Below are 57,671 nucleotides of genomic sequence, written 5' to 3' on the forward strand. Positions count from 1 at the left end.
CCTGTTTGCGATCCCGGTCGTATTTCAGCCTGAACTTCGTCGCGCGCTCGAACAGCTCGGGCGCGGCGGCCTGTGGAATATCAACCTGTTACAGCAGGAAAACGACCACATGGCGCATACGGTCAACGAGATTGTCAAAGCGGCGCAGGTTCTGGCCAAGACGAGGACGGGAGCGCTCATCGTGATCGAGCGGCAGACGGGTTTGAACGAATATATCGAGACGGGCACGACGTTGGAAGCGCGTGTGAGTTCTGAACTTTTTATCAACCTGTTTATTCCGAACACACCGCTGCACGATGGCGCAGTCATCGTGCGCGGCATGCAGATTGTCGCGGCGGGATGCTTTCTGCCATTGACGGAGAATCGCTCTTTGGACAAGCAGCTCGGTACGCGCCACCGAGCGGGTATTGGAATTACCGAGCAATCGGATGGCGTTGCCGTGATTGTTTCGGAGGAGACGGGAGGCGTTTCGGTAGGCGTCGACGGTGTCCTGCATAGTCATCTTGACGAAGGTGCACTGAAGGAGTTGTTAACAGAACTTCTCGTACCTCGCCGCAACGGTGCGCTTTCGTTTTGGAGCAGAAAGGCGGAGTCGCGATGATGGATCGGTTTTTGCGCAATACCACCGCGCTTCGCATTCTCGCGCTCGTGCTTGCATGTATATTATGGCTGGCGGTGCACGCGCCGCAAGGCGGATCGAATCAGGACAAGGGCGGGGTTACGCAAACATATCCGCTCTCGGTGCATATCGAAACCAGCAACGATATGGTTGTTACCTCACCAGAACCCTCGGCGACAGTGCGGGTGACAACGAGCTTGTTGCGCGTGCCCTCACTGCCAGCGGATATGCTTAAAGCGCAATTGGTGGCAAACGCACAAGGCCTTGGTCCTGGCACGGAAACGCTGCATGTTGCCGCGATTAACATGCCAAGTGGCATCCGCTCATACAGCATTTCACCGGCTACTATCACGGTCGTCCTCGAGCAGAAGGAAACCGTGCAACGCTCTGTTTCGCTTCAGGTGATTGGCACGCCGCAGGCTGGATATACACTGGGCCAGTTCAACCCGGGATCCATTGCGGCGAACATCAGCGGAGCGGCTTCGGCCGTACGCTCGGTCAAACATATTGTTGGTACCGTCGATATCACGGGTCTCAGTCAAACCACGACGAAAGTCGTGCAGTTAGAACCTGTCGATGCGTCTGGGAGGGTGGTTCAGTCTGTGAGCGTGAGTCCGGCATCGATTTCGGTGACTGTGCCTATTGCGGCATCCACGGAAGCCGTCAACCTCACGCCCGTGATTACGGGCACACCCGCGCCTGGATATGCAGTTGCAGGGGTAACGCTTGCAACGACCCAGGTGACGGAAGTTGGGCTTTCGGCCGCTCAACTTCCCAAGGCGGGGCTCGACGTACCGGTCGACGTGAACAATCTCTCACATGATGTTTCCATGTCTGTGCCCATCCCGCTCATACAGGGCATGACGAGCGTTTCACCGTCGACGGTGACGGCGGTTGTGCAAATTGAGCCGTCCGCCACACTTGCCTTACAGAAGCTTCCGATTCAAGTGCAAGGAGGAAACCAGGCGTCGCTGACGGAGGTAAATTCAGTCGATGTGGTACTCAGCGGCCCGGAGAGCGTGTTGCACGCCATTTCGCAAAATCCGTCGCAAGTATATGCCTATGTCGACGCAAGTAAGGTGAAAAGCGGAACAGCTTCGTTACCCATTCAAGTCCATGTACCAGCCTATGTCGACGTTGTGAACTTGTCGGTGCACTCTGCACAGGTTGCCATACAGTGAGTCTTTGCACGTCAAACGTTCTGTGGCACAATGTTGAGGTCATAAGAGAGGAGCGTATGGTCGTTGGGACGTTTGTTTGGTACGGACGGTGTCCGCGGTGTAGCAAACAGCGAGTTGACACCAGAGTTGGCGTTTCGCCTCGGCCGCGCGGGCGCGTATGTATTAACCAGTCGCCGGCCTGGGGCGCGCATCGTCGTCGGCAAGGATACGCGCATTTCGGGCGATATGCTCGAAACAGCCCTGGTCAGCGGCATTCTGTCCATGGGCGTCGATGCGTTGCGTCTAGGGGTCATCAGTACGCCCGGCGTAGCTTACTTAACCAAGCACCTGCGCGCGGATGCGGGTGTGATGATTTCAGCTTCGCACAACCCAGTTGCGGATAACGGCATTAAATTTTTCGGCGGCGATGGATTTAAGCTGCTCGACGAGACGGAAGACCGGATCGAACAATTGCTCGAGGATGGCGCGCGGGATCTGCCCCGACCGACAGGCGACAAGATTGGCCGTATGTATGATGAACCTGCTGTGGAGACATATATTCGCTTTCTGCTCAGCACAGTTCAGGTGCGCTTCGACGGTTTGCACATTGTCCTCGACTGCGCCAACGGAGCAGCATCGGCCATCGCTCCGGAAGTCTTTCGCAGGCTGGGGGCGACCGTCACGGTCATCCATGCTATGCCTGACGGGGTCAATATCAACGTCGGCTGCGGCTCGACGCATCCGCATATCGTCCAACGCGCTGTCTTAGCACATGGCGCGGATGTCGGCCTATCGTTTGATGGAGATGCCGACAGACTCATTGCAGTAGATGCAAGTGGCGAAGTTATTGACGGTGACTTTATTATGGCTATCTGTGCCCGTGCGATGAAGGCAAAGGGCCTGCTCCAAGGGAACAAGCTCGTCGCAACCGTCATGAGTAATCTGGGCTTTGTCAAGGCGATGGAGGCCGAGGGCATCGACGTATTGCGAACCGCCGTGGGAGATCGCTACGTCATGGAACGCATGCGCGAAGACAATGCCGTGCTTGGCGGCGAGCAAAGCGGGCATATCATCTTCCTTAATCACACGACGACGGGCGACGGCATTTTGACGGCAGTGCAATTGGTGCAAGTGATGGTCGAGGCCCAGCAGCCGCTGTCGCAATTGCGGCAGGTCATGAAGCGCTATCCACAGTTGTTGGAGAACGTTCAGGTTCGAGACAAGCGGGCTTGGCGCGAGAATGAGAGAATCCAAAATGCTTTGCGGGCAGCCGAAGAGGCACTCGGCGAGAGCGGGCGCGTGTTGGTGCGCGAATCCGGAACGGAACAACTTGTACGTGTCATGGTCGAAGGCCCAGACGATAAGCTGTTACGTAAAGTCTGTGGCGAGATCGTCAAAGTAGTCGAGGCAGAGTTGGGGGTTTAAACCATGGGCGGGGGCTTGTCATGGGCCCCGCCGCTTATCCCTTCATATCCGTGAAAGGGGGAATGTGGAGCGAACGAAGTAGCACATCCGAGATAGGCGAGTAAAATGTCGCATGCACCTGTGAATCTTTGCACGCAGGGGCATTGTCCAACAGCGCCTGGACTGCAGCTGCAAATGCGGTGCAGTTGACGCGGAGGAGGTTGGCGAAGCATTCGGCGGGTGCCTCCCGGCGTTTTCCGATCACGCCGCAAGCAAAGCCTGAAAACCATCGGGCGACCGATGCGACAAGGGTGAGCAGATCGGCTAAGGAGGATATGACTATTCATGTGTGGGATTGTCGGCTATATCGGCCCGAGGAATGTTAAGGATGTCGTCGTCGGCGGATTGGCGAAGCTCGAGTATCGCGGATATGATTCTGCGGGGATTGCGGCCATCGACCACGGCAACATCAAGGTCGTGAAGTCTGTTGGGCGGCTCGCGAATCTTGAAGCGAAGCTCGCAGACAGCCCTGTCGATGGCCAGGCGGCCATTGGCCATACGCGCTGGGCGACGCATGGCAAACCTTCGGACGAAAACGCACATCCGCACCAGGACTGTAGCGGCAGGTTCGCGATTGTGCACAATGGTATCGTTGAAAACTACCTGTCCTTACGGGATGAATTAGTAGCGGCTGGTCACGAATTTCGCTCTGAAACGGACACGGAAGTCGTGGCACACCTGATTGAAGAAATGTACAATGGCGATTTGTTTCAGACGATGATCGCTGTCGGCAAACGTATTCGCGGCGCCTACGCGCTCGTCGTGATCGCAAAAGATCACCCTGACGAGATGATTGCGATCCGCAAGGCCAGCCCGATGATTATTGGGCTTGGCGACAAGGAAAACTTTGTTGCCTCCGACATTCCAGCGATTCTCGAATACACGCGTGACATTTACGTGATGGAAGATGGCGAAATGGCCATCCTGCGGCGCGACGGTGTCGAGTGCTTTACACTGAATGGTGAACCTGTCAGCAAAGAGGTCTATCGCGTCACTTGGGACGCAGTGAGCGCAGAGCGCGGGGGTTATCCGCACTTCATGCTCAAGGAAATCCACGAACAACCAAAGGCTGTCCGCGACACGTTGCGCGGCCGCGTCTCCGATGATCTAAACCGGGTGACGCTATCTGAAATTGGGCTCGACGAGGAGCAAATCCGCAATATTGACCGGATTCACATCGTTGCCTGCGGTACGTCGTGGCATGCTGGCCTCGTCGGCAAGGTAGCCATCGAGCAGTTTGCGCGGATTCCGGTCGATGTCGAGATCGCATCTGAATATCGCTATGCGGATCCAATTGCAACGGAGAACACGCTGATTATTGCGATCACGCAGTCGGGTGAGACGGCTGACACGCTTGCGGCGATGCGCGAGATGAAGAAGCGCGGATTGCGCGTATTGGCCATCACGAACGTCGTGGGTAGCTCGGCGGCGCGCGAAGCGGACAGCGTGATCGTCACGTGGGCCGGGCCGGAAATCGCGGTTGCGTCAACCAAGGCATACACGACACAGCTTGCGGCGCTATACTTGCTTGCTGTGCACTTTGGACAGGTGCGCGGACAAATTGACGAAACAGTGGCGCACGAAATGATTGAAGCACTTGACAACCTTCCGCAGGTCGTGGAAGCGGTGCTTGATACGGCGCCGCAAATTGAGTCGTTTGCGCAGCGCTATGCACATGCGCACGACACGTTCTTCATTGGCCGTGGCATTGACTATGCGGTATCGCTTGAAGGTGCTTTGAAGCTGAAAGAGATCTCGTACATCCACGCCGAGGCCTATGCCGCGGGTGAATTAAAACACGGCACGCTCGCCCTCATCACCGATGGCGTGCCAGTCGTCGCGATCGCGATGCAGCCGGATCTGTACGAGAAGACAGTGAGCAACATTGTCGAGGTCAAGGCCCGCGGTGCGTTCGTTTTGGCCTTGACTTGGGTGGGCAACGAGGACTTGGAGAAGGCGGTGGATGAAGTCATTTACCTCCCGAAGACATTGCCTGCGTTGGCACCGATGGCAGCAGTCATTCCGCTTCAGTTGTTGGCCTATTACGCAGCGGTGGCTCGCGGTAATGACGTCGATAAACCGCGGAACCTCGCCAAAAGCGTCACGGTAGAATAAGGCCTTTGATTCGGGTGGGGTCATTTGTGTTTGCAAATTGAAGTTCTTCCCCGCGCAAAATGAGTTGTACTCTGCGTGAAATACGTCGTTCCCTACAGCACGGGTGGATTCGGGTGAGGAGCCTGGATTCGCCCGTGTTTTTTGATGCCTGAGAGTGATGGGCGGGGGGTGAACGGGGGTTGAGGCGGGAGATGGCGAGGGAAGAAATTGATTTGACGGGTACAAAACGCCACGAAAATACCTGATCGCGCAGAGGGGAATCAATAAATTGGTTTGCGCGTGATATACTTTAATGAGTCGCCGCTGGAAATGCCAGGGGGCATATCCCCAAGCGACATATTTGGAGGCGTCATCGTTGGGGCTTCGAGGTCATTGTCGCGTTTGCATGCTATCGATTTTTGAAGGAGAGGTTTGACACGTTTCGGTTTCTGAAACGCAATCCAGTGATTTACATCACAGGGCTGGTCAGCTTGTTTACGGATTTGTCGAGTCAAATGATCGTCCCGCTCTTACCGTTGTTTCTGGTATCCGTACTTCATTCTCATGTAGGCAATGTCGGTCTCATAGAAGGATTCGCCGCAAGTATTGCGAGTGTACTAAAATTGTTTTCAGGTTGGATATCGGATCGAATTGGAAGCCGAAAATGGCTGATGGTTGCGGGATATGGCATCTCAAATATCGTAAAGCCATTTTTTGCAGTCAGCAGTTCATGGGGACAAGTGTTTGTTCTTCGGTTTGTTGAGCGTGTTGGAAAAGGGGTGCGAGGCGCACCAAGGGATGCGCTGATCGCGGACGCAACCACTTCAGCCGAGCGTGGCAAGGCGTTCGGTTTTCACCGTGCCATGGATACGTTTGGAGGAGCTTTGGGACCGCTTCTGACTTTCATCATTCTGCTGATTCACCGAGGTGGGTATCGGACTGTATTTTGGCTCTCCGCTATTCCTGGAATTATCGCCATTGTCGTGATTTTGGCGTTCCTCAAAGAACCACATAAAGCCAAGTTGGAGAAGTCTAGCACATCACTGCCCAAGATTTCGTTTCGTGGGCTAGATGCTCGGTTAGTGCGTTTTACACTCATTGCTACCTTATTTGCCATCGGGAACTCGTCCGACGCATTTTTGATACTGAAAGCCCAAACTGTTGGCATTGCCGTTACGCTCATTCCCCTGATGTACTTCGTGTTTAACATGACATACAGTCTTGCATCAGTGCCCATCGGATCACTGTCTGATCGGATTGGACGGCGCAGTGTGCTTATTGGAGGGTACATCATTTTTGGCTTGATTTATCTTGGATTTGGCTTTGCCCATCAAGAGATATGGATTTGGGTGCTATTTATCATTTACGGACTTTATTATGCGGCAACCGAGGGAGTTCAAAAGGCGCATATCGGTGACTTAGCGAGACAAGGAGAACGCGGTACATCAATAGGAACATTCAATGCGCTGACTGGCTTGGCGGCATTGCCGGCAAGCGTCATACCAGGCTACCTATGGCAAGCGTTTGGAGCCGCCGTTGCATTTGGGTACAGCGCGGTGATTGCACTGAGCGCGGCAATTCTCCTGATCGTCTTACGAGCATAGCATTCATGGAGGAAGAGGAAGAGAGGGGTAAAGGAACTCGTGACGCATTGTTTGGAACATGGAGGTGTATGTGTTTATGCGGATCTACCGAACTTTTTTATCATTATTGCAAAATGCAGAGACCAAAGCTTTGGCGGAGTGTTGGAGTTTGAATGACCTTGTACGTTAACCGAACCACCTACATTCTCGAAGGAATACCGTTTGAAGCATTCACGGGAGCGACTCAGTTCAAATCGCTTCGTGAATCCCCGATATCGACGGACTTGTCCTAATCCCTGCTTTTTACATCGACCTGGTGTTTGAGCGCGTGTGCTTTCCGACCTTTGCGGAAGGACCGTACTTGAACAGTTTTGCGGCAAAGGTGGATATCGGAAGAACGAACTTGGAGAATTCCCACGTTACCTTTGCTGAAATGATACCGACAACCATACCACCGATGACATCCGTGGGATAGTGTACACCTACGTATACTCGTGCAAACATCACGATAATCGCGAGAGTCGTAAACGTTCGACTGATCCACTTCGTATTGTGTCCCCAAGATCCTGCGGCAAAGCCAAAGCTCCCTGATGTGTGGTCACTTGGAAATGATGCGTCATGGCTGTGTGGTATGAGTTGCGTGAAACTTCCCTTTGAGAAAACAGTAAATGGGCGAGGACGGAACCATACATTTGAAATGATGACGTTAATGATAAGTGCCACAATGCCTGATAAACCAGCCATGATAAGAGCGTGGCGATGTTCAATGTCTCGCTTTGGAAGAGCGAACCAGGCGATAATAAACAATATGGCGTAAATTTCAAGAGCATCTTTAGCAAAGAAGATCATGAGATGATCGAATATGGAATTGTGCCCCGCAAGTCCGTTAATCAAGTGATATACCGTGGTGTCGAAAGGATTGACTAATGCCGCGTGAATCAATGCATTCACTCCTACCATTTAGGTTATAACAACCTAATGGACACCCGAATCTACAAGGAAGTCATCATGAAATGAACTTTTTTATTGGAAAGAAGTCCATACGTGTAAAAGCTTAGTTAAGGAGTGGCAATATGCACATCCATACCCATCAAATGCTACAACACTACGGATATTTCGGTGTATTTTTCATTTTGCTTCTTGAAATGGTGGGTATTCCGTTTCCCGCCGAGACGACATTAACGATCTCAGGTTTTGAATGGTCTAATGGTGCCTTTAAATTGATCCCTTTGTTGCTTGCGGCTGGTTTGGGGAACATTGTGGGATCTACGATAGCTTTTTGGATTGGACGATTGCTGGGAAGACCCGTCATTGTCCGATTCGGAAAGTATGTAGGGATTACCAATGAGCGGTTGGACAAAGCGAACCACATGTTCCATCGACATCAAAGTTGGATTGTTATTATCGGGAAATTTATCGCAGGTATCCGCGTTTTGATACCGTATCTGGCAGGTGTTAATAAGATGAACTTTGCAGTGTTCTCCCTCTATAATGCTGTAAGCGCATTTGTCTGGGCGGCTGTGTTTATTATCCTTGGGAGATATATGGGTATCGAGTGGAGTAAGTATCACCAAGTCCTCCATCAGTATCTCGTTCCAGGCATTATCGTTGTCGCCATCGTTATTGGTGTGGTCGTTGCCCTTAAAATGCGCCATCGGAAGAATGTAGCGAGATAAGACAGACTACGGATAATTAGGGGGAACGGATGATAGAAATTTGTTCTCCCCACATGAACTTTTTTGAGCCGATTACCGACTTTATCAGTAGATCAGGACGCTCATATACCTGTTCATGCTCAAAACTGACTATATAAAAAGGATAAGGAAGAATTCACATGTTCAGTGGAGCCAATGTTTTTACAGGAATTCGTTTTATGGTCGGTAATCATATAAAAGAAGTTGTATCTCAGATGAAGCACTCGGTATTTCGTCCTGCAGATAAAGCATTTTTGCTCCTAAATGGGTTGGCGGGAGTCCTATGTCTCGCAGAAATTCCGCTTGGAACTTGGGCTTTTCACCACATACAGGTTTCTCTTTGGCTTCACATTGTCCAAGTCCTTGCGTGGTTTTTAGACGGAGCTCTCTGTATCAATGCCGCGTTTTTGTGGGGAAAACGAACCTTCAAAAGAGTTCTGTCGCTTGTAATGCCATTTCGGCGCAATCAGGAGACTGCTTTGCCGTGGTCAAGACTTGTAGTTTACGCTGTATTGCAGGCATTGATTTATTCCGTATATATCCCAATACAATTTCACTGAAGATTTTTGGAGGAAAACAAAAAACCATTTGAGTTGTTGAGTATTTATGAACGAGAAGGGTTGTCTGTTTGACTGGTCACGAGATGCTGATCGTTGTCATAATCGGAAATTTGATTTCTTTTGCGTGGATTGAGTTTTGCAAGCGACAGAGAACTTCCAAATATGAATAGCTTCTGATTAAGGGCATAGCATTCATGGGCAAAGGGTGAAGTATGAAGGGTATTAAAGGGGAAGGTAAACGTTTGCATTTCTTATCTTTGACCATCACATTATTAGCCAGTCCGATGTGCTTGTTGGGCTTTTGTTACACGCAGATAAAATCACAAGCGGGATAACACTGATTTTAGAATCGATGCTTATTATCGTTGCATCTTTGGTGTTGATTGCGTGTGTCAGGCTTCTCTTGAAATAGGACGCTCATCCGTTCTGCACCGCGCCGCAAGTCCACCACGTAGTCAAACCGCCTGGACACATACGGCCATTGGAACCAAAGCGCAGCTCCGGGGAACCACGCCATGAGACAATATTGGACATGTTCTGCGATTCTTTGCGCGTTGTGAGCGTGCAGTAAACCGATGATGCCGACTGCAAAGAAGGCGAGTCCAAGTAGGAAAACCAAGAGGATTGCAACCATGACCTCGGGGGCCCCAGCAGACCTCGGTGAACGGATAACGGTCCAGGTTCCCTGGTGCGGCCCCTGAAGTACGTGAAGCTTGCGTTGATTCTGCAGAATGGCTTGGAAACGCTCGTTTGCCCGCCGCTGCATCGTCCAGAAGAAGATAGAGAGCACCACGCAAGTGCAAAGCGGAGGCACGTCCAGCCAAAACCATTTCGCGGAGGTGGGTGTGATGTTGTCGAGAGCGTTCGAGGTCACATACAATGCGATAACCAACAGCACGAACACGGTGCACATGCCGACGAGTTCCCGCGTGGTAACGTAGGAGCGTACTTGCATCTCCTGCGCGTTTGTTGGGAGGTTATCCATCGGATTCACCTTTCTGGCTCCAACTAATTTGTTTTGAGAGCATTATATGTTGTCTTATATTCCGTGGCAAGATATGGGTTTGTCCGATATGCGGAACATGAATGGCGTAGACCGCCGTATCATCAAGCCAAATAGCCCGGCATGCTGCATCCGCCGCTGCCAGGGGGCTGCACAAAGGCAGGCAGAAACCCCATTTTATTGAGGCGACCAGGGCTATGCTATATCGTTTTCGACGGATCGATCCGGCCGGGGGAAGCAATCATGCAGACCCTTTCACAACGAGAACACTCATCCATGGACATCTGCATGAGGCAGAATGGGCGCCTCATATAGCGTCTGCAGTAGCGTTCCCACGTGCTGTACCATCACCTTTGGTGGATACGGCATGTTGTGTGCCAACCACCACTCGACCACGCCAACATATGCATGCACGACAAACGGAATCAGGACGTCCTGAAGAGCATCGCGGCGCTCACCCGCCGTGCGGCGCAGTTCCTCCTGAAAGGCTTCAAATTCAAAGGCGAAAAAGCGAGCCCGAAAGTATGGGGCTCCCTTGCTTGTAAGCATCATCGCGAAAAACGAGTAGTGATTCTCTAAATACTGAAAGCACATTTCCGTTGCAGGCAGCCAATCCAGTTCACATACGCTCTCGCTAAATGTCCGAAGTTCCTCGATAGATTCCTCAATGACGTGATCCAGCAGGTCAAACTTATCGACGTAATGCAGATAAAACGTCTTGCGGCTAATATTGGCTCGGTCCGCAATGTCCTGCACCGTAATTTGATCAAAATGCTTTTCTTCCATCAATTCGAGTAACGCCTGTTTCATGGCCTTCCTCGATCTGGCGATCCGCCTGTCCAATGTTGCGAAAGACCTCCTTCTTTATCCTCGAGGTTTAGGTAACAGTTTGCTTACCTTCGCGTAATAATGCGCAGTTTGACTTACATTGCCTATTAATGTATTTCCTCTGATTCTACACCGGCGATCGTTTGCGGGTTCTGCCATTGGAGGGATTCGTGAGACGCAGGAGATGTTGGATTTCTGCGCGGAGCACGGGGTGGTTCCCGAGATTGAGGTGATCTCAGCTGATCAAATCGACGAAGCTTGGGAACGGGTGTTGGCATCAGACGTGCGATACCGATTCGTGATCGACATTAGTACCATGAAGTCAAATTCTTGATCTGTATAGAGATCGACTTCATGACATTTTATATGAAAAGTTTGGTTACAGGCACATGCCCCCGGAACTGCGGGGGCATGTGTTTATGGCTTCAATGAAAGTCTACATCAATCTGCCGACCAGTTTGCCGTTGGCTCTTCGGAATTCTGACTTCTAGCACTCCATTTCGGTACGACGCTTTCGCACCTGTGTCATCGACGGCTGTGGGTAGTGGCACAGTTCGCGAGAATTGGCCGAAGTAGCGCTCCATTCGATGCACATTTTCGTCCTTTTGTTCATCCATCCGTTCAATTTTGCCGCTAAGGTGAAGGTGGTTGTCATGAACGGTAATTGTTACATCTTCTTTCTTTTCCAGACCAGGAATGTCAGCCGTGACAATGACCTCGTCATGCGTTTCGCGTACATCACAACGTATCCGCGGCATATTTGAAAAGTGATTGTCAAACCAATCGTCGTCGAACAGACGAGGGAATGAACCAAGGTCACGCCTCATGATGGCAAACGGGTCATACGGGATTAAGGGCATGTTGGTTGCACCTCCAAGTCATTCATGTTGGTGTATATAGGGTTTCCGGCTTCACAAAAAAGTTGCATTGCACCGGTTTGCAGTCAGACATGAGCATCGAGGCATATCAACCTGGTTTGTTTCCAGGTTGAAACTTCTGTGAAACGTAGTCCCAAATGGGGAGATAGAGTGTCCGCTTGTTTGTTGGGAATGTCATCGTGATCGTCTGGTTTGTATGTAAACTTACATACGTTTTACTATACTGGATTCCACTGGTTCCGACCTTGGTGATCAAGTTTACGACAATCCATCGATTCGGGACAACAGAATAGCTCTCGGAAATGAATCCGGGTTGGTTGTGTTCATCTTGTAGGTTCTTCTTGAATAGGTCGACCATTTGTGCGAAGTTATAGCCGTTTCCGCTTCCCGATACGGTGTTGATAGTCCCCACCGCTTGTAAAATGACATCGGTTTTAGGCACCGTTGAGCCGTACCCATTGTCAAACGACTCGACGCCAGAGGGAGTTGTGAACCATCGTCCATCGCCGTCTGTAGGGCGTGGACCAACACGCCAACCTGCAGGATATTCAACGGAAAAGCCAAAACGCGGATTGGTGTACGTTTTATACGTCATGGCCTTTGTAGACGACATCACCTTGCTGACATTTGCGGCAGGACGGTTTGTTGTGTTAAGTGCATCGGTTCCACATCCAGCCAAGGCCAAGATGGAGAGGGCAACGAGTGCACTACATAATGCCTTCATAATTTGTCTACCTCCTATGCATTGCTGCATTAAATAGGGTGATTGTGTAGACAGCACGATGGAATTACAGATAACCCCATCAAGCGCCCTTGTCAACTCTGACCGAAAGAATGTCTGTGGGCCTTGAAGAAGCTCACTTTCCCTAGTTGTGTGGAAGCGGCCATGATCATGCGAATGAACCCCTACGCATAAATTGTTCACTTATTAAGGTTCTGAACAGTCGTATTAGAACACTAGCCTACACCTAATTGACAAAGGTATGTTGAAACCACGCGGATAAACAGTATGCCGCAATGGTGAAAAACCGCTATAATCATATATAAAGGCTAAATACAATGGGTTCAGAAGGGGCAGTGGTTGCACTGCTTCTCTTTTTTCTGGGGGAGTGGAGCGTTGAATAGGCAAGACAGTCGTTACCGCTGGGCGGTCTTTTTCGCTGTTCTCTTGGCTTACTATCTGATTGTCAGCCAACGTACGGCGCCTGGCCTCATTACCAACCAACTAATGCACACATTTCATATTTCTGCGGCTGCGATTGGTCTTATGGGCAGTTTGCAGTTTCTTTCGTACGCTCTGTTGCAAATTCCTGTGGGGCTACTGTCGGATCGATTCGGCCCCAATCGCTTTCTCGTTGTGGGTGCCTTGCTCGATGGTCTCGGCACGTTGCTGTATAGTGTTTCGGGAAACGAATATATGTTGATGGGCTCACGTTTTCTGGTTGGTATGGGTGACGCCACGATTTTCGTCAACTTCGTGGCGGTCGTCAATCAATGGTTTCAGGCAAAGGAGTTTATTGGCCTGCTCGGGGTCATCGGTGTTGCGGCAGGGCTCGGATCGCTTACGGCAACGGTTCCTTATGCGCTATGGATAGCAGCTATGGGTTGGCGAATACCATTCCTCGTTGTAGGGCTGGTTATCATGGTTTGCGCGGTCCTTCTGTATGTGGTGCTGATCGCGAAGCCAAAGCGGATGTTTGGCGCTAGCCCTGCTATGGCAGAATCCCGACTGCGACCACAGCAAAATGTCATGGCAACCTTGCGGCGTATGTTTTCGACACGACAGGCATGGGCTACGGCCATGTGCCATTTTGGCCTCGTCGGAACGTATGTCGGCTTCATCGGATCGTGGGGCGTACCTTATTTCATGCAGGTGTTTGGCATGTCCCGAGCCGCTGCGAGTAGCCTTCTGATGTGCGGGCTATTCGGCGCCATGGCAGGGGGGCCGGTGACCAGTGCGCTTGCCACGCGACTCGGTATGACAAAGCGCATTTACACGTTTGTACATGCGATCACGTTTTTGAGTTGGCTCCTCTGGTTCCTGATTGGCGACAAACCGCCGCTTTGGGCCATCATCGTGCTGCTTGTGCTTATCGGCTTTGGCAACGGGGGTAGTTCGCTCACTTTCGCTGTCGTGCGCGACTCGTTCCCAATTGAAATGGTCGGTGTCGTATCGGGATTTTCCAATATGGGTGGATTTGTGAGTGCTATCCTGTTACCAAGCTTATTCGGGTATGTACTCGGCTTGTTTCCCGAACATCTGCTGGTGTTAGGATATCACGATGGCCTTGTCATCCCGGCGTTGTTTTCGCTCGTTGGACTTGTCGGTGTCCGGCTAATCCGGCAACCAGGCTACACAGAGGCAGGTGTGCACATGAGTGTATGAGGAGTGGCGGTACGCATCACGAGACACAGGGCCAACGCACTTCACATAGCGTTGGCCCTGAAGCATGTCATTTAACCGCCTGTGATGTCAGCTTTACAACAAAGGTACCGATGCGTCGCATGGCTTCTTCAATTAACTCTACCGATGTCGCATAGGAGCATCGGATAAAGCCCTCACCCGTTTCGCCAAAGACACTTCCCGGTACTACTGCAACGCCTTGCTCCAGGAGTAAGCGCTCGGCAAAGTCTTCAGAAGAAAGCCCCGTTGGTCGAATGTCTGGAAACGCGTAGAACGCACCTCGGGGCTCGTGACACGGCAAGCCGATGTCGTTCAGGTTCGCGACGATGAGTTTTCGCCTTCTATCATAGCTTTCCACCATCTTATTTCGCTCGTCATCGCCGTTGCGCAGTGCTTCCAGCGCTGCGCGCTGCGCCATGTGTGGCGCACACATAATCGTATACTGGTGAATCTTCAACATTGCCGATAGCAACGGCTCGCACGCCGCGATGTAGCCAATCCGCCAGCCGGTCATCGCGTATGCCTTCGACATGCCGCTGATCACAATGGTGCGCTCCTGCATGCCCGGTAATGCCGCGATGCTGGTATGCACGCCGTCGTATGTCAGTTCGGCGTAAATTTCATCCGAGATGACAAACAGGTCGTGCCGTACGGCAACGTCGGCAATGTCCTGCAAATCTTTGCGCGACATGACGGCGCCAGTCGGGTTGTTCGGGAAACATAGAACAAGAGCTTTGCTCTGGGGCGTGATGGCTCGTTCCAAGGCGTCGGCCGTCAGTCGAAATCCATCCTCCGCGTAGGTCGGTACGTCCACGACACGCGCTCCTGCAAGCAACGCGCAAGGTTTGTAGGAGACATACGTGGGCGATGGAATAAGGACGTCGTCGCCGGGGCAAACGAGCGTCCGCATGGCCAAATCGATAGCTTCGCTACCACCAACGGTGACCATGATTTCGTGCGACGGATCGTAGGTCAGCTCATATTTCGTCAGGTACTTTGCAATCTCGATGCACAACTCCGGCAATCCACGGTTTGATGTATATGTGGTGTAGCCCTGTTCCAGCGAATACATGCAAGCTTCGCGGATGTGCCATGGTGTGACAAAGTCCGGTTCGCCTACGCCGAGCGAGATAACGTCCTGCATCTGGTTGGCAAGATCAAAAAAACGGCGGATGCCGGAAGGGGGCAGATTGGTGACGATAGGCGACAGGCGGTCATATAGGTTGCTCATGGTGTGATCATCAGTCGCCTTTCTCCATCGGTGTCGTCGAAAATGACGCCGTCCGACTTATAAGTTTTCAGCAGAAAATGTGTCGTCGTCGCGGTGACGTTTTCAATGGTTGCTAGCTTTTCGGAGACGAAGCGGGATACTTCGCGAATGTCGCGGCCGACAACCGTGACTTGCAGATCATAACCACCCGACATGAGTGAAACCGATTTGACTTCTTCAAATCGATAGATTTTCTTGGCGATGGAGTCAAAGCCAACTTCGCGTTGCGGCAGTACGCGCACGTCGATGACGGCGGTCACTTGATTGGTTTCAAGCTTATCCCAGTTGACGACAGCGGAATAGCGAAGGATAACTTTATCCTTTTCCAGGCGGTCGATGGTCTCTGCAATCACCTCAGGTGCTTCCCCCAGCATTTTGGCGATGGTATCGATACTGAGTTTGGCGTTGTCGTGCAATAAGTCCGCCACTTTGAGCCGCAGCGCGTCGTTCATACAGATTCCCTCATTCCGATTCCTTGTCTCGCGCGCAAAACGGTTGTGACGCGAGCCTGCGAAGATCATGGTATATCGAATTGTAGCACAGTTCAGTTGTTTCGTGTCTCGGAATCCGGGTGTCAAGGCGGGATACGCCTCGTTTATACTGATGTGAAGTGAGGGGCATTTGGCACTGGCCTTGCGTGTAACCTTTGCGAAGGAGATGATCCCCTTGAACGACGGAACCCGGTGTCCGCTTTGCGGGATGGATAATCGATGTGGGCACGTGGCAGGCGATCCGCCCGGGACGTGCTGGTGCGATAAGGCTCATTTCCCAAAGGAGATTCTCGAGCACTTGCCTGCGTGTGGGGTGTGTATTTGTGAAACTTGTCTGGAGCGGCTCAAGTCTCGCTTCGGGCAGTCGTGAAACGCCCTTTCCCTGCGTGCCACAGTCTTAGCTTCTTGATCCATCCATTCTCTGCCGTCCAGCTGTTTCGCTTGCTTTGCTGGCATCCGTTCCAAGCTACGGGTGAACCCGGCGCCTGCATATCTTGGTGCAGGGAGGCGAATATCAATGCCCAAATATCGTATTATTGTTGATTTGTCCGACCGGCGGTTGTACCTTCTCGATGGCGATCGAGTGACGCGGTCGTTTCCTGTCGGGATCGGCAAAATTGCAACGCAGACCCCGGTTGGGGAGTATATCATCGTCAACAAGGAGCCCAATCCGGGAGGGCCATTTGGTGCGTACTGGCTCGGGTTGTCGAAACCGCACTATGGCATCCACGGTACCAACGATCCAGCAAGCATTGGCAAACTCGTGTCGCACGGCTGTATCCGCATGTACAACGAAGATGTAACCTGGCTTGCCCACACTGTGCCACTACAGACGCCTGTGACGATCCGCCCGTAATTTCATATTTGTGCATTTGTATTGTATGGACGAGGGGGATCGGCCGATTTAGAATAAGATAGCACGCCGTCTAACCCTTTTTGCAACAGGTGGTTGGCGGTGATCCCGGCCCGCAAAGGGGAGGTGGTCGCGATGAAACCTTTCTTAAAGTGGGCTGGCGGCAAGTATCGCCTGCTGTCGCACATCAGGCGGCGGCTGCCTGCGGGTCGTCGCTTGATTGAACCTTTCGTCGGCTCCGGAGCCGTTTTCCTCAACACAGATTATCCCGAATACATATTGGCTGACATCAACGCCGACGTGATTGCCCTCTATCGAATTTTGCAGGACCATGGCGACGAATTCATTGCATATTGCAAATCGATGTTTATCCCGGAGAACAACACGCCCGAACGTTATTATGAACTACGTGCCGAGTTCAACGCTGCTCACGATATGTTTCGCCGGGCAGCCTTGTTCGTCTATTTAAATCGTCATGGTTATAACGGATTGTGCCGTTATAATCGCAAGGGCCGCTTCAACGTGCCGTTTGGCCGGTATCCTAAGCCATACTTCCCTGAGCGGGAGATGCAATACTTCGCGCAGAAAGCGGCCCAAGCGACGTTTGTTTGCGAGGACTTCCGGAGCGTGATGGCACACGCCGAACGAGGTGACGTCATCTATTGCGATCCGCCTTACGTTCCACTCTCACGCACAGCTAATTTTCGTGGCTACGCCGCCGGAGGCTTTTCCTGGGAGGCGCAGGTAGACCTTGCTCGCCTGGCGACAGAACTGTCGCAGCGCGGTATTCCTGTCCTGATTTCGAACCATGCCACCGAATTCACCTCATCTGCCTACGCGGCTGCGGCGCAAGAACGGATCGAAGTCCGTCGCGTGATCAGTTGTGACGGAGCCAATCGAGCAACAGCAACCGAGGTATTGGCGCTATTCGGCGATTTACCAGATGATATTGCGCCTAACGGCTGATGTTTCGCGAAGGCGAACTTTTTTCGGATGGCGCTCGTCTTTTCCGCATGGAAAGAGCATCTTGGTCACAATCTAGCGCTGTCCAGAGATGTGGAAAAAGCGCATTGCGAGAGGAAGTCGAGAATGAGCGCAGTTCGATACGCCTCCACCCGCCGGATTCGTGCGCAGTGGACGAAGGTCCCGGAAATTACAGTCTATTTTTGGGTCGTCAAGTTATTGACGACGGCAATGGGCGAAGCGACATCGGATTATCTGGTGTACCATATGAACCAGTATCTTGCTGTCTTCCTGGGGGCATTTGGATTCTTGGTCGCACTTGTCTTGCAGTTTAAGGTGCGTAAGTATGTACCTTGGGTCTATTGGTTGTTCGTCACGATGGTCGCCATTTTTGGCACGATGGTCGCAGATGCCATCCATATCGTCCTGGGGGTGCCGTATTATGCGTCCACCATCGCGTTCGCAATCATTCTGACGGCGGTTTTTATATCGTGGAGTAAAGTCGAAGGGACACTGTCGATCCACAGCATTTATACGCGTCGCCGCGAGATGTTCTATTGGGCCGCTGTTCTGGCGACCTTTGCTATGGGCACCGCCTGCGGCGACATGACCGCAACGACACTACACTTAGGCTATTTTGCGTCGGGCGTCATGTTTATTGTGCTGTTTCTCGCACCATTCGTGTGTCGCCGTCTCTTTGGCTTGAACGAAGTGTTTGCTTTCTGGTTTTCCTACGTCATGACAAGGCCGCTCGGAGCGTCGTTTGCGGACTGGTTCGGCGTCGACAAGGCGTACGGCGGGCTGGGCTACGGTAGGGGGGCCGTGAGTATTGTGACGACGATTCTCATTGTCCTACTTGTTGGGTATTTGAGTGTGGCACACAAAAATATGCAGAATAGAATTGCGTCGGATTTGTAACAATCGTGTTGAATTGGCTCGTTAAAGCGCTATTTTTGCTGATCATTCCATTGATTCTGGTCTAACGAGATCGGTAAACTGTACATGCGTAGATGAGACCTCGTATAATGCCGGGAATATGGCTCGGCAGTTTCTACCAAGCGACCGTGAATCGCTTGCCTACGAGGTCGTTGTCATGTGAAGAGCCATGGCAGGTGGAATGACGGAGCATTAGCGATTTGTTCTTTCATCCACTTGTTGCACCAACCAACTCTTCCATATCAACGGCCTCTTGGCGAAGCATCCAAGCGTTTCGCAAAAAGAGGTCTTTTTTTATGTTGATAAAGGGGGAGTATGGGGGATGGCCACACAGGTACGGCCAGATGTAGAGCAGGCACAAATCGATGCTGCATTTCATCTTGAAACGGAAGGCAATGGCATCATCGCTGAAAATAAGCGGCACGGTATGCCGAAAGAACTGTTTTTCGTGTGGTTTGCCGCCGTGCTGACGTACACCGGCGTCGTGACCGGACAATTGTTTACCTCGTTAGGGCTGAACGTTTGGGAAAGCATGATTGTTGTACTTTTATGTTCGTTCTCATTCGCAGTTTTAGGTATCGTGTGTGGGACAGGACCGAAAGCCGGGACTGTGACGTTGACCATCTCTCGCGCCGCCTTTGGCGTGCATGGCAATAAGGTGCCAGCCTTCTTTAGTTGGTTGACGGCCGTTGGCTGGGAGAGCGTGACGATGGTTCTGACGGTCTGGGCTATTTTGAGCCTTGCACAGTACGTGGGTCTGCCTTCGACAGGTGTCGGACCGACTGTGATTGCGCTCATGATCACGCTAATTTTGACGTACACGGTGCCGATTTTAGGCCACGCAACGCTGATCACGATGCAACGTATTCTGGCGTTCGTACTTGGCATCTGCGCCGTTATCGTCGTTTTTGCCGTCTTGCCGTCCGTGCATTGGGGATTTGCTCCGCCTATTCAAAACATGGCGGCTCATGGTCCGTTTCCAACATTCTTGCTGGCACTCTCGATTGGACTTGCGAGTACCTTTTATGGGTGGGTGAACTTTGCCGCCGACTACTCTCGTTACTTGCCTGTCCAAACGCCGACACGGCGGATCGTCGGTGCGACGTTCTGGGGCGGTGGCGTAGCCAGCTTTGTGATGATGGGGCTTGGCGTCGTGCTTGGGACATTCGTCAATCCGAACGCGTTTTCTAGCAATCCGGTCATGGCGATTGCAAAAGCCATTCCGGCATGGGCGGCTATTCCGTTTCTGCTTGCGGTCGTCATTGGTGATATTTGCGCCAACTATTTGAATGCCTATAGTTCAGGTATGAGCTTCTTGTCCATGGGCATACGCCTCAAGCGTTACTGGGCGGTGACGATTGACGGCATCATTTGTACCGCCATTGGTGTGTATGCTCTGTTTTTCTCGACGAACTTTGTATCCTTCTTCCAAAACTTCTTGGATCTTATGATTACGGTCATGGGCCCTTGGGCGGCGATTTATCTCGTGCATCACTTCTTGGTGAAAGGCCGTTACGACGCACAAGCACTGGTTGAATCGGGGCCAGGGTCCGCCTACTGGTATACTGGCGGCATCAATTGGCGAGCTATGGTATCCTTCGTCATCGGTGTAGCGGCAACATTTTTCACGGCGAACAGCGCTCTTTGGGTCAGCCCATTGTCCACAGCGTGGTTTGGCGGTGCCGATTTGACGGCATTTGCGGCGCCCATTGTGACGGGGATCGTGTATTTCGTGTTGGCGCCAAAATCAAACGTAGGTGCCAATCATCAAGTGAAGGCGAAAGCGTCCTAAAGACAACACTTCGTTCCATCACGCAAAACCTCCACGTGTGCATGCGCGTGGAGGTTTTTCTATGTCATGGACTTAAAGAATACCTTCATAGGTATACTTGACGTTTTGTTTGGATGTTTGTATACTATACCCCGTACCGTAATTAATGCGGTCATCGCCTAGAACCACAAATCGCGGGGGGTGAGTCATCGTGTTTGGGCGGAATAAAGTGCGTAATATCATCCCGACTGACCTTGAAGAACGGTTGAAACGGGGTGAAAAATTACAAATTATCGATGTGCGCGAACCGAGTGAAGTGGCCTCCGGTAAAATTCCCGGAGCCGTCAACATTCCGTTAGGACAGTTGCCACAGAGATTCAGCGAGATCGATCGAACTCGCGAAACGGTCGTCGTCTGTCGTAGCGGTATGCGCAGCACGAAGGCTTGCAAGTTTCTCGCGAGTCAAGGCTATGACAACGTCTGGAACTTGATGGGTGGTATGAGCGGTTGGAAAGGCCGTGTGCAGTAACCGGGGTTCAGCAAGATTTCCGAAATACAGGAGGGCATGAAAATGGGGAAACGAGTTGCCATTATCGCGTCGAACGGCGGCATTGAGAGCGCCTATAAAGTGTTGAATATTGCCATGGCTGGCGTTGCTACAGAAGCCGAAGTCGCGATTTTCTTCACGTTTGACGGTTTGGCCATCATTCATAAGCAATCAGAGCAAATGCTCAAGTTTACGCCGGAGCATGAGCATCTGGCGGAAGGCTTCAAAAAGGCCAACGTTCCATCCATTCGAGAAATGCTTGAAATGGCAAAAGAAAGTGGCGTAAAACTCATTGGCTGCCAAATGACGATGGACGTGATGGGCCTGACGAAAGACGATTTTGTCGATGGCGTGGAAGTCGGTGGTGCGGTGACGTTCCTTGACTTCGCCTATGACGCCGATGTGACGGTGACGTTCTAATTACACATATCTAAGCAAGAGACTAGGAGGGCGTATCCATGAGCGCGTACACGGTAGATAAAAGCATCGATTGCAAAGGGTTGTCTTGCCCAATGCCGATTGTTCGTACCAAAAAGGCGATCGATGAGATAGCGCCCGGCCAAGTGCTCGAAGTCGTCGCGACCGATCCTGGATCGGTCGCCGACGTAAAGAGTTGGGCGACGCGGACCGGGCATCAGTTTCTAGGGACCACTGAAGAGGGTGGCGTCTTTTATCACTACATTCGCAAGGCGATCCCGGAAGAACAAAAGCCGGAGACAACCTTTGCGAATGTCGTAAGCAACGATGTATTGGCGAGTAAACTGGGTAGCGATGCGGTCATTCTCGATGTCCGCGAACCGATGGAATATGCGTTTGGCCACGTGCCAGGAGCCAAGTTGGCACCGCTTGGTCAACTTGAGGGCATGCTTGGGGAATTAAAGGCTTATGCGGATAAGGACATCTACGTCGTCTGCCGGACAGGTAACCGCAGTGATGCGGCATGTCAGATACTTGCCGAGCACGGATTTACCCACGTGCACAATGTCGTTCCTGGCATGTCGGAGTGGCAAGATCCTATCGAACAATCGGAGGTGAAGCAATCATGACACAACAACTCCGCGCGGCCAGCGCGGCCGAAGTCTACGAACGGATTTTGCGCAAAGAGCCTCTTTTCATTCTCGATGTACGCAATGAGGATGCCTATGCCGACTGGCGGATTGAAGGGGAAAGTGTAACGTCGTTCAACGTGCCCTACTTTGACCTGCTCGATGGCGTGGACAGCGTACTTGGCAAGCTCCCGAAGGACGCACCGATTCTTGTCGTCTGCGCAAAAGAGGGATCGTCCAAATTCGTTGCCGAGCAGCTCGTGGAAGCAGGCCTTCACGACATAGCATATCTCGCCGGTGGCATGCAAGCGTGGAGCGAGTATCTACACCCAGTTAAAATTGGCGATCTCGCTTCTGGTGGGGCCATTTATCAGTTTGTGCGCGTCGGTAAAGGCTGCTTATCCTACGCGATTGTCTCCAATGGCGAGGCGGCGATTGTCGATCCGGCACGCATGACTGACGTCTATGTACAGTTTGCCAAGGAACAGGGCGTTGCCATCCGCTACGCAATCGACACACACTTGCACGCGGACCACATTTCGGGCGGTCGTCGTTTGGCAGACGCAGTCGGTGCAACCTATTTCCTGCCGCCAAAGGATGCCCCGGAAGCGACCTTTGTGTTCACACCTTTGGAAGAAGGAAATACGATTGCCGTTGGCCACAGCGTGATCGAAATCAAGCCCGTGTATTCGCCTGGGCATACCATTGGCAGCACGTCCTTGATTGTCGATCAACAATATCTCCTGACGGGCGACATCTTGTTTGTTGCATCGATTGGTCGGCCCGATCTCGCTGGTAAAGCTGGTGATTGGGCACCAGATTTGCGCAAGACGCTCTATCAGACGTATCGGCAACTTTCGCCTGAATTGCGGGTGCTACCTGCGCACTATGCTACTGAGGCAGAGTTGGACAGTGAAGGTCGCGTCTCTGCCCGATTAGGTGATTTGTACCAGGTGAATCCCGGGTTGCGTTTGGAGGACGACGCAGAGTTTCGCAAGGCCGTAACAGAGAACTTACCGCCGCAGCCGAACGCGTATCAGGAAATTCGCTTGACTAACATGGGCAAGTTAAACCCAAGCGATGCCGAGGCTAGTGAGATGGAAATCGGCCCGAATCGCTGTGCAATCCACGGCTGATATGGATGTTTGATGACGCAACATGCGCGGGAACGCCATTTTATTTTGCACATACACATACCCATGCATGTATATGTATATAAGCTGGCGTTCTCGGCGCATGTACGATAGGGAGGGTTACCATGATTCATCTGGCGTTATGGCAAACCATCTTGGCCGTGGTGAGTGGCGGGGTGGTTGGATTTACCCTCGGACTCATCGGTGGTGGTGGATCTATCTTAGCTGTACCGCTCCTTCTCTACGTTGTGAGGGTGCACGATGCGCACGTGGTAATTGGCACGACGGCTCTGGCTGTGGCGGTCAACGCCTGGATCAATCTGATTCCACACTGGCGCAGTGGGCATGTGCGCTGGCGACCTGCTATCGCGTTTGCCATACCAGGAGCCGTCGGGGCTATCATCGGTTCAGTCATTGGCAAGGCGGTGGACGGTAAGGCTCTTCTGTTTTTATTTGCCACACTGATACTTATCATTGCTGTTCGCACCTTGCTGCAAACGAGGCGCGACGATCGCGATACGTTTGCTGCGACTTCAGGCCGCCTGAACATGGGGCGCGTGATTGGAATGGGGGGCGCCACCGGTTTACTCTCAGGCTTTTTCGGAATTGGCGGGGGGTTTCTCATTGTTCCCGGGCTGGTCTTTGCAACGGGTATGGCGCTGATTGACGCCATCGGTAGTTCGCTCGTGTCCGTCGGCTCATTTGGGCTTACAACCGCGGTATCGTACGCAATTTCAGGGTTGGTGGCTTGGAAGGTGTTCCTTCTGTATGTGGTCGGCGGCGTGATCGGCGGGGTAGGCGGATCATGGGTCTCGACGAAGCTGGGCCATCAGAAGCGCATTTTACAAACCGTATTTGGCGTTGTGCTGATTCTCGTAGCGTTATACATGTTGTACGATAACTTGAGTAGCATGCATTGGTTGTAAACACACAAGCCGAAGGTCGAGCATGGCGAACGCACAACAGAGGTAGAATAGAGCGGTAAGGTGGGGTTAGGATGCAATACAACGATCAAATGAAAAATCGCTTAAAGCGGATTGAGGGCCAAGTTCGCGGCGTGATTGGCATGATGGAGCAGGAGAAAGGTTGTAAAGAAGTCGTCAACCAATTGACCGCCATTCGAACGGCGGTGGACCGGGTCATCATGTACGTCGTAGGTGAGAACATGGAGCAATGTATTCGCGAGGAACTCAACGGCGGTGGCTCGGCTGAACAAGTGATTAAAGAGGCCATCGATTTGCTCATGAAGAGCAGGTGATGGCAGGCGTCAGTTATCAAAAAGGAGTGTTATCTATGGAGGATTTTCATTTCCATGTCGCAACGCACAAAAGCGTAGACGACGCAGTTGAGGCGCTCGAAGGAGCCTTAAAAGGGCGTGGCTTCGGCGTTTTGTGGCAGATGGATATTCCATCGAAGCTTCAGGAAAAAGGCGTCGAGTTCACGAAGCCGTTCCGAATTCTTGAAGTTTGTAACCCTCATGAGGCTAAAGAAGTGCTGCTTCGCAACGAGCTAGTTGGTTACTTCCTTCCATGCAAACTCGTTGTGTACGATCACAACGGTGAAACGCTCATCGGGCTGCCCAAGCCAACCGCGCTTATGGGTGTTCTCGGGGACAACGAACTAATGGAGACGGCGCGGCGAATTGAAGCAACCTTGCAAGACGCTATTCGCGATGCGGCTCAATGACGCGGCTTAATGATGGGTTTACCTGATAGTGCCCACGAGGTGAGTGACCTTGTGGATGTGTCGTTGACACAAGTGTGGAGGTGCGCGATGGGACACCGATTTCATCCGAAACATGCGAACAAGCTTTTGGAAGCAGAGAGGCAGAAGCTTTTGCCACAGGCCGCGATTCTGGAACGGTTGGACTTGGAAGCCACGCATGTCGTGGCGGATGTCGGGTGTGGCCCGGGATATTTCACCATCCCAATTGCTCAAATCTGTAACACTGTGTATGGGGTGGATGTTTCGCCAGAGATGCTCGATATGTTAAGCAAACGGGCTGCCGAAGCTGGCCTTACGAATATAGCGCCGATGACCGCGCAGGCGGAGCGCATACCGTTGCCCGACGGCACGGCGGATCGCATCCTCTGCGCGTTTGTCCTACATGAGGTCGATGATTTGGATGGGACCTTGGCGGAATTTCATCGATTGCTGAACACCTCGGGGAAGCTGATGGTCATCGAGTGGGAAAAGCAGTCTATGGAAATGGGCCCCCCTACAGCAGAGCGGCTCGCAAAGGAAAGATTAACAACCAAGATAGAGGAGGCAGGCTTCCGCACAGAGCTGTGGAATCCCAACTCATATCACTATGTCATACTTGCACAGCGGTGAAAATACGCCCATTTCGGTAATTTGGGTTTCTCGGCGTAAGAAGTAAATTGACGGATGCTGAATACGGAAGAAGTTGTTCCTGAGTTCCCTTTTCTCCCCTAACATATCACCTCCCGGAATCGGGAACATCAGTGTTGGGAGGTGATTTCATGAAACGACAACATTGCCGATCCGCCCTCTTTGCCACACTGCTTACATCGGCTTTGCTCCCGTGTTCCGTGGCCATGGCTTCGTCAAGCCAGGCCCTCCATACGACGCAAACGAACGATTGGTACAACGCGGGGCAAGGTCCGAAAGTGTACGGCATGCGCAAATTTCCATACCCATATCAAGCCATGCTTGCCCTCTCATCAGATGCGGATAGCGAGACTTTACGCAAATTCAATCTCGTGCATCGATTTATCAATACGACTGAACAGACGCCTATCGGCCGTGGATTGGGTCTTGACTATGCGGACTCCATCTTCATGTTTAATGGCAATGATCATCAAGCGTTTATCGATCTCAACCACGTTCCGATGGCGAATGAGCTCACGTATTTCCGCGGCATCACGGCTCAACCCTATGCGGCATCTGTGCTGGATCGTTACGTCCAATGTGGCTGGGTCGATACGCTCCATACATACGGAGACTTCAGCCGCGTCGATGAGCACACGACCGTATTTCGCCGTTCGCTGGCCGCCACGGCAGCCAATGCTTTGGCCAAGCGCGGCGACCACATTGAAGTCTGGACCGATCACGGCAACAAGTCGAACGTCGACAACTTCGGATCGTATCGGCGTGCAGGTTTTTATCAGTATCAGCAGGGCGAGGTGCCGGGATCGCCCTATTACCACACGGATATCACAATTCCGCATGGCATTCATTTCGTCTGGCCCGACACGTCGAGCAATCAGTTCGTGCGCGATTCGGTCATCTTCCCTCTACGACTGGCGGATGGCCGAGGCGTGTGGGGATTTTGGCGCTATACGAACGAACACTACAGTCCGCAAGGCGCGGTGCGCTGGAACTGGACGCCGTATGGTTTGCATGAACAATTGACAGAACAGCATTTACGGGCATTGGAGGCCAAGCACGGCTACGCCGTGGTGGCGCAACACCTATGTGGCACGCCCTACCCAGGCGTTCTGCCAAAGGACGCGGTGGCGGCCTTGCGTCTTCTCGCAGCACATCAGCACGAGGGAAAGGTGCTTGTGGCGCGCACGAGTCGACTGCTTCACTACAACGTCGCCCAACAGTATGTCTCATACGACGTCACACATCAGTTTGGCAGGACATACATTCACATTCGTAAAATATCGGATCCGGTATTTGGTGCGCATCAGCCATCCATTGACGAAATACGGGGCTTGACGTTTTACACTTCAGATCCGGGGAGAACGGTGATTGAGTTGGGCGACAATCCGTTGCCAGCGGCTTTGATTCAGCACAATGCGAGCGACGGTGAGCATCCCAGCGTCGGCATTCGTTGGTTTCCTCCTGACACGGCCGATCACGCGTTGACTGTGCCCAATGTTCCATAAATTCCTGTCATTGACGAATTCGTTACATGGGCAGGGCAAACGCCGCCACGCATGTGTTGGATGCCTAGTATCCTGTAGCATCACCAGCCAAGAAAGGGGATAAAGGCATATGATGAAACCATGTCCGCCCATTGTTTGCCCGCCCGTGTACGAGTATCACGACTGCTACGTATGCCGGGAGGTACCTATTGTACAGCCGGTCATCAGGGTAAATCGGCGCATCGTCGTAAACGTGCCAAAATACTACGTGAAACCTGAAGTAAAAGACGTCGTTGTCGATCCCGGATGTCCTGGAGGTTGCTGATGGGTACGGGGCCGTCTGCCAGTCGGCGCTGCCGACAAGGCGGCCTCGCTGGTCGTTTCGCCAAACAAACACAGATTCTGCTACAATGGCGTTCGTCCAGTAAAACTCGATTGGGGTAAGGGGATTGGCTTCCGTTGGGTGTGCAATCTACCATCGCGCTCACGCACCAGTTGCATGTAGAGAATGGTGCGCATGTTTTGTACTTCTATATGAATAAGGACGTGTATATCGCGAATGCCATCGCGTTTATTGAAACGGCAATGGCGCAAAAGCAACACGTCGTTTTCATTGAATCTACGTCTTTGTGGTCGGATATGTCGCAAGTATTGTTGCAAAGGTATGGTCGGATACCAGACTGCGTTTCTTATGTCGACAATTGCGGATTTTATGGGATGACCGATGATTTTCATCCTGATCATGTTCATCGGCGCTTAAACCAAGCGGTTGATCCGTATATCACACAGGGCAGACCCGTTCGCCTATGGGGGCACGTGGATTGGACGGACGAAGTGGACATTGAGGAGAAATTATATCGCTACGAGTCAAGCTGTGATTTCACGGTCAGTGAGCTGGGCTTTCTCACCGTATGTGCCTATGACGCCAAGCAGGTACCGGCTTCGGTCCAAATCGAAATGATGCGGACACATCCGTATCTAATGACGGATCGTGAGCTGATCCGCAGCAATCTCTATGAGCACGCAGGGGAGAAACAATATGCATACCCTTCGCTGAGCGCGCAGGCGAAGTTGGAGTCAGAGATGGATTTATACAAGCAGAAGCTCGATTTTGTGCATGTCGTATCGCACGAGGTGCGCAATCCTTTAACGGTTATCCAGGCCTATGCCACGTTGCTCAGCGCCGACGAGCCCGATCCGGAACGGGCGAAGAAGTTGCGAACTATCGTCGACTACACAGTCGTGATTGATCACGAAATCTCACACATCATGACGACCGAGCAGATGCTCGCCGCAGAGTCGATTTGGCATAAACGCATTTTACATCCGCGCGCTGTGCTTGATGAAGTTCTACATATTATGGGGACCAAGGCTCGTACGCAAAATATCGAGTTGGTCGCCGAGATCGATGTCGCGCAGACGGTAACCTGCCTTGGCAATCGCTTGGGGTACAAGCTCATTTTTTCGAACGTCATCAGCAATGCTATCAAGTACAGCGACGAAGGGGGAACCGTCCGAGTCATCTGTCGTGTTGCGGAGCAGATGTTGCATTTCGACGTGATCGATTGCGGTGTCGGTATGACAGAGCAGCAGATGGAGAGGCTCTTCCGCAAGTATGAAAAGCAAAATGAAGACGAGAGTGGGCAGGGAATTGGCCTTTTTATGGTGAAAAAGCTGGTCGACGAATTTGCGGGTGACATTTCTGTTCAAAGTCGGTTAGGGGTTGGTACGCACGTCGGCATTCGACTGCCGGTCCTTTAGGGAGGGATGTGTATGCGGATTGCGGTCGTGGGAAGCATCAACATGGATGTCATGGCGTCGGTAGATCAGCTGCCCTCGCCTGGGGAAACAGTGGTTGCGCGCGGCGTACAGTATTCACCGGGCGGCAAAGGTGCCAATCAGGCGGTCGCAGCAGCACGGGCCGGTGCGGATGTCTGGATGATTGGCGCTACAGGAGGCGACCCGTTTGCTCAAGCTGCCCGCGACTCTTTGGCGAGTGCCGGTGTGGATATCGGGCATGTTGTGGACAAGCCTGGGGCAACCGGGTTGGCCATTATTGAGGTCGGAGCGGACGGAGAAAATCACATCGTGCTGGCTGCGGGGGCAAATGGGCTGCTGGAGCCCGCGGATGTCGCACGTGCCGACTCCATTTTGACGTCCTGCGATATGCTGTTGCTACAGAATGAAGTGCCTTGGTCCGCGAACCAGGAGGCGCTCCGTATCGCGAAGGCGGCAGGGGTGCGCGTTTTGTACAATCCTGCGCCGATGCGCAAGCTAACGGGGGAGGCCTTACGCGGCGTCGACGTGCTCGTGATGAATGAAACGGAAGCTGCCGCACTCATCGGAACGGTGCCACAGGGACTGGACGGGGACTGGTCAGTGCTTGGCTCACTAGCGGGTATCGGGATCGCAATCGTGGTTGTCACGCTTGGCGCGCAAGGGCTGGTCTGTTGGCAGCGCGACGGCCTGATTCGCTTGCCGGCGTTTCCTGTACGTGCCGTTGATACAACAGCGGCTGGTGACACGTTTATCGGGGCCTTTGCGGCAGCGTTTGACGAGCAAAACCTCGTTCGTGCTCTGCGCTTTGGCGCAGCGGCTGCCGCTCTCGCGGTGACAAGGCCTGGTGCCCAGGCGGCTGTACCGATGTACAGCGAGATCGAACGCATGCTGGAGGTGGATGGGGGTGAGTCCCAATAAGCCTGCCGGTGAACCAAACATGCACAAACGTAGTCTATGAAGACGAACGGCCGTACCGATGAAATGCTCATCTGTGTTTCATGCGGCTTGCTGTTGTTGGGTATTGGCCTGTCGCCGCCGGAGGTGATCTTGGTTGGAGCAAGCGGACCTCGACCTGATTCGTCAGGCGCGGCGCGGCAAACCCGAGGCGTTGGCGGACATCGTTCGCAATTATCAACAGTTTGTCTACCGGACTGCATACGGCGTCTTGCAAAACGCAACAGACGCAGAGGACGCAACGCAGGAGGCGTTCATTAAGGCGTTCCGATCTTTGAAGCAGTTGCGGGAAGAACGCACGTTTCCCACATGGCTTGCTCGCATTGCCGTTCGCGTTTCCCTCGACATGTTGGCCTCCCGCCAACGGCGCGCGCAGTCGCCGAGCGACGAGGTGAGTGCCGCGGTGTCGGGGGCAGAAGATGCGGCGGCGGCGAGGATCGACGTTGATCGTGCCTTGGCTCGCTTAAATGAAGAGCATCGTACGGTCATCGTGCTACGCGCGTTCCATGGGCTCGAGTACGACGAGATAGCACAGGTGCTCGACATTCCTGTAGGAACGGTGCGATCGCGCTTGCATCACGCACGCATGCAGTTGCGGCGGTTTTTGGGCGGCGAGAGGGGTGATGGATGATGGATCGTTGTCGCGATTGGGAGTCGTTACTGACTGCGTACGTAGACGGCGAGTTAAGCGCGGTGGAAGAGCAGCGTGTGCGCGCACACCTAGCCGTTTGCCCTGCCTGCGCGAGCTTGTTTGCCGACCTTCTGGCGGATGAAGAGCAGGTGGCGGCTTACGCCCAAACGATTGAGCCGCCCCTGGGACTTGAGGCACGGGTGGTGGCGGCACTTGCAGAAGAGCATCAGGTTGTACAGTCAAGGCGCCTTGTCTATGTCTACCTGTGTTGTTCAATAATTGGCCTGTGTGCGCTTGTCGGTCTCGTCGTGTCGCCGATTGGTTCGTTGGTGACACTTGCATTTCACTTCGCGTCAGCCGTGTTGCGCGGCTTAGTGTCGATACCGACCGCGGTGCATCAGCAGTGGCTGGTTGTGGCAGCGGCGTTCAGCCTGCTCCTTCTTGGCATCTCGCTATTTGGGACTGCGCGCCTGCTCAGGTCGTCGCGAAGAAGCGAGGTCCTATTATGAGGTGGCGGTGGCTGTACAGTTTGTGGGGCATGCTTTTATGTATTGCCATCGGCTCCGCCATCGTGCCGTCCGCGTTGGCGGCGCAGCGCACAACAAATGCAGGGCTCATCCGGACGAGCGCAACCCAAGTTCCCCCAGGGCAGGCCGTCGGCGACATTGTGGTCGTCGGCCACAATCTCACGATTGCAGGCATTGCGGATCACGTTCTTGTAATTAACGGCGACGTGACTCTGCTACCCACATCGCGCGTCGACATGGTGGTCGATCTCGGTGGGGCCGTGCACACGTCTCCTGGTGCGAAGGTTTACACAGTCTTCCATGCATCGCTTACCGATCCGTTTTGGAGTGGTGCGCTGGTTACCGGTCTTGGCGCCTTGGCCGTCTGGGGTGGTTTGTTAGCTGTCAGCATCGTCTTGACCCTGCTACTCACTGTGATTGCCGCGGCTTTGCGCGAAACCATTCGCGTGCCGTTAGCGGAAATGCAACGCTCTGTCCGGCGCGTCGGGCTTACGGGGCTGTTTGTCAGTGTCGGTGCCGTCGCATTTTGTGCGCTCTTGGCTGCGACACTGGTAGGCATACCGTTTGCCGTGCTTTGTTTCTTCTTGTATGCCGTTGCCGCTATCATCGGCTTGGCGGTCGTAGCGGTGTGGATTGGATATATGGTGATGACTGATCCGGCAAAGCGACCGGTGTGGGTGGTTGCGCTGGTCGGCGTCAGCCTGTTGGTGGCGTTTTGCAATATCCCATTTGTTGGACTGTTGTTGTTCTGCATTGCGTGGGTTGTCGGTGTCGGAGTGACTACCCACTGGCTGTGGATGCTGTGGAGCATGCGCAAAGGCAGACGGCGGCCGAGCAACATGGACAGCCAATGACGATAAAAAAGGCGGGCCAAACCGGCCCGCCTTTTTAATGATTCTTTATGCGGAGTGCTGTGTGTCGTGCTGTGCAGCTCCTGCCTTGACACCATAGCCGAACAGGCGTGCAACCAGGCGTGTAAGCGGCATGACTTGGCGCCCGAACAGCCACATGACCCGGCTCGCGATGATACCGATGACAGCACCACCAAGAACATCTGTCGGATAGTGTACGCCGACGAACACGCGCGCAATCATGACGATAATGGCCAGAACGGTGAATGGAACTGAAATCCACTTCGGCGTACGTCCCATGACGCCCGTCGCAAAGCCCCACGATCCGGAGGTGTGATCGCTTGGGAACGATGCATCAGCCGGGTGCGTGATGAGCTGTGTGAAGGAGCCCTTCGGAAATACCGTGAAAGGCCGCGGCCGGAACCAAATAAAGTGGGATATGATCACGTTGATAACAAGTGCCAGAATTCCAGAAAAGCCTGCCACGGCAAGCGCATTCCGTTGCTCAATGTCGCGCTTTGGCAAGGCGAACCATGCAGCGATAAACATGCAGGCGTAAAGTTCTAACGCGTCCTTTGCGAAGAAAATCATGATGTCGTCAAGCAAATGGCTGTGTCCAGCCAATCCATTGATCATATGGTATACATGGGTGTCAAATGGATTGACAGCAGCGGCGTGTATCATGGTCTCACTCCTATCGGCGGATATCATAACACGAACAAAGACGCAGTCGCGACACATTTGGTTCAATCTAACCTTGCATGTTTTTGGCGGTACTTGCGACTGTACTTGGTGAACTGCATTTGAGCGCAAGCCGTCTCTATGTCGTAGTAATCCGAAAGGGTTGCAATTCTCTTTGGAGGTGGCCATCATCCATCTCGTTTCGCTAATTGAGCATTATGGATATCTGGGCTTGTTTGTGATGTTGATGTTGGAGTATTTCATTTTGGTCGTTCCCGGCGAGACGGCTTTGACGACGACAGGTGTTTTGTCCCGAAGTGGCGTCTTGCATCTGAATATTGGGTGGCTCATTGTCGTGACAGCTTTGGGGACGTTTGCGGGATCGACCATTGCCTATGGGATTGGGCGCGTATGTGGGAGACCGCTGCTCGTCCGCTATGGCAAATATGTAGGGCTTACAGAGAAACGGTTGGCTAGCAGTGAACGCATGTTTCAAAAACAACCTTGGTTGATCCTTATCATTGCCAAGTATATCGCCGTCGTCCGCGATATTGTACCGTACCTTGCGGGTATCAATCGGACCCCGTTGCGCGTATTCATTCCGTTAAACCTATTAGCGTCAGGTTTGTGGACTGCGACGTTTCTTGCGCTTGGTGGCGTCATTGGAGGGTTGTGGAAGTTTGTTGACCACCACTGGCAAATCACCGTGATTCCAGCCGCAATTGTCGTGGTGGGCTGTGGTTACGGATACTGGTTATTGAAGAAACGCCTGCATGCGGCGCTGGATCATGAGCGGTCGGTGGAGGGGTAAATGTCTTAAAAGGTTACGGTTTGAGTAGGTACGAGAGAGAAATGAATCTCTTCTCGTGCCTTTTTTTTTTTCGACAGATTACCCAACAAAATAACGACTGGATACGTCAATGGAACGCACGATGGTACAACACGAATTTGGAGGAATTTCAGCGTTACGCATGAATATGATTACGTATATTTGTTTGACATCCGAATCAAGAGGGGTGTTCAGATTGAAACGAAAGACGGCTGTGAAATTTGGAATTGGCGTAGGTACCGTGTCTATCCTAAGCGGTTTGGTTAGTGCGTGTGGCGTGAGCAATGCTTCCGGACAAAGTGCAAAGGCTACCACTAATGTGACGCAGGCTGCGGCTAGTGCGGGCAAGCAAACGGTGACGATTTGGGACATTCAAACAGGTGCAGCACAGCAAGTGGTCATCAACATGTCCAACAGCTTTAACAAAACACATCCGAACATTCAGTCACAAGTTCAGTTCTTTGAAAACGATCCCTACAAGCAAAAAATCCAAATTGCGATGGGAGCCCACAATCCTCCGGATATTTTTGTCGGATGGGGCGGCGGCACGTTGGCGGCTTATGTCAAAGCGGGCGATGTGTACAATCTAACTTCGGCACTCAATGCAGATCCTTCATGGAAAAACCGCTTCCTCCCGTCTGTGATGAAACCGGTTACAATAGATGGGAAGATCTACGGTGTGCCGAATGACAATGTTCAACCGGTTATGATGTTCTATAACAAGCAAGTATTTAAACAGTATCATTTGACTCCGCCAAGCACTTGGACGCAACTGCTTTCTGACGTCAAAGTGCTAAAGAGTCACGGGATAGCTCCTATTTCGCTCGGCGGAAAAGATGAATGGCCCGAACTTATGTACGAGGAGTACCTGGTTGATCGTATTGGTGGGCCGCAGGTATTTGATGCTGTGTTGTCGGGCAAAAAGAACGCCTGGTCGAACCCAGCCTTTATCAAGGCTAATACCATGATTCAACAGTTGGTCAACGCTGGTGCGTTTGAACCGGGATTCAGTTCCGTTAGTTCAAATCAAAGTGAGGATGCCGCTCTTCTGTATACGAACCGTGCTGGGCTTTGGCTCATGGGTAGTTGGGGCTTTGCTACCATCTTGTCGAACGACAAGGCGTTTATACAACAAGGCAACCTTGGCTTTATACCATTCCCAAAGATCCCGGGTGGTAAAGGCAATGTCAATGACATTGCAGGTAATCCATCCAACTATTATTCCATCTCTATGGCGTCTAAGAACAAGGCTGCAGATGTCACGTTCCTGAAAGACGCGGTATTGAACAATCAGAACGTGAAGGATTGGATTAGCATCGGAGACGTCCCACCCGTTAAGGGAATCGAGGGTCAGCTGAAGCATGCAACCTACGGAGGATATCTGTCGTTCACATACGATCTCGTCAAGAACGCGCCCAACTTCCAGGCGTCTTGGGATCAGGCGCTGCCACCAGCAGAGGCCCAAGAACTATTAACGGATTTGAGTAAGCTCTTCCTGAATCAGATGACACCGCAGCAATTTTCGGCAGATATGAACAAGCATATGTAAAACCTTGCGGCCCCGCCAAGCGGGGCCACCGAAATTCAAGCGGTTAGGATGTGGCTTTGATGAGTGAAGGGATGAACTGGCGGCGGTGGCTCATGTTACTTCCTGCTGTGTTGTTTTTCGCTGTGTTCGCACTCTTTCCTATGATTATTGCCGTGTATTATAGCGGGCTCAGCTGGAATGGTATTGGTGCGGCGAAGTGGGTTGGTACTGCCAATTGGGCTCAAGCGATGTCTGATGGCGAGGCTTGGATGGCACTTCGCCTTACCATTGAATTAATGGTACTGTCATGGATTTTTCAAACGCCTATCAGCCTTCTTATTGGCGTGTTTCTGGCGGGCAAGCAACGGCACCGCGCGGTTCTCGGCGTATTTTACTTCGTTCCCCTATTGTTTTCATCTGTCGCGATAGGGGTGACATGGTCCTACATTCTAAATCCGAACTTCGGGCTAGTGGATTCTTTACTCAAGGCAGTCGGAATTGGGAATGGGACGGAGAATTGGCTGGGAAACGTTCATCTTGCTATGTTGGTCGTCAGTATGATCATCGCGTGGCAATTTATCCCGTTCCACTCGTTGCTGTATCAAAGCGGCGCGAAACAAATCCCTGATTCCTTATATGAAGCCGCACGGATCGACGGAGCTGGACCATGGAACTCATTTATCCATATCACAATTCCACAATTGAAATATACAGTAGTCACGTCTTCCGTCCTTATTCTGACTGGGTCACTTACGTACTTTGACCTAATTTATGTTTTGACAAACGGTGGACCGGGTGAGGCTACGACCGTTTTGGCCATGGATATGTACAAACAGGCATTCGCCAATCAAAATATTGGGCTCGGAAGTGTACTTGCAGTCATCCTGGCTGTGGCCGGTATAGTCCTTTCCATTTTGACATTGCGTTTTACCGGCTTCCACAGGATGGAGAGCCAACTGGAGGGGATGTAATGTCGACGGCGGCTCCAACCAAGTACGGTACCGAACTTGCTGGAACATCAACGATACGCTTGCCCAAGTGGTATAACATGTTCTTCACTTTTCTTGGTCTTGTATGGCTTGTGATAGCTTTCTATCCCGTGTTGTACATGGTGATGACCAGTTTTAGGTCGGAACAAGGCTATTTAATGGGAATCCCTTGGCTTCCCACACTGCACCCGACGATTCAAAACTATACGACGGTACTACAGGCAGGGTTTCTCCATTATTTCTTGAATAGTGTAATCGTTTCCCTGTGTACTGTGGTTCTCATCGTAGGCTGCTCAATTCTGTGTGCTTACGTCATTGTTCGAAGCAAAACAAAGACCGTGCAGACTGTATTTAACGTATTCTTGGTAGGGTTGGCATTACCGATACAAGCAGCCATCATCCCGATTTATATTTTGATTACCGATCTAGGGCTCTACGATAAGCTGATCGGGATCATCCTACCATCTGTCGCATTTGGATTGCCTTTAACCATTTTGATTCTTGTCAACTTTGTGCGCGACATTCCGAACGAGTTGTATGAGTCCATGGGCCTAGATGGGGCTCATGATTTCCAAATTCTTTGGCGACTCGTTCTACCTTTGGCCACTCCAGCCTTGGTCTCCGTCGCCATATATGACTTTGTGCAAGCTTGGAATAACTTTTTATTTCCGTTGGTGCTTACTGAAAGTACGAGTTCGCGCGTAATGCCATTGGCTATCGTAAGCTTTCAGGGCCAATATACGATGAATGTTCCAGTTACCATGGCAGCCGTGATACTTTCCGCTTTACCACTAATTCTTGCCTATATCTTTGGACGTCGATGGCTCCTTCGCGGCATGTTTGCTGGCTTTGGTAAATAAATGTCGCCCATGGGCTATGCATCAGGAGGGAGAGTAAAAATGGAACACAATTACCAAAACCCCAATCTACCGATAGAAGAACGAGTGGAACTCTTGCTTTCCGAGATGACCATCGAAGAAAAGGCAGCACAGCTCACGTCTGTATGGGCCTACGAAGTCCTTGACGATCTCGCTTTTTCCGACGCCAAGGCGGCTAGCTTATTCCAACACGGTATTGGTCAAATCACGCGTATCGGCGGTGCCACGAATCTCGATCCAGCAGACACAGCGCGCCTTGCCAATCGCATTCAGCAGCATCTCCTATCGCAGACACGCCTGTCGATTCCGGCGCTCGTACACGAGGAGTCGTGCAGTGGCTACATGGCAAAAGGCGCCACGTGCTTTCCGCAGACCATCGGCATTGCGAGCACCTGGGATCGGGACATTGCTCGGAGGATTGGCGAAGTGATCCGTACACAGATGCGCGCCGTCGGAGCGCAGCAAGCGCTTGCGCCCCTGCTCGATGTCACGCGCGATCCACGTTGGGGGCGCGTCGAAGAAACGTTTGGTGAGGATCCTTACCTCGTTGCACAAATGGGCATTGGCTATGTCGGTGGGCTGCAAGGTGATGATCTACGCGACGGCGTGATCGCCACTGGTAAGCACTTTGTGGGCTATGGTGCCTCCGAGGGCGGCATGAACTGGGCGCCCGCACATATTCCGGAGCGTGAACTGCGCGAAGTCTACCTCTATCCATTTGAGGCCGTGGTGCGCGAGGCCAAGCTGCAATCCATCATGCCGGGCTACCACGAACTCGACGGTGTACCCTGTCACCACAACCGGGATCTCCTGGTTGAGACCTTGCGCAATCGCTGGGGCTTCGAGGGTATCGTCGTGTCCGACTACTTCGCGGTCAACCAATTGTTTGAATATCATCAGGTTGCTCGCGACAAAGTCGAAGCGGCCGTATTTGCAGTCGAGGCTGGCGTCGATGTGGAACTGCCGAGCCGAGATGTCTATGGACAGCCACTCGTCGAGGCGGTGAACCAGGGGCGCTTGCGGATGGAGCAAGTCGATGCTTTGGTTCGGCGTGTGTTGACGGCCAAATTCCGACTCGGTTTGTTCGAGCGGCCGTTTGTCGATGAAGGCCGTGCACCAAATCTGTTCGACAATCATGAACAGCGGCAGTTGGCGCGCGAGGCAGCCGCCAAATCGATCGTCCTTTTGAAGAACGAAGGCAACTTACTTCCGCTGAGGAGCGGTGGCAAAATTGCCGTGATCGGACCCAATGCGGACAGCATCCGCAACATGGTCGGCGATTACGCGTACCCATGCCATATCGAGTCGCTGCTCGAGCAGTCCGAAGATAATGTGTTCCACTCGCCGATGCCAAAGGGAATGAAGAGTGTCGACGACTTCATTGAAATGAAGACCATCGTGCAAGCCATCCGCGAAAAGGTGGGGGATGCGGCGCAAGTCCTGTACGCAAAGGGCTGCGATGTGCTGGGCGACGATACATCCGGCATCGCCGAAGCAGAGCAAGTTGCGCGCCAGGCCGATGTGGCGATTGTCGTTGTCGGCGATCGCGCTGGACTCACCGATGGCTGTACGACTGGCGAGTCGCGGGATCGCGCGACATTGACGTTGTTGGGTGCGCAGCAGGAGTTGGTTGAGCGCGTTGTCGCCACAGGTACGCCAACCATCGTCGTGCTCGTCGGCGGACGCCCGCTGTCCATCACATGGATTGCCGAACACGTTCCTGCCATTCTCGAGGCCTGGTTACCGGGTGAGGAGGGTGCGCCTGCCATTGCTGACGTGCTGTTCGGCGACATTAACCCTTCCGGCAAGCTGCCGATCACGATTCCGCGTTCCGTGGGCCAAGTTCCGATTTACTACGGCCATAAGCCAAGCGGCGGACGCTCGCACTGGAAAGGTGTGTATGTCGACGAGAGCAACAAACCTCTGTACGCGTTTGGCCACGGCCTCAGCTACACGACGTTTGCATATCGGGAGCTTGCTGTGTCGCAAAGCGAGATCGGCATCCATGACACGGTCGACGTGTCTTGTGTGGTCGAGAACACGGGAGATCGGGCCGGGGAAGAAGTGGTGCAATTGTACGTGTACGATCGCGCTGCCGATGTGACGCGGCCGGTGCAGGAACTGCGTGGTTTCGCACGCGTGCACCTAGAGGCAAAAGAAGCGGCGCTGGTCACGTTCAAATTGTCTGCGCACCAGCTGGGCTTTTACAACCGCAATCTGCAGTACGTCGTCGAACCTGGCGCGATCGAAGTTCAAATTGGCGCCGCGGCGGACGACATCCGGTTGCGCGGGGAATTCCAGATTGTCGGCGAGACCACCGATATCGAACAGCAAAAGGTATTTACAACCCCGGTTTCCGTACATTCACGTGGCGTTGTCGATGTGCATTAAAACGTGAAAACTTGGATTTTGCGCGCCTTGTCGGACATTTGATCGGCAGGGCGCGCAATTCATCTCTGGATGTTGTCGGCAGATTGGCCTACAATGAAAACCAACGGCCCTGTTAGCCGCCGATACAGTGGGCAGAGGAGATAGACCCTTGGATCGCACCGCAGATCAAGCATTGATGAAAGAGATTAATAAATACATCGTGTTGAATAGAATCCGCTTTCAAAGCCCCATCTCGCGCAGCCAAATCTCAGCCGAGACGGGCTTAAACAAGGCGACCGTCTCGGCCTTGACCGACGAGTTAATCCGGGAAGGGCTCGTCCTCGAGGTCGGGCAAGGGCGGTCGCGTGTAGGCCGCAGGCCGATCATGTTATTGTTCAACGCCAATGCTGGCAGCGTGATGGGCGTGGAACTGGGCGTCGAGTATGTCCGGATCGTCATCACGGACTTTGCGGCACGCGTTGTGTACGCCGTCAACCACCCGATTGACAAGCGGGCTGGGGCAGCAGACGTTCTTGAGTTCTTAGTGACTTGTATCGAAACGGCGCTCGTGAAGGCTCCAGTCACGGACTATGGCGTGATTGGGATTGGCATTGGCGTACCCGGACTCGTTGACTTTCGGCGTGGAATTGTCTTGCGGGCCCCGCATTTGCACTGGGACAACATTCCCTTAAAGGCGATGTTGGAAAGTCGCTTGCATAAGCCAGTCTTTGTCGACAACGAAGCCAATGCGGGGGCGCTTGGGGAAAAGCTTTATGGAGCGGCCACACATGTGTCGAATTTGCTGTATGTAAGCGCAGGTACAGGCATCGGTACAGCCATCGTGGTGGGCGACGAATTGATGCGTGGCGCGGACGGTGTCGCGGGCGAGTTTGGCCATATGAGCATTGACGCACATGGGGACCCATGCACGTGTGGGAATGTAGGATGTTGGGAGTTGTATGCATCGGAGCGTAGTTTATGTTCTGTGTACGCGAAGTTGACCGGGGAGACAGCGGATTTTGACACCATTCTGCAACGCTATCAAGCGTCTGATCCTTCGGCCATGCAAGCGTTTCAAATGATAGGTCGATATTTAGGCATCGGCATCGTCAATCTGACGAACGGACTTAATCCAGCCATGATCATCTTGGGCAACCGCCTGGCCGAAGGCGGGCGCATGGTCACCGATGCCATTCAGCAGGCCATTTCGGCACGTTGTCTGGTGAGTCCGTATGCGAAAGTAGCCGTGCAAGCGTCGGCGCTGGGGCGCGATGCGTGTGCCATCGGCTCGGCGGCGCTCGTGTTGCACGACTTTTTCGCTGGTCCGCGAGCCAAGACAACGACTCGCTCGATTGCGGGAAAATAAGGTCTGTACAAAGATTCGGAATAATGGTATTTTCAACGTGTTCCCTCTTTGACGAAGGCTACCCAACTGGGGATGGGTAGTCTTTGTTCATTTGCGCCCACGTTATGGCGCATATGGTTGCGATCCGCGCATTTGCTGCTGCTGATTGCGCTGGCGCCGTTGTCCGCTATTCAACGCCCGTTCAATCGTATCCACCATCGCTTCGCGACTCTGTGGCATACAGACAAACATCGTGCTTAAACCTACGCCAATGCCTCCGATGACAGGCCAAGCCCAATCGTTTCTACGCTTAGGGGACATCTCACAACCACCTCAGGCTTACGATGCCCTGACCGCCACAAAACATACTCCGTTCTCTTTTCTTCGTCTGCTGCATTTCGGTGAATTTGATGTAAAGTTGGGGATACTGCCTTTCAGAGGAGGCGTGCAACAATCCACGTGTGCGGAGTTGTGAACAATTCTAAAAGGTTTGCTGGACCGGTACAGGCCCTTTACACAAACTTAACAAAAAAACAACGAATTATTTACCGTAGTCGTGTAGTTTCTTAACGATTGAACTCGATGGGGGATGGACTGTGTCGAAACGAAGTGATCAATTATTCACCTATTTAGTTGATATCGCAGACAATATCGAAGTCGCCACAAAGACATTTCACAATGAGTTGTCTGAGGGTGCCGACTTTGGCGCTTTGGCCAACCAAATGAAGGCGTATGAGGACAAGGGCGACGATTTGATCAGCAAGTTGATTTCGCTCTTGAACAACACATACATCACGCCTTTGGAGCGTGAAGACTTCGTGACGCTGGCCGTGACTCTCGATGACATCATCGATGGGATTCACGCATGTAGTGTTCGTTTTACGCTGTACGACGTAAACGGTACGACGCCGACGATGGTCGAGTTCGCGAAGGATATTCACGCCAGTGCCGTAGAAATTGCCCAAGCCATTCGCAAATTGAATGAGCGCAAACTGCTTCATATTCGCGAACACATCAAGCAATTGAATGTCCTGGAAAAGCATGGAGACCAATTGTTGCATGCTGCTCTTCGCTCTCTTTTTGCGGAGTGTTCCGACGCCATCGAACTCATCAAACTAAAGGAGATATACGAAATCCTTGAGAATGTCACCGACCGCTGCGAAGACGTCGCCGACGTCCTGGAGTCTGTGATCTTGAAAAACGCGTAGAGGTGGCCGTTTGATGCTGTTTGTCATTGTTCTCATTGTGCTTTTGGCCTTGTGCTTTGACTTTACGAACGGCTTTCACGATACGGCCAACGCCATCGCAACCAGCGTATCGACACGCGCGCTGTCGCCGCGTGCTGCGGTACTTATCGCCGGCGCAATGAACTTGATTGGTGCACTGACATTTACAGGGGTCGCCAAGACGATTGGCGGTAAAATTGCCGATCCGCTCAAGATTCAGCACGGAACGCTCGTCGTGCTCGCTGCATTGGTGGCGGCTATTTTTTGGAACTTGTTTACGTGGTATTTCGGCATTCCCAGTTCCTCGTCACATGCTTTGATTGGCGGGTTGTCAGGGGCTGTGGTCGGAGCTGCGGGTTTTGGCGCAATCAATTACGGGGGCTTTCGTTCCATTATTGAAGCGCTGATTACATCGCCTATTTTTGCATTTATTCTTGGCTACATCATCATGTGGATTTTGCGCCTGCTATTTGGCGGTATGTCACCACACCGTGTGAATCGTGGGTTTCGGTTTCTGCAATGCTTTTCGGCCGCTGCACAGGCGTTTATGCACGGCGCAAACGACTCGCAAAAGACTATGGGTGTCATTACCTTTGCGCTGATTGCCGGCGGCTACCAGCACACGATGCATATTCCTTTCTGGGTGAAAATTTTGTGTGCTGTCGCCATGGGCGTTGGCACCGCAACAGGCGGTTGGCGCATCATTAAGACCGTTGGGTCGAAAATTATTAAAATCGAGCCAATCAACGGATTTGCCTCTGACCTGACGAGTTCCGCAATTATCTTCGGTTTCACATTGCTCAAACTGCCTGTCAGTTCGACGCATGTCATTTCATCTGCCATTATGGGCTCGGGGGCAGCGAAACGACCTAAAGGCGTGCATTGGGGGATGGCGGGGCGGATTGTGGTTGCCTGGCTCATCACAATTCCTATCACAGGTTGCCTTGCCGCCTTATTAACTCGTTTGTTCTTAATTTAATCACGTCATAGCAAGGCCCGGCTGGTGTATCGGCCGGGCCTAATCATGCTTCTGTCGCACAGACTTTACTTCGCACTGTCTTTACGCAAGGCGAAAGCGAGGGCCAATCCAGACAGCAGGATGGAGACGATGGACACCGTAAGAATGATGGTGTCCGCCATTGTCCAACCAGCAGACCAGGTCGGCGCGTTCGCATCCGTCGTGGAACTTGTGCCTCCGCTTGTTGTGTTGGAAATTGCCGGAGCTGTCTCACCCGCAGACAAGATCTGCGTGATAGAGTGCGGTGTCGCAGATCCTGTGGGGCCTGTCCAAGTAACGATGGTGCCATCCTTGTAGTACTGATATGCATCCCAAGCCACATCGCCCGGTGTTGACGGATTACTTGCGATGAACGGGAACTGCATAAATTGCCCAGGTGAGATGCCACTGCCTGTCGCTTTCCAGGTGACGATTTGCGATCCGCCTGTTTGACTGGTCGATACCGTCCAGCCGGGAACTGGTTCGTAGTCGTCAAACTGTACGCCTTGCGGCATCTTGAGCACGATTTTTACCGTGGGATCTGTGCGTTCACATGGCACGCGCATCGTATATTGTTCCCAGGCTCCGGCTGTCGGAGGGGTTGGATTGACCGGTATGACCACGACGTGCGCAAAGACCGTGCTGGCTGCTGTCAACGTCGCGAGTGCACCTGCTATCGTTGCCAGCAATTTGCCTACTTGTTGCCTCATCATCTCTCCTCCTCGTCATTGTCCAACGTGAATAGGGAAGGTTGTTACCACATCGTGAAAATCGTTCGTCAAGATATCGACCGCGACATTCCAGCGGCCACCCCCAGAGAGGGCAAGTCCATTTGCCACATAAACGCCCTGACCGCGTGGAAGTAGACGCAGCTCTTCCGCGCCTTGACTGACCGTCTTTGAAGAGAAGGACAATGCCACCTGCTGAATAGCCGTATCCGGTTTTCCATTTGCCGCTTGGACACGCACAGTAAACTGGTTTTCACCGACATGGTTTGGCGTGATCGACAATGTGATTCTGAAGCCATCGACGTTATGCACCGCGTCGACTGGGCCAGGATGGTTGTCCCCTGTCGGCAGGTTGGTCAGAATGGCCGTCATGGCGAATACGCCCACACTTATAAGCAGTTCTAGGCCCATAAATAGGCGTAGCGTGCCGTGCTGTGCTTGTCGGCGCAACGCATGACCAGATGCAAAGATCAGCATAAGGCAGAAAAGTGCGAGCTTGACAATGAGTGTCTGTCCATATCCGGTATGGAACAATGCGTACCACGTTGGGATATGCAAGAAAGCTGAATATAGGCCACTTAGGCCGAGGACAGCGACGCATATCAGGGCAATCTTGGAGAAACGCGAGATTGTTCTGCGCAAGAGAGCGTCGTCAGTCGTTGCTGGTTGTTTTGCCACCTGCCCAACGAGTGCAAGTATGGCCGCGATGCCGCCGACCCAAATGGAAGCGGCGTACAGGTGGATAACGATGGCGAACACGGGTAATGCAGGGCTGCTTTCGGCGATCGCATGCCCCGAAAATCCCATCGCGATCGGCAAAAGAAACAGCGGCAACGCTATCCACGAAGTCCGATACCGGGCTTTGGCGGGTAGCAGCGACGCAATCATCGGCGGCACGATGAGCAGGATGAGCATTTGTACAATCCACAGGTACCCAAATACGGTCAGGTTCAGCGTGCGCTCAATGTATCGCGCTGAGAATGCAGATGTTCCGTGAACATTCCATGTGATTGCCGTCTGCAAAGGCAGATCGAGACCGATGCCGACAAGGAGCATAAGCCAGCCGGTGGCCACCAAGGCCTTACCGGCACGATGGCGCAACGATGGAAAGGCCACTTCGGCAAGCCGCAAGCCGACGGCCCCACCCAGCGCCAGAGCCAGACCGGCGTATTGTAAGATGCGATCGATCACCATCCAGACACCAGGCGTATATCCTGTTTCACTCGCGCCTAGGTGGAGAGCGTTGACATCGATGCCAATGCCAAACGGGATGGTACCAGAAACGAGGTGCCCGTCGGCGGACACCACTTGCCAATGAATTGTATAAAGTCCGTTAGCCAGTTGTTTCGGGATGTGAATGTCGATCTCGCGGTGGTTGGTCGGGTTCACATGCCCGTCTCCTAAATCGATCCGCTGGTTGTCAACGTTTGTCACAGACAAGCCACCGGGCATCAGTTGCACGTCTTCATCGAACTCGACTTCGACGATGCCTGGCGAATGCTTGAGCGATTGGCTGACAGCGGGGCTGGACTGGACAACGTATGCGTGTGCCCAAACTGGAGCGGGGCGAAAGGTGAGCACAGTGAGTGTCGCGAATATCGCCACGATCAAGAATCGTCCAGCTAGCCTTCTGTACGTAGTTGTATCAAGCACGTTTACACCTCCCTTATCAGAATCTGAGATGAAAACCGCAGAACCTCGAGGTTTCTAGGCATTCCATCACAAACATTATGGGAGATTATAAGTTGAATCAAACGCCTTCGAGAGCGGTTTATGAACACACCGTTACATTTCGCCGACAAAGGTATGAATGCATCTGAAACGGAAGATGGGCTGGCATCGTCTACAAGATATGGAGGTGTGGAAAAATGAGAATTCGCTATCTGGCTGCAGTTTGTACGGGGTTATTTCTACTCTCTTCACTGTGTATTTGGCTCTTTGCGCAAAACTACTTCGTTGCCGCTTATGGAAACGCAATGGCAATCCAGCCTGTGGCGAGTGGGGAGCCCGTGATGTGGGGGGTTGGTTTGTGTGTTGCGACGGGGGTGGCCGTATTATCCGCCATCGTGGCTGCAGCTCTCTACATGCGCATGGCGTTTCACGATACTCGGAAGTGGCACAAATACGAGAGGTAAATCAAAGGAAAAAGGGAAGGGGCTATCCGCAGATGGCGCTATGCCAGTGGAAGCCCCTTTAGTTGCACACGAATGGTATGAAATATGGTCTGACAGTTCCGTATACAGGAACAACAGGATTGCTGCATCATTTGCTGAGGTCGTATGGTTATCACACAGTAGTTACAGTAAGATGTGTTGTCCTGTCGCGAATATCTCATAGAGAGGGGTCGGTACCGGCAAAAAGGCAGCGTTCTAACGGTTGGTTGAAAGCGCTTGCAGATACCGGTTCGCGTATACCTATTGATATGTAACAGGGAAAGGGTGTTCAAAGTGGGCGATGAACCAAAAAAGTCGTTTTTCAGGTATGAAAATGGCGTCGTCTTGATGATGTTTTTTACGTTCGGCTTTGTTTTCATGGAACGCCTCAGTGTTGTCTATTTATTTCCGTTCCTCGGGCCGGATTTGAAATTTAACAACGCAGAGTTGGGCCTTATTGTTTCGGTATTGGCCATCTGTTGGTCGCTTTCAGGTTTTGTGTTTGGGACAATTTCAGACTTTATCGGCTCGCGCAAAAATGTCCTTTTGCCGATCACGCTGGCGTTTTCGTTGTTCTCGTTCCTGTCCGGCATTGCCAAAAGCTTTGGTGCCATGTTGTCGATCCGCGCTTTGATGGGCGTTTCCGAAGGCCCTGTGTTACCCATCGCACAGGCGTCCGTGATCGCAGATTCTTCGGAGGAGCGCCGTGGGTTCAACATGGGCTTTGTGCAAAGTTCTTTGGGTCTTATCGGATCGACGGTCGGTCCGCTTGTTCTGACGTTTGTCGCCACCAAGTATTCGTGGCACGCTGGTTTTTATATCGCAGGTATCCCGGGACTCATCATGTTTTTCGTCCTGTTGTTCTGGATGAAAGACCCGAACAAGCGCATGTCGAAGGAACAACTCGCGAAGCACGAACATCGTCTACGCCGCGAGGACTATCCAGTGATCTTCCGCACGCGCAACATCTGGATCACGATGGCTATTGCTGCCCTGATGATGACCTGGTTGTTCGCGTTTACGACGTTTGCGCCGACGTTTTTGGTCGAATATGACAAGTATACTGGTCCGCAAATGGGAATCATCACAGCCGCGATGGGCCTGGGTACATTCTTCTGGGGGTTTATGGGGCCTTACATCTCCGATAAGTGGGGGCGTAAGCCGACGCTAGTGCTGTTCTCGTTTGTCGCCGTCTTATCTCCCGTCTGCTTGGCCTTGATTCATGGCAGCGTGCTCGTGATGTCCGTCATCGGTTTCCTCACATGCGCAGGTCAGGCATGTTTCCCCTTGTTCATGGTCGTCGTGCCCGGTGAATCACTCTCGCCCAAGTATGTCGGTACAGCTGTCGGTCTTGTGCAAATGGTGGGCGAGCTGATTGGCGGAACGGCGATTCCCTCAATCGCTGGCGTCGCGGCGGATCACTTTGGGTTGCAGGCCCCGCTTTGGATTGCTGCAGCTGGGGCTGCGGTAAGCGGATTCATCGCCTTTACCTTGAAAGAAACAGCGCCTGTCCGCCGTCGCTCGGCTCAAAATGCCACTCAATCGATGAGTGTGTAACCCGGAGTAGCTTGGGTCTATTAAGTGGACGAAAAATGGACACCCCGCCTTGACCCGGCGGGGTGTTTTCTAGTCCACGCTATTTTGAAGAAGGCGGGCCCAATCAGACACTGGGTTTTTCATCCCACACGAGATGCTTCAAATCGTCAGGCGTGTTGTTTTCGCGCCAACGTCGAAAGTCTTCCTCGATTTCCGGAGCCCACTCGGCGACGTCGATATCCGATGAGCTGTACTTGCCTTCGCGAATGCGAACGAATCCAAACATGTCGCGCAGCCTGGTCTTCTCCGCGCTAATGCAGATTTCCTCCGCGAGATGTGGAGGAATAAATGTCACTCCGGCCGGAGTCCCGAGTACCACGTCCCCCGGCATGCAAATGGCTCCTCCGATGCGACAGGGCACGTTCATGCCGATGAGGGTCACGTCGCGAATCGGCGTCGGATCAATGCCTCGATAGTAGGTCTGCAAGTTTTCAATCTCGAGGATTTGCTGCAGGTCGCGAATACCGCCGTAGATCACCTGGCCACGCTTTGTACGCGTCGCGATCGTCGTTGAAAGGTTGCCGCCGGAGAACGTACCTTCGACCACTTTGTCGAACATGTCGACGACGATGACATCGTCCTCGACCAGCGTGTCAATCACCCAGACGTTAAAAAAACCCTTGCGGCCTTCTTCCTTTTGGCCGTATTCGAGCAGGTAATCGTGCAAATCGGGGCGCTTTGGCACCATGACGGCTGTCACTGCCCTACCAACCAATACCTTGTTGGGGTGTACCATCCGCAGATTGCCCTCGAACTGATAGCGATAGCCGTGTCGCTCAAGGACGGCCCACGCCTCCTCGTTCGTAATTCGCTCCATCCTGTGCAGGATGTCGTCAGGCACGCGGGGGCGGCCGTCGTCAAACCGCTCACCCTGCCACAATGGGGTGAGTTGAATGATATCGTCTCGATTGTTGAACTTCATATGCCCATCTCCTTTTGAAAGCGCAGGCTCATAACAGCATGCTGCCACCGTCCGCACGAATGGCCGCTCCAGTGATAAATTCCGCCTCGTCGGATGCGAGAAAACAGACGATATGGCCGATGTCACTCGGGACTCCGACGCGCCCCAAGGGGAACTTGCGCGCCCCCCGGCGCCGGCTTTCTTCTGTCACGCGATCCGGTGGTACGATGGGGCGGGGGTTTCCACTTTTACGTCCGACCTGCACAGCACCTGGCTCAATCATGTTCACCGTGATCCCGTACTGCGCGAGTTCGATCGCGCTTTCACGCACGAGCATCTTGATTCCGCCTTTGCTCATCGCGTAGACCGTATCGAAATCGGTTGGACGCTTTGCATGGACGGATGACATACAGACGATTCTGCCTTGTCGCTGTCCCTTCATGACAGGAACGACAGCCTGAATGCAGTTCAAATAGCCAAGCAGGTTGACGGACATCACGCGATCGAACCAAGCATCGTCGTAATCCATAAGGCCGAGGTTTGGCTGGATGGCCGCATTGTTGACGAGGATGTCGATGCGGCCGTAGCGCCGCACAACCTCTTCGACCATCGCCTGCACCTGCTCTGGCTGTGCCACATCCGCTTGTATAATCACGCCGTCGGCGCTTGCTTCGCGCACCATCTGCAGGGTTATGTGCGCAGCGTCGGCGCGATCGACATCGTTGATGGCCACGCGCGCACCTTGGCGTGCCAGTTCAATCGCGACGCCGCGACCAATGCCTGCCGCAGCGCCGGTGACAAGGGCCACCTTTCCTCGCAGGCTCACGTCGTTCACCTCTGCCTTCATCGCTTCATCTTGTGGTCCATGTAGTGCAGTAGGAAACCGCCGTCCAGACGAATGATGGCGCCGTTTAAATACTTCGCTGCATCGCTCGCCATCCAGGCCACGGCTTCTGCGACGTCGTCTGCCGTTCCCAGCGTCGCCGAGGGGACTTTGTACTGATAATCCAGATACAAGTCCGAAATGTCGCTGTAAAACTGTTGATCGTCCCCTTCGACGGGCCCCATGGCGATGAGATTGACCCGCACGCCCAAGCGTCCCAGTTCGAGTGCGGCTTCCTTGCACAGCATCTGCAGGGCACCTTGCGCCAAGGCATAGGAAAACGCACAGCCTGTCGGCTTTTCACCGTGGATGGATCCGACGTAGACCATACAGCCGGCGCCTTGCTTAGCCATCTGCCGTCCCAATACCTGCGTGCAAAGAAAGGCTGTCTTGGCGTTGAAGTTGAGTGCATCCCGGACAAGCACATGCGGCAGCGAAGCGACAGCACCGCGGTCGATCCGATTGTGCGTGTGCACGTATAAATCAATTCGGCCGTACCTCGTGACAACGTCGTTGCACAGCGATGCCACTGTTTCCGTATCGCCCAAATCGCTTGTAGCTACCAAGACGTCATGACCCTCACCTTGCAAGGTTTGCGCAAGGTTGGCCACCACTTGTTCACTAGGACCTGGCGGGCCATTGAGGACGAGCGTCACCCCGTCTTGAGCCAAGCGTTTGGCCGTTGCGATGCCAAACGCTTGGCTTGCATCCGAAATCAGTGCTACGCGCCGATTGGTCATCGGCCATTCCTCCTTGGCAGGGCAGGTCACTAGCTCCAAAGCCTATCGTGCGACCATTCGTCATTCCACGTATCGGTCGGTTCCCATAGACCAGGGATGTCGGGATGCAGGTGAGCGCGGATCACGTCGTCATTAAGCGCTTCAATGCCAAGTCCGGGTTTGTCGGGGACGCGGATAAAGCCGTGATCGACAATTGGCTTGGGCAACCCGTCGACGAGATCGTCCCACCAGGGAACGTCGACCGAGTGGTATTCGAGCGCAATAAAGTTGTTGGTCGCGGCGACGCTGTGTACCGCCGCCATGCAGGCGATAGGGCTTTCTGCCATATGCACGGCCATGGAGACGCCATATTCCTCCGCCATGTCGCCGATTTTCTTGTTTTCGAGAATGCCGCCAGATGTCAGGACGTCGGGGTGAATGACGGATACACCCCCGGATTCCAACAGTGGCCGGAAGTTTTCTTTAAGATAGATGTCCTCGCCTGTGCAGATGGGAATGGTGCTAGCTCGCGACAGCTTGACGTATTGATCTGTCAGTTGCCAGGGGACCATGTCTTCCAGCCAGGCCAGGTTATATTTCTCAAGGCGACGCGCCAGCTTAATGCAGTCGTCGACACCGATATGGCCGAAGTGGTCGATTGCAAGTGGCACTTCGTAGCCGATCACGGCGCGAACGTCGGCAACATATTGCTCAAGAATGTCGAGGCCTTTTTCCGTGACGTGGATGTGGGTGAAGGGATGAGCTATATTCATCAGGTCGTATGCGCGGTTGCGACGTTGACGCCGTTCCCAATCGTCCATAGGCACATGCGTGGGACGAGTGAGGCGTTTCATCTCATCAAGGAATCCAAGGGGGGCGCTTAGGGTACCTGGTTCATCGAGTAGAAGGCCAATACCAAGATCCATTTTCAGAAAGGTGAATCCTTTTTCCATGCGTTTTAACAAGGCGTTGCCCATCGCCGTTCCATCGTGCTTGCCGTGCACGTCGGTATCGCAATACATGCGGATGCTATCGCGGAATTTCCCACCGAGCATCTGATATACCGGAACGCCGTATGCCTTTCCGGCGAGGTCCCAGAGTGCAATCTCCACTCCGCACACGCCGCCGCCTTGTCTGGCGTGCCCGCCAAATTGCTTAATGCGGCGGAACAACTTATCGATGTTGCACGGATTCTCGCCCAGCAATCGGCTTTTCAACATGAGCGCATAGGTTTTACTCGCTCCATCCCGAACCTCGCCGTACCCGACAAGCCCTTGGTTCGTGTAAATCTTCATGAGGCTGCAGTGCATCGGTGCACCGGCGATGTCGGCGAATCGTATGTCGGTAATTTTCAATTCTGACGGGCTTGAGTGCGTGTTGACATGCGCGAGCGTCTCTTCGTAGGTCTCAGCTGTCGCCATGATGATCCCTATACGCCAGGGGCATCCCTGGTCGCACAGGATTCCTCCTTCCTGCGGTCGGCATAAGAAGCGCAACCGGTTTCGTCTGTCCATTCAAATTGTTTCGTTTTCCTTGTTCAGATCCCTGCAAACGGTTTCAAAAACATATACGCAAACGGCCACCGTTCCATGTCCAAAGGTGGCCGTCACCTTTTGCCCGATGGTTCTACAGAGGAACCTTTTGGCCTGTGCGAGCGCTCTCAATGGCGCCAAACACCATATTCAAACTGTGGATGTTATCCGTAGCATCCGTTTCAGCAAGCCGCTGCTCGGCAAGTGCTTGAAACATCTCATCCAAACAACCGGCATGGCCTTCACGCCCTTGCCATGTGACCGGAATTTCTAGCTCTGTACACGGGCGGATGAATCCTTCAGCCGCTTCATCGACAACCTGCGCGCGCAAAGTGTTGTTCCCATCCCACAAGGCGGTGCCGCGACTTCCAACGATCCGCCACGTCGCTTCCCACGACGTATTCCATCCTTCTGCACACCAACTGCCCCTGTAGTTAAAAATTGAGCCATTGCTCATTTCAAAGATACAGATGGCATTTGCCGCACCTTGGTACCATGAGCCTTTTGGATTGAATGCGTGACAATACACGGAAACTGGTTTGGCACCAAGCAAAAAGCGAGCCTGGTCGAATGTGTGGATGGCCATGTCGAGTAACAGTGGGTGCTCCATCGCGTCCCGAAAGCCACCGAAATGGGCACCGATGAAGAAGTCGGCATACACCCCTGTGATATCTCCGATGATACCGTCTTCCAAGGCCGTTTTCAGCGAGCGGAGTTGGCGGTGATACCGCCGGTTTTGCATGACGGCATATCGCCGTCCGCTGTCGTGAACGGCGGTCAGAATGGCACGGCTGTCTTCAGGTGTTGCCCCCATTGGTTTTTCACCCAAGACATCGCACCCGGCGCGCAAGGCGGTGGTCACGATAGCCCGGTGGCTTTCTGGAATCGTGACGTCAATTACGAGGTTTGCGGCAACAGCGGACAAAGCGTCCTCAATCCGCTCGAACACGGGCACGTGAAGGCCGTGACGAGCCGCCATGGCCTCAGCGCTTTCACGCCGGATATCGACTAGGGCGACAATTTGCACGTACGGTCTCTGCAACAAATCGTCCACCCACGTGTTGGCCATGCCGCCACAACCCGCGACGATGACACGGTAGTTTGTTTCCATGAGAATCACCTCAGTCTAGGCTTTTGTAGACGGCGCCATGTTGTGACTCAGCGCGTCGGGAGGAACCGGACGTGAAAACAGAAAGCCTTGAGCCTCATCACAGCCGAGCGACTGGATGACGGCGAGTTGTTCTTGCGTCTCCACGCCTTCGGCGAGGCAGCGCATACCCAAGTTGTGCGCAATGTCGATGATGCTGCGCACAAGTGCGCGCGCCTTCTCCTGCGTAGAAACATGTTGTGTGAACGAGCGGTCAATTTTGACGAGATTCAGGGGAAGTCTCGTCAATCGGCTCAACGAGCTGTAGCCTGTGCCAAAGTCGTCCAGCGAGACCTCAATACCAAGCGCACGGCAACCGCTGAGGAAGTGGTTGGCAATCTCAGCATCCATCATCGCGCTTTCCGTAATTTCGACTTCCAGATATTCTGGCGGCAGGTCTGTCTCCTCGAGAATGCCACTGATGATGCCGAGAAAACGCTCGTTCATGACCTGATGCGGCGAGAGATTGACAGCGACCTTTCGCGGTGTACCTGCTTCCAACCACCGTTTCGCCTGGCGTGCGGCGGTGCGCAGGCACCACTCGCCGATGGGGACAATCAGGCCCGTTTCCTCCGCGATTGGGATGAATTCGGCGGGAGATACTTGTTCGCCAGACCGCCGCGTCCAACGAATCAAGGCTTCGACACCGACCGTTTCCCCTGAGGCGACGTTCACTTTTGGCTGGTAGACCAATTGAAACAAGCCATTTTCCGCCGCTTCACGCAGTTCCTGTTCAAGCTCCAGGCGCGCCATGGCCGTCGCGGCGGTAACCTCTTCAAATACGTGATAGGTGCTGCGCCCCGATGATTTGGCTGTATACATCGCCAAATCCGCATGGCGCAATAGCATGTCCCGCGTGCAACCGTGCCGCGGATAGCTGGCGATGCCCAGGCTTGCAGTCACATAAATGGATCTGTCCTCAATCAAAAGAGGGCGGTGTAATCGTTCCATCAACGTGTCTGCAATAGCAATGGCCGCCTGCAGTGGTTGATTGAATAAGGTGATGGTAAATTCATCGCCCCCCATGCGGGCCACAAAGCCGGGATTGCCAACGACATCCTGAATCAGCCACGCGACACGTTGTAAGAGTTTATCGCCAAACTCGTGCCCGAGTGTGTCGTTGACCGATTTAAACCGGTCGAGGTCGACGAATAGAATGTGCATCTCTGCGCTCGTGTCGGCTTGCGCAATAAATTGATCCACCTCAGATTCAAACAGCCGGCGGTTGGGCAGTTGCGTGAGCGCGTCGTGAAACGCCATATGGTTAATTTGGTCCGCAGCGGCACGTTCGCGGGTAATGTCGCGGGCGATGATAAAGACGCCAGTCACTTCGCCATCGACGAGAATGGGAATTTGAATGGCGCTGACGATGACCGTCTGTTCGTTCGGGCCATGCAAGGCGAATTCCGAGTGCGTCGTTTCGCCCTTGATGGCGCGATCGTAATCGCCAACGACTTCTGCGCGATCGCCCTCCTCGATCATCGACAACATCGTCGGTGCATCCAGACTGGCTGCCAGTTCGCCAATTAGGCGTCGCGCCTGTGCGTTCATGTCCAGGCAGTTGCCGTGCGTGTCAAACGTAAAGATGGCATCCGAGTGGTACGTGTACAGCGAGCGGAAGCGCTCGTCGGCAGACTGGATGAGAAGCCGGTCTGCTTGCAGGCGGCGATCCAGAATACTTGTTGCAATGGCCAGCAAGAGAACCATGACGCCCAAAATGGCGACGACGATGGCGAGCGCACCATGGGCGGGTATATCCATCTGCGCACTGTCCTTGGCGACGCGGAAAACAGTCGCCCACATGCCCGTGTAGTGCATGCCTGCGACGGCGACGCCCATGACAAGCGCACAAGCAATTTTGATACCATAGGCGCGCCAGCCGTTTGCACGTGCGAATGCGAAGGCAAGCGTCAGCGCGACAAATGAGGCGCCAACGGCAATGACGCAGGACAGCGCGAACAATAGCGGCCGGTAGGAGAACGATCCGGCCAGCCGCATCGCGGCCATGCCCGTATAGTGCATGCCAACGATGCCCGCGCCCATAAATATCGCACCGATGCCGAATTTGAAACGCAATCGATGCAAGCGGGCGACCACAAACAGCGCAATAATGGGGCCAAGCATTGCGAATACGAGCGACAGTGCAACGATGCCCCAATTGTATGTCATGGCGACAGGCAACATGAGTGCGAGCATGGCGATAAAGTGCATCGACCAGATGCCAATGCCCATCACTGCGCCGCCGGAAACCATCCACCATGTCTGTGTTGAGCCGCGCGTTTCGACGACGCGCCGCCCCAGATCCAAGGCCGCGTACGATGCCAGCGACGCGACGATATAGGAGAGTATCACAAGTCCCAGATGGTAGTGTTGAGACGCGATGTGCACGTCAGACAATCATCCCTTCAGAGCGCAAACCGCTGCGTGTTCCAGGTTCTACTGATGCCTTAGGCGCGGTCAGCAAACAGTGGAGCGCAATAAAATTGTTAGGTACTCAATTCGTGACATAGACATGGAATACCTCTGGAAATGTGGCGGATTTCATGATTGATATTTAGCTAACAAGCTATATACTGTTGGCAAGAGATCGTGGGGGTGGTACAGGTGGCTGGTGAGCGGAAATCTGCAATCAGTTGGTGGGGGTGGGCTGCCTGGGGAGCGGTTTGTGTCGCAAGCGGGATCTTATATCCTCACCTGTCTGCCGTTGTCGCAACGCACTTCGATGCTTCTGGCAAGCCAAACGGTTACATGAGCCGCTTCGGAGCGACCATCGTGATGCCCATCATCATGCTTGCGCTCATAGGCCTTTGGCACGTGTTCTGGCGGATCGATCCGAAGCGTGCACAATATGCGGGGTTTTGGCCGACGTACCGGTTCTTCGGTGGCATTGTCGTCGTCTTCATGGGCTGTATTCAACTATGGTTACTCTTGCATGCGATAGGCGTACCGGGGGCGTCGCAACGCGTGCCGCTCAGTCTCATCGGCTTGTTTGTGGCCATACTGGCCAATTATTTGCCGCGCGTGTCACCGAATTGGCTAGTTGGCATCCGCACGCCGTGGACGTTGGCCAGTGAGGAAACGTGGCGGCGCACGCACCGCACCGCCGGTGCTCTTGGTGTCGCAGCCGGCCTTTTGTGCGTCGTCTGCGCATGGGTCATCCCAATACACTTTGCCATTTTGGGTATCCTCGTTCTCATATTGGTCTGGGCAGCCCTGTCCACTATCTTATCTTACGTGTACTTTCGACGCGGCTAAAGGTTTTTAGCCTGCGGCGTTAGCTCATCGTGCTGTCCGCAGGCGCCCACGTAAACGAGACGTTGCGCTGTCCGCGAAATGGCGACTGGTTGCCGCCAATGAGGGTCCACGAGTCGTTTGCGTTTTCCTGCCAAAGCCCGCCGAGATCGCCACCGTCGCATACCAGCGTGCCTTGCGGCGACCAGGCAAAGTAGGGAGGCAGTGCGTCGGGATCCGATGCTTTTGTCTTGTTCCAGATACACACCCAGCGCCCACCTTGCAACTGGAACAATTGACAGGCTGTTCCGTCGCTGACCGTCAGCACACCTTGCGGCGACCAGCCAAATTCGCGGATTTTATCATGCCCGACGGCTTGTCCGAGGCCGTTGACTTCGTGCCAATGTCCTCCGCTCAGTTCCCAAAGCCCGGTCGATCCGGATGTATGACCAGCAACATACAGATTCCCTTCTGGTGACCAGCCAATCTGCTGCACATCCGAAATGGGTGTCGGCACACCCCCGGCAGGTGTCCATTTTCCGTTCTCGTATGCAAACGCGCCATGCCCGCTCGAACCGACAGTCAACTGGCCGGAAGGAGACCATTGTATCGTCAACGTGTCGCCCGCAAACGGCGCGTTCTCGCCGCCGAGTGCAATCCACTTCTGACCTATCTGCTGCCAGATGGTCGTTGCGCCATTGTCAGGAATGGAGACGACTGTGAGGGTACCTTTGGGCGACCAGAGAATGGACGTGATGTACCCCATTTGTGCCGTTCCGGGAACTTGTGTCCAGCCTTTATTTGTTCTTTTCCATAGCCCAGCCAATTGGCCATCGTCTGTTGCGGCGTATAGCGAGCCATCCGGCGCAAAGGCATGAACTTGCACGTTCGCATCGCCCTGTATCACGACAGGTCGCCAACCGCGTTGATAAAGCCACAGAGCACTTCCACTGCTGCCACCCGTCAACGTGTCACCATTGCCGGGTGTCGTGGCAGCGACCTCGCCGGTTGCAGACACGTCGACCGTCTGAAATGTCGAGGGCGCGTTGACGACGGAAGCAGCCGGCAGGTAAATCCATTTGTTGTGAACAAATTCGGCGACGACTGTCGATCCGCCCGCCACCAGAGCTCCCGGTTGCACGCGTGCCGGTAGCGCATTTTCTGTTTCCGATGGCTGCGGCTGATCCGTCGTATCGCATCCTGCCACCATGATCATCATGGCACAAAGAGCGGCGCCGAGCCGCATCGCTGGTTTGGTTCCGCGCATGGAATCACCTCGAGCCTGATATTACGTGTTCAGACATCAAATCACAAACAAAATGGTGTGAGTGTCATGAAACAGCCAAATGTGTTGGCGCAGTTTGTTATACTGAAAGCGTTTTGACATCGACGGCCGCAATTGATCTGATCGCTGTGACGCAAATAGATCTTTCGTGACGAGTTTCGACAAGTGGGGTGGGACAGATGACACAACAAAAGTTGCGCTGGGGCGTGCTTGGATGTGCTGATATTGCAATTCGCAAGGTGATCCCCGGTATGCAAAAGTCGCAAAAAAACAGCGTGATCGCGCTGGCCAGCCGCAGTCAGGAAAAGGCTGCTGCGACGGCGGCTCGCTTGGGAATTGCGCGCGCTTATGGCAGCTACGAAGAGTTGCTGAGGGATCCGGACGTGGACGCGGTGTATATCCCGCTTCCGAACCATTTGCATAAAGAGTGGACCATTCGCGCCGCACAGGCAGGGAAACACGTCCTTTGCGAGAAGCCCATCGCGCTATCGGCGGCAGAGGCTCGGGAGATGGTCGAGGCTTGTGCGAATAGAGGCGTCTTGCTCGCTGAGGCATTTATGTATCGGCATCATCCGCGCTACGAACGCATTGTGCAGCTCGTGAGGAACGGTGAGATAGGAGCTATCCGCGGCATTCACGCGACATTTACGTTCAACAATGCGGCCGATCTCGGCAACGTGCGGTACCGCCGCGATTGGGGCGGTGGATCGCTCTATGACGTCGGCTGTTACCCAATCAGTGCAGCTCGGCTCATCCTCGGTGACGAACCGGTGGCGGC

At 53.3% G+C, this 57,671-nt stretch carries 57 protein-coding genes, 1 pseudogene and 1 riboswitch (2 of these 59 running past the window's edge); of the genes and pseudogenes, 40 read left to right on the plus strand and 18 right to left on the minus strand.

The annotated features are described in order from the left end of the window. From cdaA to QMF38_RS13720, 5 genes are all read left to right on the plus strand, one after another. On the plus strand, positions 1-601 hold the 3' portion of the coding sequence (gene cdaA / locus QMF38_RS13700) for a diadenylate cyclase CdaA (RefSeq protein ID WP_006445812.1). 221 nt of this gene lie to the left of the window's left edge; 601 of the gene's 822 nt are visible here — the last part of the coding sequence; the start codon falls outside the window, past its left edge; its stop codon occupies positions 599-601. Further along, complete coding sequence (locus QMF38_RS13705) at positions 598-1,800, plus strand: CdaR family protein (protein WP_281759746.1); 1,203 nt, start codon at positions 598-600, stop codon at positions 1,798-1,800. The genes cdaA and QMF38_RS13705 overlap by 4 nt, the downstream gene beginning before the upstream one ends. A gap of 63 nt (positions 1,801-1,863) precedes the next feature. Next, on the plus strand, positions 1,864-3,204 hold the full coding sequence (gene glmM / locus QMF38_RS13710) for a phosphoglucosamine mutase (protein WP_281759747.1): 1,341 nt from the start codon (positions 1,864-1,866) through the stop codon (positions 3,202-3,204). A gap of 324 nt (positions 3,205-3,528) precedes the next feature. Then, positions 3,529-5,358 carry a glutamine--fructose-6-phosphate transaminase (isomerizing) gene (gene glmS, locus QMF38_RS13715; protein WP_281759748.1) on the plus strand — a complete coding sequence of 610 codons (1,830 nt, stop codon included), beginning with the start codon at positions 3,529-3,531 and terminating at the stop codon, positions 5,356-5,358. A 398-nt stretch (positions 5,359-5,756) separates the two neighbouring features. After that, positions 5,757-6,941, plus strand: a complete 1,185-nt coding sequence (locus QMF38_RS13720; protein WP_281759749.1) for an MFS transporter — start codon at positions 5,757-5,759, stop codon at positions 6,939-6,941. 282 nt (positions 6,942-7,223) lie between these two features. Here the strand turns inward: QMF38_RS13720 and QMF38_RS13725 are convergent, their stop codons facing one another. After that, on the minus strand, positions 7,224-7,862 hold the full coding sequence (locus QMF38_RS13725; protein ID WP_390854706.1) for an undecaprenyl-diphosphatase: 639 nt from the start codon (positions 7,860-7,862) through the stop codon (positions 7,224-7,226). A gap of 131 nt (positions 7,863-7,993) precedes the next feature. Between QMF38_RS13725 and QMF38_RS13730 the strand changes: the two genes are divergently transcribed. Both QMF38_RS13730 and QMF38_RS13735 read left to right on the plus strand, forming a co-directional pair. Beyond that, entirely contained in the window at positions 7,994-8,596 is a 603-nt protein-coding gene (locus QMF38_RS13730) for a DedA family protein (RefSeq protein WP_281759750.1), read from the plus strand. 158 nt (positions 8,597-8,754) lie between these two features. Further along, positions 8,755-9,174, plus strand: a complete 420-nt coding sequence (locus tag QMF38_RS13735; RefSeq protein ID WP_281759751.1) for a hypothetical protein — start codon at positions 8,755-8,757, stop codon at positions 9,172-9,174. Between the two features lie 343 nt (positions 9,175-9,517). Here QMF38_RS13735 and QMF38_RS13740 read toward each other — a convergent pair whose 3' ends face one another. After that, complete coding sequence (locus QMF38_RS13740) at positions 9,518-10,168, minus strand: hypothetical protein (protein WP_281759752.1); 651 nt, start codon at positions 10,166-10,168, stop codon at positions 9,518-9,520. A 279-nt stretch (positions 10,169-10,447) separates the two neighbouring features. Continuing rightward, positions 10,448-10,987: a TetR/AcrR family transcriptional regulator gene (locus tag QMF38_RS13745; RefSeq protein WP_281759753.1), complete on the minus strand. Its 540-nt coding sequence runs from the start codon at positions 10,985-10,987 to the stop codon at positions 10,448-10,450. 118 nt (positions 10,988-11,105) lie between these two features. Between QMF38_RS13745 and QMF38_RS13750 the strand changes: the two are divergent. Then, positions 11,106-11,339 (plus strand): annotated as a pseudogene (locus QMF38_RS13750) (alcohol dehydrogenase); the annotation flags it as partial. 91 nt (positions 11,340-11,430) lie between these two features. On the opposite strand, the gene QMF38_RS13755 reads toward QMF38_RS13750, so the two are convergent. Together QMF38_RS13755 and QMF38_RS13760 are read right to left on the minus strand one after the other, a co-directional pair. After that, positions 11,431-11,865 (minus strand): Hsp20/alpha crystallin family protein, encoded by a 435-nt coding sequence (locus tag QMF38_RS13755; protein WP_281759754.1) that lies wholly within the window; start codon positions 11,863-11,865, stop codon positions 11,431-11,433. A 106-nt stretch (positions 11,866-11,971) separates the two neighbouring features. Next, entirely contained in the window at positions 11,972-12,607 is a 636-nt protein-coding gene (locus QMF38_RS13760) for a hypothetical protein (protein ID WP_281759755.1), read from the minus strand. A gap of 393 nt (positions 12,608-13,000) precedes the next feature. On the opposite strand from QMF38_RS13760, the gene QMF38_RS13765 reads away from it, so the two are divergent. Further along, positions 13,001-14,269, plus strand: a complete 1,269-nt coding sequence (locus tag QMF38_RS13765) for an MFS transporter (protein WP_281759756.1) — start codon at positions 13,001-13,003, stop codon at positions 14,267-14,269. Between the two features lie 67 nt (positions 14,270-14,336). Here the strand turns inward: QMF38_RS13765 and QMF38_RS13770 are convergent, their stop codons facing one another. Continuing rightward, the gene (locus QMF38_RS13770) at positions 14,337-15,518 is read right to left on the minus strand and encodes an aminotransferase class I/II-fold pyridoxal phosphate-dependent enzyme (RefSeq protein ID WP_281759757.1); all 1,182 of its coding nucleotides are present in this window, start codon (positions 15,516-15,518) and stop codon (positions 14,337-14,339) included. Next, positions 15,515-16,009, minus strand: a complete 495-nt coding sequence (locus QMF38_RS13775; RefSeq protein WP_281759758.1) for an Lrp/AsnC family transcriptional regulator — start codon at positions 16,007-16,009, stop codon at positions 15,515-15,517. The genes QMF38_RS13770 and QMF38_RS13775 overlap by 4 nt, the downstream gene beginning before the upstream one ends. 205 nt (positions 16,010-16,214) lie before the next feature. Here QMF38_RS13775 and QMF38_RS13780 point away from each other — a divergent pair, with 205 nt between their 5' ends. The 19 genes from QMF38_RS13780 (at position 16,215) to QMF38_RS13870 (ending at position 31,878) form a co-directional block, all read left to right on the plus strand. Next, entirely contained in the window at positions 16,215-16,418 is a 204-nt protein-coding gene (locus QMF38_RS13780; protein WP_281759869.1) for a cysteine-rich CWC family protein, read from the plus strand. A gap of 147 nt (positions 16,419-16,565) precedes the next feature. After that, positions 16,566-16,904, plus strand: coding sequence for a L,D-transpeptidase (locus tag QMF38_RS13785; protein WP_058095170.1), 339 nt, complete (start codon positions 16,566-16,568; stop codon positions 16,902-16,904). A gap of 132 nt (positions 16,905-17,036) precedes the next feature. Then, positions 17,037-17,867 (plus strand): Dam family site-specific DNA-(adenine-N6)-methyltransferase, encoded by an 831-nt coding sequence (locus tag QMF38_RS13790; RefSeq protein ID WP_281759759.1) that lies wholly within the window; start codon positions 17,037-17,039, stop codon positions 17,865-17,867. Positions 17,868-17,990: 123 nt separating this feature from the next. After that, positions 17,991-18,782, plus strand: coding sequence for a COG4705 family protein (locus QMF38_RS13795; protein WP_281759760.1), 792 nt, complete (start codon positions 17,991-17,993; stop codon positions 18,780-18,782). An 80-nt stretch (positions 18,783-18,862) separates the two neighbouring features. Then, a riboswitch (purine riboswitch) is annotated at positions 18,863-18,964 on the plus strand. 158 nt (positions 18,965-19,122) lie between these two features. Then, complete coding sequence (locus tag QMF38_RS13800) at positions 19,123-20,592, plus strand: purine-cytosine permease family protein (protein WP_281759761.1); 1,470 nt, start codon at positions 19,123-19,125, stop codon at positions 20,590-20,592. Positions 20,593-20,782: 190 nt separating this feature from the next. After that, positions 20,783-21,100: a rhodanese-like domain-containing protein gene (locus QMF38_RS13805; RefSeq protein ID WP_232302325.1), complete on the plus strand. Its 318-nt coding sequence runs from the start codon at positions 20,783-20,785 to the stop codon at positions 21,098-21,100. 42 nt (positions 21,101-21,142) lie between these two features. After that, positions 21,143-21,538 (plus strand): DsrE/DsrF/DrsH-like family protein, encoded by a 396-nt coding sequence (locus tag QMF38_RS13810; protein WP_281759762.1) that lies wholly within the window; start codon positions 21,143-21,145, stop codon positions 21,536-21,538. A 38-nt stretch (positions 21,539-21,576) separates the two neighbouring features. Beyond that, positions 21,577-22,164, plus strand: a complete 588-nt coding sequence (locus QMF38_RS13815) for a sulfurtransferase TusA family protein (RefSeq protein ID WP_281759763.1) — start codon at positions 21,577-21,579, stop codon at positions 22,162-22,164. Beyond that, a complete protein-coding gene (locus tag QMF38_RS13820) occupies positions 22,161-23,300 on the plus strand; it encodes an MBL fold metallo-hydrolase (protein ID WP_281759764.1) in 1,140 nt (379 codons plus the stop codon). The genes QMF38_RS13815 and QMF38_RS13820 overlap by 4 nt, the downstream gene beginning before the upstream one ends. Before the next feature lie 122 nt (positions 23,301-23,422). Then, entirely contained in the window at positions 23,423-24,223 is an 801-nt protein-coding gene (locus QMF38_RS13825; RefSeq protein WP_281759765.1) for a sulfite exporter TauE/SafE family protein, read from the plus strand. Between the two features lie 71 nt (positions 24,224-24,294). Then, entirely contained in the window at positions 24,295-24,555 is a 261-nt protein-coding gene (locus tag QMF38_RS13830; protein WP_006446971.1) for a metal-sensitive transcriptional regulator, read from the plus strand. A 35-nt stretch (positions 24,556-24,590) separates the two neighbouring features. Next, positions 24,591-24,983: a DUF302 domain-containing protein gene (locus tag QMF38_RS13835; protein WP_281759766.1), complete on the plus strand. Its 393-nt coding sequence runs from the start codon at positions 24,591-24,593 to the stop codon at positions 24,981-24,983. An 87-nt stretch (positions 24,984-25,070) separates the two neighbouring features. Beyond that, positions 25,071-25,631: a class I SAM-dependent methyltransferase gene (locus tag QMF38_RS13840; RefSeq protein ID WP_309298706.1), complete on the plus strand. Its 561-nt coding sequence runs from the start codon at positions 25,071-25,073 to the stop codon at positions 25,629-25,631. A gap of 149 nt (positions 25,632-25,780) precedes the next feature. Further along, positions 25,781-27,154 (plus strand): hypothetical protein, encoded by a 1,374-nt coding sequence (locus tag QMF38_RS13845; protein ID WP_390854715.1) that lies wholly within the window; start codon positions 25,781-25,783, stop codon positions 27,152-27,154. 444 nt (positions 27,155-27,598) lie between these two features. After that, a complete protein-coding gene (locus tag QMF38_RS13850) occupies positions 27,599-28,894 on the plus strand; it encodes an MEDS domain-containing protein (RefSeq protein ID WP_281759871.1) in 1,296 nt (431 codons plus the stop codon). 12 nt (positions 28,895-28,906) lie between these two features. Further along, positions 28,907-29,830: a ribokinase gene (gene rbsK, locus QMF38_RS13855; protein WP_281759768.1), complete on the plus strand. Its 924-nt coding sequence runs from the start codon at positions 28,907-28,909 to the stop codon at positions 29,828-29,830. A gap of 133 nt (positions 29,831-29,963) precedes the next feature. Then, positions 29,964-30,497, plus strand: a complete 534-nt coding sequence (locus QMF38_RS13860; RefSeq protein WP_006446978.1) for an RNA polymerase sigma factor — start codon at positions 29,964-29,966, stop codon at positions 30,495-30,497. After that, on the plus strand, positions 30,494-31,006 hold the full coding sequence (locus QMF38_RS13865; RefSeq protein ID WP_281759769.1) for a zf-HC2 domain-containing protein: 513 nt from the start codon (positions 30,494-30,496) through the stop codon (positions 31,004-31,006). The genes QMF38_RS13860 and QMF38_RS13865 overlap by 4 nt, the downstream gene beginning before the upstream one ends. Beyond that, positions 31,003-31,878: a TMEM199/VMA12 family protein gene (locus QMF38_RS13870; RefSeq protein WP_281759770.1), complete on the plus strand. Its 876-nt coding sequence runs from the start codon at positions 31,003-31,005 to the stop codon at positions 31,876-31,878. Before QMF38_RS13865 ends, QMF38_RS13870 begins: the two co-directional genes overlap by 4 nt. Positions 31,879-31,923: 45 nt before the next feature. On the opposite strand, the gene QMF38_RS13875 is transcribed toward QMF38_RS13870, so the two are convergent. After that, on the minus strand, positions 31,924-32,559 hold the full coding sequence (locus tag QMF38_RS13875; protein WP_281759771.1) for an undecaprenyl-diphosphatase: 636 nt from the start codon (positions 32,557-32,559) through the stop codon (positions 31,924-31,926). Between the two features lie 178 nt (positions 32,560-32,737). Here QMF38_RS13875 and QMF38_RS13880 point away from each other — a divergent pair, with 178 nt between their 5' ends. From QMF38_RS13880 to QMF38_RS13905, 6 genes are all read left to right on the plus strand, one after another. Beyond that, positions 32,738-33,367 carry a DedA family protein gene (locus QMF38_RS13880; protein ID WP_281759872.1) on the plus strand — a complete coding sequence of 210 codons (630 nt, stop codon included), beginning with the start codon at positions 32,738-32,740 and terminating at the stop codon, positions 33,365-33,367. A 205-nt stretch (positions 33,368-33,572) separates the two neighbouring features. Further along, complete coding sequence (locus QMF38_RS13885) at positions 33,573-34,934, plus strand: extracellular solute-binding protein (RefSeq protein WP_281759772.1); 1,362 nt, start codon at positions 33,573-33,575, stop codon at positions 34,932-34,934. 59 nt (positions 34,935-34,993) lie between these two features. Further along, positions 34,994-35,884, plus strand: a complete 891-nt coding sequence (locus QMF38_RS13890; RefSeq protein WP_281759773.1) for a carbohydrate ABC transporter permease — start codon at positions 34,994-34,996, stop codon at positions 35,882-35,884. Further along, positions 35,884-36,762 (plus strand): carbohydrate ABC transporter permease, encoded by an 879-nt coding sequence (locus tag QMF38_RS13895; RefSeq protein WP_281759774.1) that lies wholly within the window; start codon positions 35,884-35,886, stop codon positions 36,760-36,762. The genes QMF38_RS13890 and QMF38_RS13895 overlap by 1 nt, the downstream gene beginning before the upstream one ends. Positions 36,763-36,801: 39 nt before the next feature. Continuing rightward, positions 36,802-39,171 (plus strand): glycoside hydrolase family 3 N-terminal domain-containing protein, encoded by a 2,370-nt coding sequence (locus tag QMF38_RS13900; protein WP_281759775.1) that lies wholly within the window; start codon positions 36,802-36,804, stop codon positions 39,169-39,171. A 148-nt stretch (positions 39,172-39,319) separates the two neighbouring features. Then, positions 39,320-40,516: an ROK family transcriptional regulator gene (locus QMF38_RS13905; RefSeq protein ID WP_281759776.1), complete on the plus strand. Its 1,197-nt coding sequence runs from the start codon at positions 39,320-39,322 to the stop codon at positions 40,514-40,516. Positions 40,517-40,618: 102 nt separating this feature from the next. Here QMF38_RS13905 and QMF38_RS13910 read toward each other — a convergent pair whose 3' ends face one another. Beyond that, positions 40,619-40,816: a hypothetical protein gene (locus QMF38_RS13910; RefSeq protein ID WP_058095151.1), complete on the minus strand. Its 198-nt coding sequence runs from the start codon at positions 40,814-40,816 to the stop codon at positions 40,619-40,621. Positions 40,817-41,091: 275 nt separating this feature from the next. Between QMF38_RS13910 and QMF38_RS13915 the strand changes: the two genes are divergently transcribed. Beyond that, on the plus strand, positions 41,092-41,703 hold the full coding sequence (locus QMF38_RS13915) for a DUF47 domain-containing protein (RefSeq protein WP_006447807.1): 612 nt from the start codon (positions 41,092-41,094) through the stop codon (positions 41,701-41,703). 13 nt (positions 41,704-41,716) lie between these two features. Continuing rightward, positions 41,717-42,700, plus strand: coding sequence for an inorganic phosphate transporter (locus QMF38_RS13920; RefSeq protein WP_281759777.1), 984 nt, complete (start codon positions 41,717-41,719; stop codon positions 42,698-42,700). A gap of 65 nt (positions 42,701-42,765) precedes the next feature. Here the strand turns inward: QMF38_RS13920 and QMF38_RS13925 are convergent, their stop codons facing one another. Beyond that, positions 42,766-43,428, minus strand: a complete 663-nt coding sequence (locus QMF38_RS13925; protein ID WP_281759778.1) for a DUF1775 domain-containing protein — start codon at positions 43,426-43,428, stop codon at positions 42,766-42,768. A gap of 15 nt (positions 43,429-43,443) precedes the next feature. Next, positions 43,444-45,099, minus strand: a complete 1,656-nt coding sequence (locus QMF38_RS13930; RefSeq protein WP_281759779.1) for a copper resistance CopC/CopD family protein — start codon at positions 45,097-45,099, stop codon at positions 43,444-43,446. Between the two features lie 215 nt (positions 45,100-45,314). Between QMF38_RS13930 and QMF38_RS13935 the strand changes: the two genes are divergently transcribed. Further along, on the plus strand, positions 45,315-45,581 hold the full coding sequence (locus tag QMF38_RS13935; protein WP_281759780.1) for a hypothetical protein: 267 nt from the start codon (positions 45,315-45,317) through the stop codon (positions 45,579-45,581). Positions 45,582-45,893: 312 nt separating this feature from the next. Further along, positions 45,894-47,156, plus strand: coding sequence for an MFS transporter (locus tag QMF38_RS13940; RefSeq protein ID WP_281759781.1), 1,263 nt, complete (start codon positions 45,894-45,896; stop codon positions 47,154-47,156). Positions 47,157-47,259: 103 nt separating this feature from the next. On the opposite strand, the gene QMF38_RS13945 is transcribed toward QMF38_RS13940, so the two are convergent. The 6 genes from QMF38_RS13945 to QMF38_RS13970 form a co-directional block, all read right to left on the minus strand. Then, positions 47,260-48,117: an RraA family protein gene (locus QMF38_RS13945; protein WP_281759782.1), complete on the minus strand. Its 858-nt coding sequence runs from the start codon at positions 48,115-48,117 to the stop codon at positions 47,260-47,262. A 28-nt stretch (positions 48,118-48,145) separates the two neighbouring features. Further along, positions 48,146-48,922, minus strand: a complete 777-nt coding sequence (locus QMF38_RS13950; protein WP_281759783.1) for an SDR family NAD(P)-dependent oxidoreductase — start codon at positions 48,920-48,922, stop codon at positions 48,146-48,148. Positions 48,923-48,939: 17 nt separating this feature from the next. Further along, entirely contained in the window at positions 48,940-49,719 is a 780-nt protein-coding gene (locus QMF38_RS13955; RefSeq protein WP_281759784.1) for an SDR family NAD(P)-dependent oxidoreductase, read from the minus strand. Between the two features lie 29 nt (positions 49,720-49,748). After that, positions 49,749-51,119, minus strand: a complete 1,371-nt coding sequence (locus QMF38_RS13960) for a mandelate racemase/muconate lactonizing enzyme family protein (protein WP_281759785.1) — start codon at positions 51,117-51,119, stop codon at positions 49,749-49,751. Positions 51,120-51,324: 205 nt separating this feature from the next. Continuing rightward, complete coding sequence (locus QMF38_RS13965; protein WP_281759786.1) at positions 51,325-52,341, minus strand: Gfo/Idh/MocA family protein; 1,017 nt, start codon at positions 52,339-52,341, stop codon at positions 51,325-51,327. Between the two features lie 15 nt (positions 52,342-52,356). After that, positions 52,357-54,765 (minus strand): EAL domain-containing protein, encoded by a 2,409-nt coding sequence (locus QMF38_RS13970; protein ID WP_281759787.1) that lies wholly within the window; start codon positions 54,763-54,765, stop codon positions 52,357-52,359. A 216-nt stretch (positions 54,766-54,981) separates the two neighbouring features. Here QMF38_RS13970 and QMF38_RS13975 point away from each other — a divergent pair, with 216 nt between their 5' ends. After that, positions 54,982-55,632, plus strand: a complete 651-nt coding sequence (locus tag QMF38_RS13975) for an SdpI family protein (RefSeq protein WP_281759788.1) — start codon at positions 54,982-54,984, stop codon at positions 55,630-55,632. 19 nt (positions 55,633-55,651) lie between these two features. Here the strand turns inward: QMF38_RS13975 and QMF38_RS13980 are convergent, their stop codons facing one another. Further along, positions 55,652-56,875: a WD40 repeat domain-containing protein gene (locus QMF38_RS13980; RefSeq protein ID WP_281759789.1), complete on the minus strand. Its 1,224-nt coding sequence runs from the start codon at positions 56,873-56,875 to the stop codon at positions 55,652-55,654. A 197-nt stretch (positions 56,876-57,072) separates the two neighbouring features. Between QMF38_RS13980 and QMF38_RS13985 the strand changes: the two genes are divergently transcribed. After that, positions 57,073-57,671, plus strand: the 5' portion of a protein-coding gene (locus QMF38_RS13985; RefSeq protein WP_281759790.1) for a Gfo/Idh/MocA family protein. 400 nt of this gene lie beyond the right edge of the window; 599 of the gene's 999 nt are visible here — the first part of the coding sequence; it begins with the start codon at positions 57,073-57,075; its stop codon lies beyond the right edge, outside the window.

The organism is Alicyclobacillus hesperidum subsp. aegles, assembly GCF_027923525.1.
GTDB lineage: Bacteria > Bacillota > Bacilli > Alicyclobacillales > Alicyclobacillaceae > Alicyclobacillus > Alicyclobacillus aegles.

Coding starts and splice junctions, on each gene's coding strand:
- QMF38_RS13730 (WP_281759750.1), top strand. CDS start 7,994: ATGCACATCCATACCCATCAAATGCTACAACACTACGGATATTTCGGT.
- QMF38_RS13775 (WP_281759758.1), bottom strand. CDS start 16,009: ATGAACGACGCGCTGCGGCTCAAAGTGGCGGACTTATTGCACGACAAC.
- QMF38_RS13845 (WP_390854715.1), top strand. CDS start 25,781: ATGAAACGACAACATTGCCGATCCGCCCTCTTTGCCACACTGCTTACA.
- QMF38_RS13870 (WP_281759770.1), top strand. CDS start 31,003: ATGAGGTGGCGGTGGCTGTACAGTTTGTGGGGCATGCTTTTATGTATT.
- QMF38_RS13790 (WP_281759759.1), top strand. CDS start 17,037: ATGAAACCTTTCTTAAAGTGGGCTGGCGGCAAGTATCGCCTGCTGTCG.
- QMF38_RS13760 (WP_281759755.1), bottom strand. CDS start 12,607: ATGAAGGCATTATGTAGTGCACTCGTTGCCCTCTCCATCTTGGCCTTG.
- QMF38_RS13945 (WP_281759782.1), bottom strand. CDS start 48,117: ATGAAGTTCAACAATCGAGACGATATCATTCAACTCACCCCATTGTGG.
- QMF38_RS13795 (WP_281759760.1), top strand. CDS start 17,991: ATGAGCGCAGTTCGATACGCCTCCACCCGCCGGATTCGTGCGCAGTGG.
- QMF38_RS13830 (WP_006446971.1), top strand. CDS start 24,295: ATGCAATACAACGATCAAATGAAAAATCGCTTAAAGCGGATTGAGGGC.
- QMF38_RS13770 (WP_281759757.1), bottom strand. CDS start 15,518: ATGAGCAACCTATATGACCGCCTGTCGCCTATCGTCACCAATCTGCCC.
- QMF38_RS13840 (WP_309298706.1), top strand. CDS start 25,071: ATGGGACACCGATTTCATCCGAAACATGCGAACAAGCTTTTGGAAGCA.
- QMF38_RS13900 (WP_281759775.1), top strand. CDS start 36,802: ATGGAACACAATTACCAAAACCCCAATCTACCGATAGAAGAACGAGTG.
- QMF38_RS13965 (WP_281759786.1), bottom strand. CDS start 52,341: ATGGAAACAAACTACCGTGTCATCGTCGCGGGTTGTGGCGGCATGGCC.
- glmS (WP_281759748.1), top strand. CDS start 3,529: ATGTGTGGGATTGTCGGCTATATCGGCCCGAGGAATGTTAAGGATGTC.
- QMF38_RS13910 (WP_058095151.1), bottom strand. CDS start 40,816: ATGTCCCCTAAGCGTAGAAACGATTGGGCTTGGCCTGTCATCGGAGGC.
- rbsK (WP_281759768.1), top strand. CDS start 28,907: ATGCGGATTGCGGTCGTGGGAAGCATCAACATGGATGTCATGGCGTCG.
- QMF38_RS13800 (WP_281759761.1), top strand. CDS start 19,123: ATGGCCACACAGGTACGGCCAGATGTAGAGCAGGCACAAATCGATGCT.
- QMF38_RS13825 (WP_281759765.1), top strand. CDS start 23,423: ATGATTCATCTGGCGTTATGGCAAACCATCTTGGCCGTGGTGAGTGGC.
- QMF38_RS13895 (WP_281759774.1), top strand. CDS start 35,884: ATGTCGACGGCGGCTCCAACCAAGTACGGTACCGAACTTGCTGGAACA.
- QMF38_RS13735 (WP_281759751.1), top strand. CDS start 8,755: ATGTTCAGTGGAGCCAATGTTTTTACAGGAATTCGTTTTATGGTCGGT.
- QMF38_RS13820 (WP_281759764.1), top strand. CDS start 22,161: ATGACACAACAACTCCGCGCGGCCAGCGCGGCCGAAGTCTACGAACGG.
- QMF38_RS13980 (WP_281759789.1), bottom strand. CDS start 56,875: ATGCGCGGAACCAAACCAGCGATGCGGCTCGGCGCCGCTCTTTGTGCC.
- QMF38_RS13935 (WP_281759780.1), top strand. CDS start 45,315: ATGAGAATTCGCTATCTGGCTGCAGTTTGTACGGGGTTATTTCTACTC.
- QMF38_RS13960 (WP_281759785.1), bottom strand. CDS start 51,119: ATGGCGACAGCTGAGACCTACGAAGAGACGCTCGCGCATGTCAACACG.
- QMF38_RS13920 (WP_281759777.1), top strand. CDS start 41,717: ATGCTGTTTGTCATTGTTCTCATTGTGCTTTTGGCCTTGTGCTTTGAC.
- QMF38_RS13875 (WP_281759771.1), bottom strand. CDS start 32,559: ATGATACACGCCGCTGCTGTCAATCCATTTGACACCCATGTATACCAT.
- QMF38_RS13815 (WP_281759763.1), top strand. CDS start 21,577: ATGAGCGCGTACACGGTAGATAAAAGCATCGATTGCAAAGGGTTGTCT.
- QMF38_RS13955 (WP_281759784.1), bottom strand. CDS start 49,719: ATGACCAATCGGCGCGTAGCACTGATTTCGGATGCAAGCCAAGCGTTT.
- QMF38_RS13925 (WP_281759778.1), bottom strand. CDS start 43,428: ATGAGGCAACAAGTAGGCAAATTGCTGGCAACGATAGCAGGTGCACTC.
- QMF38_RS13780 (WP_281759869.1), top strand. CDS start 16,215: ATGATCCCCTTGAACGACGGAACCCGGTGTCCGCTTTGCGGGATGGAT.
- QMF38_RS13745 (WP_281759753.1), bottom strand. CDS start 10,987: ATGAAACAGGCGTTACTCGAATTGATGGAAGAAAAGCATTTTGATCAA.
- QMF38_RS13785 (WP_058095170.1), top strand. CDS start 16,566: ATGCCCAAATATCGTATTATTGTTGATTTGTCCGACCGGCGGTTGTAC.
- QMF38_RS13890 (WP_281759773.1), top strand. CDS start 34,994: ATGAGTGAAGGGATGAACTGGCGGCGGTGGCTCATGTTACTTCCTGCT.
- QMF38_RS13835 (WP_281759766.1), top strand. CDS start 24,591: ATGGAGGATTTTCATTTCCATGTCGCAACGCACAAAAGCGTAGACGAC.
- QMF38_RS13755 (WP_281759754.1), bottom strand. CDS start 11,865: ATGCCCTTAATCCCGTATGACCCGTTTGCCATCATGAGGCGTGACCTT.
- QMF38_RS13810 (WP_281759762.1), top strand. CDS start 21,143: ATGGGGAAACGAGTTGCCATTATCGCGTCGAACGGCGGCATTGAGAGC.
- QMF38_RS13705 (WP_281759746.1), top strand. CDS start 598: ATGATGGATCGGTTTTTGCGCAATACCACCGCGCTTCGCATTCTCGCG.
- QMF38_RS13865 (WP_281759769.1), top strand. CDS start 30,494: ATGATGGATCGTTGTCGCGATTGGGAGTCGTTACTGACTGCGTACGTA.